General features: G+C 54.0%; 51 protein-coding genes and 4 pseudogenes (1 of these 55 running past the window's edge). 17 read left to right on the top strand and 38 right to left on the bottom strand.

The window, feature by feature from the left end:
- The 10 genes and pseudogenes from G6L28_RS21385 to G6L28_RS21340 all read right to left on the bottom strand — a co-directional run.
- On the bottom strand, positions 1-706 hold the 5' portion of the coding sequence (locus G6L28_RS21385; RefSeq protein ID WP_065657630.1) for a type IV secretion system protein VirB8. The gene continues 8 nt to the left of window position 1, outside the view; 706 of the gene's 714 nt are visible here — the first part of the coding sequence; the start codon lies at positions 704-706; the stop codon falls past the left edge of the window.
- Positions 693-860, bottom strand: coding sequence for a type IV secretion system lipoprotein VirB7 (locus G6L28_RS21380; protein ID WP_012478077.1), 168 nt, complete (start codon positions 858-860; stop codon positions 693-695). The genes G6L28_RS21385 and G6L28_RS21380 overlap by 14 nt, the downstream gene beginning before the upstream one ends.
- 33 nt (positions 861-893) lie before the next feature.
- Positions 894-1781, bottom strand: a complete 888-nt coding sequence (locus G6L28_RS21375; RefSeq protein ID WP_012478076.1) for a type IV secretion system protein — start codon at positions 1779-1781, stop codon at positions 894-896.
- 96 nt (positions 1782-1877) lie between these two features.
- Positions 1878-2540: a pilin minor subunit VirB5 gene (gene virB5, locus G6L28_RS21370; protein WP_012478075.1), complete on the bottom strand. Its 663-nt coding sequence runs from the start codon at positions 2538-2540 to the stop codon at positions 1878-1880.
- A gap of 14 nt (positions 2541-2554) precedes the next feature.
- Positions 2555-4924, bottom strand: coding sequence for a VirB4 family type IV secretion/conjugal transfer ATPase (locus tag G6L28_RS21365; protein ID WP_012478074.1), 2370 nt, complete (start codon positions 4922-4924; stop codon positions 2555-2557).
- Positions 4924-5250, bottom strand: coding sequence for a type IV secretion system protein VirB3 (locus G6L28_RS21360; protein WP_012478073.1), 327 nt, complete (start codon positions 5248-5250; stop codon positions 4924-4926). The genes G6L28_RS21365 and G6L28_RS21360 overlap by 1 nt, the downstream gene beginning before the upstream one ends.
- Positions 5250-5615 (bottom strand): pilin major subunit VirB2, encoded by a 366-nt coding sequence (gene virB2 / locus G6L28_RS21355; protein WP_012478072.1) that lies wholly within the window; start codon positions 5613-5615, stop codon positions 5250-5252. The genes G6L28_RS21360 and virB2 overlap by 1 nt, the downstream gene beginning before the upstream one ends.
- Positions 5616-5629: 14 nt before the next feature.
- Complete coding sequence (locus G6L28_RS21350) at positions 5630-6349, bottom strand: type IV secretion system lytic transglycosylase VirB1 (RefSeq protein WP_012478071.1); 720 nt, start codon at positions 6347-6349, stop codon at positions 5630-5632.
- 246 nt (positions 6350-6595) lie between these two features.
- A pseudogene (locus G6L28_RS21345) lies at positions 6596-7239 on the bottom strand (IS5 family transposase); the annotation flags it as partial.
- 586 nt (positions 7240-7825) lie between these two features.
- Positions 7826-8569 carry an AcvB/VirJ family lysyl-phosphatidylglycerol hydrolase gene (locus tag G6L28_RS21340; RefSeq protein WP_012478069.1) on the bottom strand — a complete coding sequence of 248 codons (744 nt, stop codon included), beginning with the start codon at positions 8567-8569 and terminating at the stop codon, positions 7826-7828.
- Between the two features lie 219 nt (positions 8570-8788).
- On the opposite strand from G6L28_RS21340, the gene tnpA reads away from it, so the two are divergent.
- Genes tnpA through G6L28_RS21320 form a run of 4 tightly spaced genes read left to right on the top strand, consistent with a single transcriptional unit; the run spans position 8789 to position 11536 of the window.
- Entirely contained in the window at positions 8789-9193 is a 405-nt protein-coding gene (tnpA, locus tag G6L28_RS23240; protein ID WP_172691029.1) for an IS66-like element accessory protein TnpA, read from the top strand.
- Complete coding sequence (gene tnpB / locus G6L28_RS21330; protein ID WP_172691028.1) at positions 9190-9540, top strand: IS66 family insertion sequence element accessory protein TnpB; 351 nt, start codon at positions 9190-9192, stop codon at positions 9538-9540. Before tnpA ends, tnpB begins: the two co-directional genes overlap by 4 nt.
- 59 nt (positions 9541-9599) lie before the next feature.
- A complete protein-coding gene (gene tnpC, locus G6L28_RS21325) occupies positions 9600-11237 on the top strand; it encodes an IS66 family transposase (protein ID WP_172691027.1) in 1638 nt (545 codons plus the stop codon).
- Positions 11237-11536 (top strand): hypothetical protein, encoded by a 300-nt coding sequence (locus G6L28_RS21320; protein WP_172691061.1) that lies wholly within the window; start codon positions 11237-11239, stop codon positions 11534-11536. Before tnpC ends, G6L28_RS21320 begins: the two co-directional genes overlap by 1 nt.
- A gap of 695 nt (positions 11537-12231) precedes the next feature.
- Here G6L28_RS21320 and G6L28_RS21315 read toward each other — a convergent pair.
- The 11 genes from G6L28_RS21315 to G6L28_RS21265 all read right to left on the bottom strand — a co-directional run bounded on the left by G6L28_RS21315 (position 12232) and on the right by G6L28_RS21265 (position 24101).
- Positions 12232-14721 carry a two-component system VirA-like sensor kinase gene (locus tag G6L28_RS21315; RefSeq protein ID WP_012478065.1) on the bottom strand — a complete coding sequence of 830 codons (2490 nt, stop codon included), beginning with the start codon at positions 14719-14721 and terminating at the stop codon, positions 12232-12234.
- 456 nt (positions 14722-15177) lie between these two features.
- A complete protein-coding gene (locus G6L28_RS21310; protein ID WP_174066250.1) occupies positions 15178-15444 on the bottom strand; it encodes a hypothetical protein in 267 nt (88 codons plus the stop codon).
- Between the two features lie 102 nt (positions 15445-15546).
- Positions 15547-15684, bottom strand: a complete 138-nt coding sequence (locus G6L28_RS23095; protein WP_080728825.1) for a transposase — start codon at positions 15682-15684, stop codon at positions 15547-15549.
- 351 nt (positions 15685-16035) lie between these two features.
- The gene (locus tag G6L28_RS21300) at positions 16036-16473 is read right to left on the bottom strand and encodes a VirK family protein (protein WP_012478064.1); all 438 of its coding nucleotides are present in this window, start codon (positions 16471-16473) and stop codon (positions 16036-16038) included.
- A gap of 236 nt (positions 16474-16709) precedes the next feature.
- Complete coding sequence (locus tag G6L28_RS21295) at positions 16710-17885, bottom strand: cytochrome P450 (protein ID WP_065657570.1); 1176 nt, start codon at positions 17883-17885, stop codon at positions 16710-16712.
- Between the two features lie 68 nt (positions 17886-17953).
- Positions 17954-19222, bottom strand: a complete 1269-nt coding sequence (locus G6L28_RS21290) for a cytochrome P450 (protein ID WP_012478062.1) — start codon at positions 19220-19222, stop codon at positions 17954-17956.
- 365 nt (positions 19223-19587) lie between these two features.
- Entirely contained in the window at positions 19588-21453 is a 1866-nt protein-coding gene (locus tag G6L28_RS21285; protein WP_172691043.1) for a zeta toxin family protein, read from the bottom strand.
- A complete protein-coding gene (locus G6L28_RS21280; RefSeq protein WP_012478054.1) occupies positions 21443-21787 on the bottom strand; it encodes a hypothetical protein in 345 nt (114 codons plus the stop codon). The genes G6L28_RS21285 and G6L28_RS21280 overlap by 11 nt, the downstream gene beginning before the upstream one ends.
- Before the next feature lie 626 nt (positions 21788-22413).
- A complete protein-coding gene (locus G6L28_RS21275; protein WP_012478053.1) occupies positions 22414-22749 on the bottom strand; it encodes a hypothetical protein in 336 nt (111 codons plus the stop codon).
- Between the two features lie 18 nt (positions 22750-22767).
- Positions 22768-23226 carry a hypothetical protein gene (locus tag G6L28_RS21270; protein ID WP_012478052.1) on the bottom strand — a complete coding sequence of 153 codons (459 nt, stop codon included), beginning with the start codon at positions 23224-23226 and terminating at the stop codon, positions 22768-22770.
- On the bottom strand, positions 23223-24101 hold the full coding sequence (locus G6L28_RS21265) for a hypothetical protein (RefSeq protein WP_012478051.1): 879 nt from the start codon (positions 24099-24101) through the stop codon (positions 23223-23225). Before G6L28_RS21265 ends, G6L28_RS21270 begins: the two co-directional genes overlap by 4 nt.
- Positions 24102-25444: 1343 nt before the next feature.
- Between G6L28_RS21265 and G6L28_RS22970 the strand changes: the two genes are divergently transcribed.
- Positions 25445-26551 carry a hypothetical protein gene (locus tag G6L28_RS22970; RefSeq protein WP_234902683.1) on the top strand — a complete coding sequence of 369 codons (1107 nt, stop codon included), beginning with the start codon at positions 25445-25447 and terminating at the stop codon, positions 26549-26551.
- 388 nt (positions 26552-26939) lie between these two features.
- Here G6L28_RS22970 and G6L28_RS21255 read toward each other — a convergent pair.
- Positions 26940-27139: pseudogene (locus tag G6L28_RS21255) on the bottom strand (IS66 family transposase); the annotation flags it as partial.
- Positions 27140-27388: 249 nt separating this feature from the next.
- On the opposite strand from G6L28_RS21255, the gene G6L28_RS21250 reads away from it, so the two are divergent.
- Positions 27389-27619 carry a hypothetical protein gene (locus G6L28_RS21250; RefSeq protein WP_035258433.1) on the top strand — a complete coding sequence of 77 codons (231 nt, stop codon included), beginning with the start codon at positions 27389-27391 and terminating at the stop codon, positions 27617-27619.
- Between the two features lie 103 nt (positions 27620-27722).
- Here the strand turns inward: G6L28_RS21250 and G6L28_RS21245 are convergent.
- A pseudogene (locus tag G6L28_RS21245) lies at positions 27723-27983 on the bottom strand (carboxymuconolactone decarboxylase family protein); the annotation flags it as partial.
- Positions 27984-28202: 219 nt separating this feature from the next.
- Here G6L28_RS21245 and G6L28_RS21240 point away from each other — a divergent pair.
- The 5 genes from G6L28_RS21240 (at position 28203) to G6L28_RS21220 (ending at position 35749) form a co-directional block, all read left to right on the top strand.
- Complete coding sequence (locus G6L28_RS21240; protein ID WP_012478047.1) at positions 28203-29633, top strand: HNH endonuclease; 1431 nt, start codon at positions 28203-28205, stop codon at positions 29631-29633.
- Positions 29634-29904: 271 nt separating this feature from the next.
- Complete coding sequence (locus G6L28_RS21235; RefSeq protein ID WP_172691042.1) at positions 29905-33372, top strand: hypothetical protein; 3468 nt, start codon at positions 29905-29907, stop codon at positions 33370-33372.
- Positions 33365-33841 carry a response regulator gene (locus G6L28_RS21230; protein ID WP_012478045.1) on the top strand — a complete coding sequence of 159 codons (477 nt, stop codon included), beginning with the start codon at positions 33365-33367 and terminating at the stop codon, positions 33839-33841. Before G6L28_RS21235 ends, G6L28_RS21230 begins: the two co-directional genes overlap by 8 nt.
- Positions 33842-33843: 2 nt before the next feature.
- A complete protein-coding gene (locus G6L28_RS21225; protein ID WP_012478044.1) occupies positions 33844-35055 on the top strand; it encodes a hypothetical protein in 1212 nt (403 codons plus the stop codon).
- 202 nt (positions 35056-35257) lie between these two features.
- The gene (locus G6L28_RS21220) at positions 35258-35749 is read left to right on the top strand and encodes a DUF4231 domain-containing protein (RefSeq protein WP_012478043.1); all 492 of its coding nucleotides are present in this window, start codon (positions 35258-35260) and stop codon (positions 35747-35749) included.
- 193 nt (positions 35750-35942) lie between these two features.
- Here the strand turns inward: G6L28_RS21220 and G6L28_RS21215 are convergent, their stop codons facing one another.
- From G6L28_RS21215 to G6L28_RS21185, 7 genes and pseudogenes are all read right to left on the bottom strand, one after another.
- Complete coding sequence (locus G6L28_RS21215; protein ID WP_172691040.1) at positions 35943-37751, bottom strand: DUF2326 domain-containing protein; 1809 nt, start codon at positions 37749-37751, stop codon at positions 35943-35945.
- Positions 37752-37753: 2 nt separating this feature from the next.
- Positions 37754-38002, bottom strand: a complete 249-nt coding sequence (locus G6L28_RS21210) for an ABC-three component system middle component 8 (protein WP_012478041.1) — start codon at positions 38000-38002, stop codon at positions 37754-37756.
- On the bottom strand, positions 37980-38951 hold the full coding sequence (locus tag G6L28_RS21205) for an ABC-three component system protein (RefSeq protein WP_035258439.1): 972 nt from the start codon (positions 38949-38951) through the stop codon (positions 37980-37982). Before G6L28_RS21205 ends, G6L28_RS21210 begins: the two co-directional genes overlap by 23 nt.
- Before the next feature lie 128 nt (positions 38952-39079).
- Positions 39080-40221, bottom strand: a pseudogene (locus G6L28_RS21200) (RHE_PE00001 family protein).
- Positions 40222-40424: 203 nt separating this feature from the next.
- Positions 40425-41672 (bottom strand): type II toxin-antitoxin system HipA family toxin, encoded by a 1248-nt coding sequence (locus G6L28_RS21195; protein ID WP_012478038.1) that lies wholly within the window; start codon positions 41670-41672, stop codon positions 40425-40427.
- Entirely contained in the window at positions 41665-42000 is a 336-nt protein-coding gene (locus G6L28_RS21190; protein ID WP_012478037.1) for a helix-turn-helix domain-containing protein, read from the bottom strand. The genes G6L28_RS21195 and G6L28_RS21190 overlap by 8 nt, the downstream gene beginning before the upstream one ends.
- Positions 42001-42203: 203 nt before the next feature.
- Entirely contained in the window at positions 42204-42725 is a 522-nt protein-coding gene (locus tag G6L28_RS21185) for a DUF72 domain-containing protein (protein WP_327785659.1), read from the bottom strand.
- A 310-nt stretch (positions 42726-43035) separates the two neighbouring features.
- Here G6L28_RS21185 and G6L28_RS21180 point away from each other — a divergent pair, with 310 nt between their 5' ends.
- Entirely contained in the window at positions 43036-43251 is a 216-nt protein-coding gene (locus G6L28_RS21180; RefSeq protein WP_035258441.1) for a DUF3072 domain-containing protein, read from the top strand.
- A gap of 44 nt (positions 43252-43295) precedes the next feature.
- Here the strand turns inward: G6L28_RS21180 and scpB are convergent, their stop codons facing one another.
- Both scpB and G6L28_RS21170 read right to left on the bottom strand, forming a co-directional pair.
- Positions 43296-43988 carry an SMC-Scp complex subunit ScpB gene (gene scpB / locus G6L28_RS21175; RefSeq protein ID WP_012478035.1) on the bottom strand — a complete coding sequence of 231 codons (693 nt, stop codon included), beginning with the start codon at positions 43986-43988 and terminating at the stop codon, positions 43296-43298.
- A gap of 2 nt (positions 43989-43990) precedes the next feature.
- A complete protein-coding gene (locus G6L28_RS21170; protein ID WP_065657626.1) occupies positions 43991-44944 on the bottom strand; it encodes a DUF1403 family protein in 954 nt (317 codons plus the stop codon).
- Positions 44945-45068: 124 nt separating this feature from the next.
- Here G6L28_RS21170 and G6L28_RS21165 point away from each other — a divergent pair, with 124 nt between their 5' ends.
- Positions 45069-46202, top strand: coding sequence for a site-specific integrase (locus G6L28_RS21165; RefSeq protein WP_012478033.1), 1134 nt, complete (start codon positions 45069-45071; stop codon positions 46200-46202).
- A gap of 182 nt (positions 46203-46384) precedes the next feature.
- On the opposite strand, the gene repC (G6L28_RS21160) is transcribed toward G6L28_RS21165, so the two are convergent.
- The 6 genes from repC (G6L28_RS21160) to repA (G6L28_RS21135) all read right to left on the bottom strand — a co-directional run bounded on the left by repC (G6L28_RS21160) (position 46385) and on the right by repA (G6L28_RS21135) (position 54845).
- Positions 46385-47704 (bottom strand): plasmid replication protein RepC, encoded by a 1320-nt coding sequence (repC, locus tag G6L28_RS21160; protein ID WP_012478032.1) that lies wholly within the window; start codon positions 47702-47704, stop codon positions 46385-46387.
- A gap of 214 nt (positions 47705-47918) precedes the next feature.
- Positions 47919-48935 (bottom strand): plasmid partitioning protein RepB, encoded by a 1017-nt coding sequence (gene repB / locus G6L28_RS21155; protein ID WP_012478031.1) that lies wholly within the window; start codon positions 48933-48935, stop codon positions 47919-47921.
- Between the two features lie 103 nt (positions 48936-49038).
- Positions 49039-50256 (bottom strand): plasmid partitioning protein RepA, encoded by a 1218-nt coding sequence (gene repA / locus G6L28_RS21150; RefSeq protein ID WP_012478030.1) that lies wholly within the window; start codon positions 50254-50256, stop codon positions 49039-49041.
- A 941-nt stretch (positions 50257-51197) separates the two neighbouring features.
- Positions 51198-52412: a plasmid replication protein RepC gene (repC, locus tag G6L28_RS21145; RefSeq protein WP_172691037.1), complete on the bottom strand. Its 1215-nt coding sequence runs from the start codon at positions 52410-52412 to the stop codon at positions 51198-51200.
- Between the two features lie 174 nt (positions 52413-52586).
- The gene (repB, locus tag G6L28_RS21140) at positions 52587-53546 is read right to left on the bottom strand and encodes a plasmid partitioning protein RepB (RefSeq protein ID WP_172691036.1); all 960 of its coding nucleotides are present in this window, start codon (positions 53544-53546) and stop codon (positions 52587-52589) included.
- A gap of 102 nt (positions 53547-53648) precedes the next feature.
- Positions 53649-54845, bottom strand: coding sequence for a plasmid partitioning protein RepA (gene repA, locus G6L28_RS21135; protein ID WP_012478027.1), 1197 nt, complete (start codon positions 54843-54845; stop codon positions 53649-53651).
- A gap of 365 nt (positions 54846-55210) precedes the next feature.
- On the opposite strand from repA (G6L28_RS21135), the gene G6L28_RS21130 reads away from it, so the two are divergent.
- The 4 genes from G6L28_RS21130 to G6L28_RS21115 are packed head-to-tail and all read left to right on the top strand — an operon-like array spanning position 55211 to position 57503.
- Complete coding sequence (locus G6L28_RS21130; RefSeq protein WP_173994888.1) at positions 55211-55849, top strand: acyl-homoserine-lactone synthase; 639 nt, start codon at positions 55211-55213, stop codon at positions 55847-55849.
- Positions 55846-56817, top strand: a complete 972-nt coding sequence (trbB, locus tag G6L28_RS21125) for a P-type conjugative transfer ATPase TrbB (RefSeq protein ID WP_065657566.1) — start codon at positions 55846-55848, stop codon at positions 56815-56817. The genes G6L28_RS21130 and trbB overlap by 4 nt, the downstream gene beginning before the upstream one ends.
- Complete coding sequence (gene trbC, locus G6L28_RS21120; protein WP_065657565.1) at positions 56807-57211, top strand: conjugal transfer pilin TrbC; 405 nt, start codon at positions 56807-56809, stop codon at positions 57209-57211. Before trbB ends, trbC begins: the two co-directional genes overlap by 11 nt.
- Positions 57204-57503 carry a conjugal transfer protein TrbD gene (locus G6L28_RS21115; protein WP_065657564.1) on the top strand — a complete coding sequence of 100 codons (300 nt, stop codon included), beginning with the start codon at positions 57204-57206 and terminating at the stop codon, positions 57501-57503. Before trbC ends, G6L28_RS21115 begins: the two co-directional genes overlap by 8 nt.
- Positions 57504-57671: the final 168 nt, after the last annotated feature.

The raw sequence follows: 57671 nt of genomic DNA, 5'->3' as shown, positions 1-57671 counted from the left end.
CGCTGTGGCCTACGTTTGAAACGGTATCTTCCGATGTCTGATAGGAGGTGACAACCAGACCTGCCGGGTTGGTCAGTCTCAATCTGCCGGGCAAGCTGGTCACCTTTTCGTAGCGAACTGTCGCGGTCCACGTACTCACCACCGGCATTTTGCCGTCAACGACGAGGGTCCTTTTATAGCGAATTTGCTGCGTGCTTGGAGTTACATCATTTGAAGCGATGTGCTCGACCTCCACCCTGCCGCGTTTGCCAAGAATGACTTGAGGCGAACCGGGATTGGGATAGTTGAAGAATTGCTGGTAATCCTGGCGCACTGTTGGGGCACTGAAGTTCGATACCAGGTCGTAGGCGTACTGAGCGGTATCGGCATCATAACTCTCGCGCAGGCGAACATACTCCCACAATGAGGCGTTAACGACGGCCTCCTCTTGAGTTGCAGGCAATCGCGAGACAGACACCTCGCTGTCAACGGTGCCGTCCGGCCGTATCCATAGATATACGGGCACAAGCCTGCTCAACGGCACCATTGTGGCTATAGCGAACGCTTGAGCAACATTTCCCAAAATCGCGATAGCTGCGACAGCTGCAATGAGTTTGGAGAGACGTCGCGCCGATTTCGCTCGCGCGGTTTGAAAGGCTTCTACTTCCTTATAGTGCTCGGCAAGGCTTTCGCGCGCCACTAGCATGGCATATTCAGGCCCCGTCATAGCGTCCACCCGAATTGCCGAGCTGAAGATCTGACGGAGTAGGCTGCCATCGCCCCACATTCAGCGGGAAGATCGGGCCTTTGCAGCTCGCTAATGTGTCGTTTGTCTGGCAGCCGCTCAAAGCGACAACTAGGCACAGCAGGCAATACTTCATAGAATTCTCCATTGAGGCGAATTTTTGCGCGACCTAGCCTCGCTCAACCTGAGCGAAGCGACGGTACAAGCTGCTGGCAGATTGGGTTGCGCCGCTCCAGTAACTGCCTCCAATGTTGCCGGCGATCGCCGGCAAAGCGACAATGAGCGCATCCCCTGTCAGAAAAAACATATCGAGTTCGTAAAGACCAATGATCTTGGCCGCGGTCGTACCGGCGAAGGTGATTACACCAAGCATAAGGGTGAGCGCAGTCGCTTCGGTTAGGATGACGATCGTTGCCACGAGGTTTAAGAGGAGAAGCAAGAGACCGTAGGTGATAAGTTGCCCGATCCACTTAGCTGCGATGTCCCGCGTGCGATCAAAAATATATCCGACGAGGATCAGAGGCCCGATCGCGAGAAGCACTTTCGTGAGAATTCCAACGGCGTCGTAAACTCCGAAGGCAGACCAGAGCGTGCCGTAAAGGACCCACTGTGCCCCTTGGAAAGCAAGGATGTCCTGGTCGTTCATCGGACCGATTTCGGATGCGATTTTCTGAAAAACGGCCTGGGTCACGGCGAACATTGTATCCAACTGTGCCGGAACAGTCTGCAGAGGCAAGCCGGTTACACTAAACTGCTGAACAAAGTTTGGGACCGTCTTTTCGAAGATGGAAACCACATAGTCTTGGTAGTTAGCCTGCCCAACAATTAGAGCAACAACGATGGTGACCGTGATCACCCGAGTGATACCGCTACGGGTATCGACTTCGCCGCGTATGACTAAAATACCCTGAACAATAATCCAAAGAGTGACACAGGCGATCAATGGCGCACTCACCGCCTCCTGGATAGTCTCAAGCATCGAGTCCAAGCCTGTCGTGAAGGCTACATCGAAGATCGTATGAATGGCCGTAAACGGCGCCGGAATCGTGAAATTCATCGATTGGACCTGAACTTGACTGGTTTGTCGCATAATGTTGGATAAAATGAGCTCGCATTCGGCGAGGATGCGGGCGGATGAACAAATCGCCCAGCCTTAGGGGAGGGCACCAAAGATGACAGCGGTCTTTTGATGCTCCTTGCGTTGAGCGGCCGCCTCTTCCGCCTCGTGAAGGCCGGCCTGCGCGGTAGTCATCGTTAATAGGCTTGTCGCCTGTACATTTTGAATCATTGCGTCATGGATCTGCTTGAGAAGCAAACCATTGGTCACGGTTGCCTGCATGATATTGCGAGATCGGGAAAGCTGAGCAGACGTATCAGCATTCGCCGTCAAGCGTTTGTCCATCGTTTCCAGATTGTCAGCCGCAATGCCAGCGCTGTTTGCGGAACCGGTGATCTGCGATCGCAACAGGTCCGCTTCAGCATCACTACCCACGACTGCACGATCTGTATCGCTGGTGATCGCACGTGCCGTGGTCGACATTGGCATTCGCGGCGAAAACATTTCATTGTCTAGGTCCTTCGTCGAAGGATACTGATTTTTCTGGTTGAGCGAAGTCAGTAGTCCAGTAACGCCGTAGGCCGACGTCAACATCGTAACCATCGCTATAGTCTGAGTGAGATTCTCCGCAGTCGCGAGCGCAGTCGCGAGCGTCTCAGCCTCCGTTGCCGGGTCGCTAACAACAAACTGCGCCCGCGCGGGCTGAATATATAGAAAGCTGCAGGTCAAAACTGTTGCAATAAGTTGCGTCGTCTTCATCGTTTCCTACCTTATCAATCTTCTGCCTCGTGGTGACGGGCCATGAATTCGCTGAGCCAGCCAGATGAGTTGCCTTCTTGTGCCTCGCGTAGTCGAGTTGCAAAGCGCACCGTGTTGGCACGCCCCGAAAGCACGGCGACATATTCACGCATATCCCGCAGATCAAATTCGCAGATGACGCTTCCACTTTCTCGTTTAAGAAGAAACTTACGGCTGCCGACCGTCATGTCTTCACGGATCGCCTGAAATTCCTTTTCGGTACATTTCAGTCCATCGACATAAGCCGATCGATCTGCGGTTGGTGATGGATAGAAAATCTTCGTCATACATTGCGCAACCAAGCTGGCTCCTAGCGGCGATTCCAGAACATGCTCTGGTTGCTGCGTTGCCAGTATTAGCATCCCGTTGTTTTTTCGAACGGTCAGGAGGAATTTGTCGACGACAGTCGAAAATTTAGGGTTTAACAAATAGGCGCGAAACTCATCGCAGCTCATCACAAAACGGCGGCCGTCGATCATGGCTCCAATCCGATGCAGGAGATATGCTGCAGCGGGAGCGCATACTTCCTCGTATTCGAGAAGATGCGTCATGTCGAAGCCGGTAATCGACGGATCTAACTTTACTTCGTCAACTTCGCCGTCAAATGCCCAGCCAAGCGCATGGCCCCGGCACCAGCGTTGGAGCCGCGCTCCTGCGCCTTCGGCGGGCCCATGCAACAAAAATTCACGTAACCCCGCGATTGAACGCATTTGTGGATCAAACGAGAGCTGACGATGGATACCACGGACCAGACGGCGGTTCTCTTCCGGAGAAATCCCACCCCGACCATCACTCTCGATGAGAGCCACGATCCATTCGCGCAGAAAATCGTGTGAGGCTGCTGTGTTTTCTAGGCCACGCAACGGCGCCAACCCGCTGGGTGTGCCTCTGTGAAGTGCCAAATATGTTCCTCCTGTGGCGCGAACCAGCAATTCGCCACCCCGGTCCTTGTCAAAGAACACGACCGTACCTGCACGGTCGACCATGCTCTGTTCGAGCATGGCTAGAACAAACATCATGAGCGTCGTCTTACCCCTCCCGATAGGCCCGAATATTGCCGTCATGCCAACATCGTGCTCATGCGGGATATAGTCGAAAGGCGTTCCGCCATTGGTACGAAATCGGGCAATCGCGTTGCCCCAGTGGCCTGAGCTGGCGCCCTCTGGAAAGTTTTCGAAAGAGACAAACCCTGCGAAATTGCGTGAAGTGATTGCGCCAGGGCGTGTGCGCCACTTAAAATTCCCCGGCAATTGGGACCAATAGGCCGCTTCCATACCAATACCTTCTTGGACAACCACGGCACCTGCATCCGCCATTCGTGTCCGAGCCCGCGCGCCCCTGTCCCCAAGACTATTGAGATCGTCTGCATAGACGCAAAGGCTCAAATGATGTGAGCCCATAACGAATTCGTTGCTCGCAAGTGCGTCCTCAGCCTCGGATAATTTGCCGATTTGAGTCACGGCTTTATCGCCGGAACTCAGCATCTGGCTCGATTTGAGGCTAAGTTTCGCGTGCGCTTGCGGGCGAGTCAGGAACGAAAAACTCTGCGTGAGAACAAGTGGAAAATCGAGGGATAGCAGCGCGTTGAGCATGCCCGGCCGTGTTTTTGCAGGGTATTCGCGAAACGAATAGATGGATCCAACGTAACTGTCTTTTGGCGTTCTGATCTCGAGTCCTCGCTTGCCGCAAATGACTCTGTCGGTATAAATCGAAGCGCCGAGTGAGCCGCTGACGACCGGAACCGGTGTGAACCGACCAGTCATGATCAACCGTAGCGCTTCGCCAATTTCGGTGAAGAGCACACCCTGCTTCTCGCGGATGCCAAGACGATGCAGGCCATACGCTTTAAGAGAGCCAGCGACAACATGCCAAAGATCTTCCATGTTCCTGATCTGGCCCGTGAGATCGTTTTCCCTTTTTCCGCTTAGCTTGGTGAACCTCCTCTTTACCTTCCCTAAAGCCGCCTGTGGGTAGACAATCAACGTAAGGAAGTGTTCATTGCGGAGGAGTTGGCCGGAGAGCACGCGCTGTTCAAAAGCTTCGTTCAGGCTAGCGGCGAAAACACTACGGAAGTGTCGCGGCGCCGATGATGGCACGTCGGCATGACGTACGAGGTGAGCATATATTGACACATGATCATCAGCGATATTGCGCAACAGCGTGTTGAACGCACGACAACGCGCATTGCGCATTTCAGTTTCCTCAAGCTCGAATGCAACGCCATCAATTCTCGCAATGGTCATGATCGATCCGTCTTCAAGAAGGACGATATGGTCGCTGAGGTGGCCAATATAAGGGAGATAGATCTCACCGGATCTTTCGGTCGTTCCACTCGCGCCGAGCATCACACCATTCCTCTCCCTCGTGGGGGAACCCTAATTGGATTTGGGCTAACAGTAGCGCCCCCCCAAACTGCACTATCAATGCTTCTTCCCGCGGTCCGCAAAAATAGCAGGACGACGCTCGCCGCATTGTAGTCTCGCTCCACGATGAGCCGGGCTGCAAACCATAACGGCACGAGAACGACTTCGTAGAGCGGGTTCTGAACGATAACGATGACAAAGCCGGCGAACATCATGAATAACCCTGCCAATGTCAGTGGCACCCCAAGAAACAATGCGGGCCGTGTGGCTGCGAGGTAAAGGGTCGATTCTTCCAAACGATCAGCCATCAACTACCGCCAGTGAGCGTTTGGCCGAGGAAGCTCGCCCCAAACATGATAACAATGCCGCCGACGACGCCGGCAACCAGCCCAAGCGAAGCCCGCCCGAACATCCAGGAGATCCCGATAGCGACAATGCCGAGAACAGCGAGTGACTGGCCGAACGGACCAAGGATAAACGTGCATATATTGTTAACCATTGTGGCGGGGTCAGTGCCGCCACCCGCAGATTGCGCTGCGGCGGGTCCGGATGAGGAAATGCTCCATGCAATTGCACCGCACAAGCTTGGGGCGCAGCTCGATATCACGCGCATCATCGCATTCGAGAGCGAGAGGCGATTTAGATGTAAACGGTATCTCTCAAAGCATCGCATCAATGCGCACCTCCTTAGTATAAGTCGAATAAGACTTGATTGTCGTCTGCGGATTTGCCGTTGTCCTGGTGTGGCGGTGGCGGAGCGATTAAACCGCCAGCGCCATCCTCCTGTGAGCGGCGCTGATATGACCCCCAAACATCCCACGTCTCTTCGGATTTTAGCGCCTCGTGATCGTCTTTTGGAGGCTCGATTAACGCGGGCACCAGCGATTGAGCAGCTGTTTCAACTTTTCGCACGTAGCCGTTTGCAAAACCGCCGATGAAATTACCGGTGTTGTAAGCGGAGATCGCCCGACGAAGCGCAAATTGCTTCTCGTCAATCGTTTCGCCGCCTGCATAACGACTTTTCAGCATGTTTGCAGCGGCAGATAATGATGTGCACGCCTGGAGCGCACCGTCAGGTGTCAGACCGAGCATAGAAAAATTTCGAGAGTTTATTTGCATGAGGCCAACATCCAGCGAATGCCGTGCATCGAGACGGTGCCTGACGACTTGGGTTGCTTGGCTGTGATCTTGCCAGTGAAGCGTTTCGCCGGTCGTGTTGTCATGAATCGCTAAAGGATCAAAGCGACTCTCCACCTTAGCTATCGCCGCAAGCGTAGATGTCGCAACTGATGGGGCACACTTGCGAGCAACATGGTCAAACTCAGCAGATGAGAGTGGCGTGGCAAGGCTCGACGAACAGAAGGAGACCATCAAGGCAAGAGAAAGCGACCCCGATCTCTTAAGCATACCTTATCTCCTTAGCTCGCAACTAACACCGCCTCTCCCGTTGGAAGAAGTGCGTTGTTTTATGTTGAAGATTATCGGGAGGGTCGGTTACTCGAAAATTTTCAATTGCTTCTTTATGATTTCAATTGAAGCGAGAAACCTCGCCCGGCGTCTTGGAACGCAACATGGACCGAGAACCGCGCATCCATGACTAAGCAACCGGATCGACCTATTCAGGCCGCAGTTGGTCAGGTCAGGCTCAGAACGAAAATGCTCGGCGAGGTTACGCTGTCTGTAAACCCATTCGATGAACGGGAAGCTTCCTTCCGATTGCTCTTGGCAGGAATATTGGCCCATGCCTGCTTGCGCTTTGCAAATGCTCTTATCGCGTTGGTATCATATGCCTTGTCCGCCAGCAGAAACGCACTCTAGGCGATTATTTGTAAAAATGTTTCGGTCATGCGGCGGTCATGGGCTTGACCCGCTGTCAGCGCAAGACGGATCGGTCAACCGTCGGCATCGACAACAGCGTGAATCTTGGTGGTCAAACCGCCACGGGAACGTCCCATACAGCCATCGTCTTGATCCCGCTGTTTCCCGTCGCCGCATGTTGGTGGACGCGGACACAGGAACTGTCAATCATGACGACATTCTATCGAAAGCCTTGGAAATCACACTCAGAATATGATCCTAGACGTCTGCCTCACGCCATCGTACAAAGCGATTGTAGCAGGTTGTACAGGAACCGTATCGATCAGGAACGTCTGCCCAGGGCGGGCCCGTCCGGAAGCGCCACAAGATGACATTGATCACCCGCGTCAACGCGCGGCACGCGACGCGGCTTATTTGGGAACAAAGGACTGAACAACAGTCCATTCGAAATCGGTGACATCAAAGCGGGGACGGGTTATCAGTGGCCTCCAAGTCAAGCCTCAATGAATCAAAATCAGACCGATTTGCAAACCTGATTTATGAGTGTGCGGCCTAAATGATGAAATCGTCCTTCTAGATCGCCTCCGTGGTGTAGCAACACCTCGCAGTATCGCCGTGCTGACCTTGGCCAGGGAATTGACTGGCAAGGGTGCTTTCACATGACCGCTCTTTTGGCCGCGATAGATGATTTCGTTGCTGCTTTGGGCACGTAGAAGGAGAGAAGTCATATCGGAGAAATTCCTCCTGGCGCGAGAGCCTGCTCTATCGCGACGGCATCCCACTGTCGGGAACAGACCGGATCATTCACGAGGCGAAAGTCGTCAACACATGCGTTATAGGCATCTTCCCTTGAAGGATGATCTTGTTGCTGCCAATCTGGAGGTGCGGCAGCCGCAGGCAGATGCGATCTCAGCGCAACTTGCGGCAAAACATCTCACTCACCTGAAAACCACTAGCGAGTCTCGCGATCAGACGAAGGCCTTTTACTTAACGACACAATATCCGATGTCTGCATCACAGGCGTCGCTATCCCAGTCAATACTAAAGCGGTGCAGGAACTAAAGATTACTGATGACTTAGGCGTGCCACGAGGCCTGAGACGACGCGCGTAGACAGTTTTTTGAAATCATTATCAAAGTGATGGCCTCCGCTGAAGCCTATCACCTCTGCGCCGGTCTGTCGGAGAGATGGGCAAGCATTATTACGGTCTTCGCGCCCGTACATGCATTGGACGATTGCAGGGTCAATGGATCTGAGATCATCCAGAGGATTGCCGCCCTTACCTTCCGTTTCGAGTTGGAGCCAGCCCCTAAATGAGACGACATAGTCGACTTGATGTGACAATGCCAAGAGAGAGATTTGCTTAACCCGATTTTTTTGCTCAAGCGTAAGCCTATTGAAGCTTGCCGGCATGACGTCCGCGCCGAAAGAATATCCTACAAGTAAAACATTCTGCACACCGAAATGCTTGGTGTAGACATCGATTATGTGACCAAGATCCTTAGCAGTTTCGCTTGGAGACCGCTCCGACCAGAAATACCGAAGTGAACTGACGCCAATGACAGGAATCCCTTCCGTCTGCAGATAGGTACCAATCGCCTCATCGATATTTTGCCATCCAGCGTCTCCGGAATAAATGATCGCCACCGTGTTCTTGGCTGGCTTGGCATTGAACACCCGAAGAGGAAGCCTCACTCCAGTTTCGCCCCCGTTTGACCACATGAAACCGTTGGCGCGGTCATTCGCATATGCAGCGTCTGCCGCGGGAAAGAGTGTGAATACGAGTATCAATACCAATTTTATCGCCATTTCGATACCTTATCAGCGGAGATCTCGATAATTTCGGACTAATGTTTCAAGTGGATATCAACTGCGTCGCAATTTGTTACAAAAGACACGTAAGCCCGCGGTGAAGGTTTGCGGAGAACTTTTGCTGAGATCTCGAATCGAAAGAAGCACTTAAAGTTCGTAACCCTCCGCCGAAGGCCGTCTGCCGTGATTTGCTGATTAGCTTTAAGTCTATACCTTATGTCATGCGCTACAGTCATTTCCCCCATTGAGGTTTTACCGGGCGACCATTTTGGTCGTCGCCGGGATTGGTCGGATGAAGAGAAGGTTCGGATCGTTGAGGAGAGCCTGCAAGGCTTTCGGCAAGGCTCGGTGACGGCTCGCCGTTATGGGTTGTCACGGTCGCTGTTGACCCGTTGGCGTCGGGAATACCGAAGCGGGCTTCTGAACGCTTCCGCCGCAACGAGCTTTGTACCGCTTTCGATTTCGCCGCCGTCGACATCTTTCGAGATGGCCCCGCCGCCGCGGCCTGAAGACGACATGACGATCGAGATCAGCTTACCGAACGGTCGACGGCTGACGATCCCGACCTCACTTGATCCAACTATCCTTGCTCGGCTGTTGCCGGTTCTGGATGCGTCATGATCGCCTTTCCGCCCGGGGTGAAGGTGTGGATTGCGGGCGGGGTGACGGACATGCGCTGCGGCATGAACAGCCTCGCGTTGAAGGTGCAAGAAGGGCTTGGCCGCGACCCTCATGGCGGCGAGGTCTTCTGCTTCCGCGGTCGCAAGGGTGACTTGATCAAAGTCCTTTGGCATGACGGCGTCGGCATGTCGCTTTACCTGAAGCGGCTAGAAGCGGGAAAGTTTATCTGGCCCGTCAGCCAGAGTGGCTCCGCCGTGCCAGTGTCGGCGGCGCAACTCGGCTATCTCCTGGAAGGGATCGACTGGCGCAATCCACGCTGGACACAGCGGCCTTCGAAAGCGGGCTAACTGCCTGCACTGCTCTGTTTTTGTTAGTCTTTCAGCGCGTTGCATGGTAGCTTTCTGCCATGGACGATGCTGCTTCGGAGATAGCCAGACTGCGCGCCGCGCTCGCGGAATCCGAAGCACGTGCCGCGTCTGCCGAGGCTGATCTCGCACAGGTGCGCGCTGTCGTGACAACGTCGGAGGCGGTGATCCGGCACCTCAAGCTTGAGATCGCCAAGTTGCGCCGTGAGCAATATGGCCAGAGCTCGGAACGGCGCGCCCGGCTAATCGACCAGATGGAACTGCAGCTTGAGGAACTCGAGGCAGATGCCACCGAAGACGAGATCGCGGCGGGACGCGTTGCGCAGAGGATCACAAGTGTCAACGCCTTCGAACGCCGTCGACCCGCCCGCAAGCCGTTTCCCGATCACCTGCCGCGCGAACGGCTGATCATTGAAGCTCCTTCGACCTGCACCTGCTGTGGCTCAGCCCGGATCGTGAAGATGGGCGAGGACATTACCGAGACGTTGGAGATCATTCCGCGCCAGTGGAAGGTAATCCAGACGGTGCGCGAGAAGTTCACCTGCCGGGACTGCGAGAAGATCAGCCAGCCACCGGCTCCCTTCCATCCGACACCGCGTGGATGGGCGGGACCAAATCTGCTGGCGACGATCCTGTTCGAGAAGTTCGGCCAGCATCAGCCGCTGAATCGCCAGGCCGAGCGCTACACCAGGGAAGGTGTCGATCTCAGTCTCTCTACGCTGGCCGATCAGGTCGGGGCTTGCGCCTCGGCCCTGCAGCCGATCCATGACCTGATCCGTGCTCATGTTCTGGCCGCAGAACGGCTGCACGGCGACGATACCACCGTGCCGCTTCTGGCCAGGGGCGCGACGAAGCAGGCAAGGTTATGGACTTACGTTCGCGATGATCGTCCCTTTGCGGGCGGCGCGCCTCCTGCAGCACTCTTCCACTTCTCTCCGGATCGGGAGAAGACCCATCCCAACACGCATCTTGCCGGATGGCATGGCATACTGCAGGCGGATGCCTATGGCGGCTACAACGATCTTTACCGAGCGGATCGCCGCCCCGGACCGGTCAAGAGCGCGCTCTGCTGGAGCCATGCGCGGCGCAAGTTCTTCGAACTGGCCGATATCGCCGGTAACGTGCGCAAGGGTAAACCTGCCCACGAGATATCGCCTGTCGCGCTCGAGGCCGTCGCCCGCATTGATGCGCTCTTCGATATCGAGCGGAGCATAAGCGGGAAGTCCGCCGAGGAGAGACTGGTCGCGAGGCGGCAGCATGCGCGTCCGCTCGCCGAGGAACTGCGCGACTGGCTCATGACCCAGCGTTCACAGATGTCGAAGCACAATCCTGTCGCCAAAGCGATCAACTACATGTTTGAGAAGGACGGACGCTGGGAAGCATTCACCCGCTTCCTCGACGACGGCAGGCTGTGTCTGACGAACAACGCCGCCGAGCGGGCACTGCGCGGTATCGCGCTGGGGAGAAAGGCGTGGCTATTCGCCGGCTCTCAGCGCGGCGGCGAGCGTGCCGCCTTCATGTATTCCCTGATCGTCACGGCTAAGATGAACGATATCGATCCGCAGGCCTGGCTGGCCGACGTGCTCGCCCGCATGCCCAACCTTCCCATGTCACGGCTGCCCGAACTATTACCATGGAACTGGCCCGCCAACGGCCACACCCGGCAGGTCGCCGCCTGATGGCGCGCCCGACCCATGTCTACACCATCGATTACGTCGCCACACTAATCGGCGAAAACATCGAACTCATCCGGAAGATCGCCGGCACCTCGGACAACATCGACTATGGCGAGATCATTTATGCCCACGACGGTAGCGAAGAGGGCATCATGACCTTAACGGACCGGGGGATCGAAAGCTTGCAGGAGTTCCTCGCCGATGTCCGCACTTGGGACGGAGGTGTTCGGCAGTTCCTTATCGACGAGCAATGTGATCCGGAAAAGATCGAACGCATCATCGCTGATGAGCCAAATTCATAAGGTCTGCGGCCTAGTCCGGATGGTTACTAAAGTTCTGCAACAAGCGCGCCTGATGCACGTCACCACGCTGATGACGGAATGGGCGATATTCCTGATGGGGTGGCTCTGTTTACCACTGCGCTGTCGTTGGTTGGATTATCGGGAGAGTTCCCATCCTGGCAGTTGCCGACCACAATGGAAGTAGCCTTCTGCATTGAGGGAGGCGCGAACGCCTGCCCTTTCTGGCGAACTCATCTTATAGGCTGACCAACGCTCGAAGTTTACTTCTTGAGACTTCATGCTCGTGCTGAAGAAGACGAGAATCGCAGTGGATGTTAATGGGTGGCGGCATAAGGTGTTCGTCAGATGGCTCTCGTGTTCGATCAACGACGAGGTAATCTCTGTCCACGCTTACGACACCGTGCCCAATTCCCGCGTCGGCATTTGGCAGCAATCTGACCTGTACAATAGCCGACGTCCACCCCGATTTTTGACCGCACCGGTTCAGGCCTACTTCAATCTGCTGGCACCAATGATGGTGGTGTCATAGTTGGTGCGCAAATCCTTTCAACCAAACGACCGGACCTGATCGGACAAATCAAGCCGCCTCGCCCGGCTTGATCCATTGAACCTATGCCGTTCGATCTTTCATGTAGTTCCCCTGTCGCGCTCCACCGAACCGAAATCTGATTGCCCAGTCCTGATACGTCGCAACTCTACGTCTTGATTTTGGTTAGGATTGCATGCGCCATAGTTCTGGACGATATCGGCTTCGGCAGATAAAGGTCCCTGGTCGCATTCTCCCTTGAAAGGGGCATTTTGAGATCATTTCCGCCAATGATGATGGAGGCGGTCTTGAGCACTAAATCCACGGAATTAGGACTTTGATCTTCAGGAAGAGACGCTTGGTCGACCATGACCAGATCGGCTTCATTGCCTTTTGAAATCCAATCGCGAATTTCACTAAAGGTACGAAAACCGACCGGCTCATATCCCAGAGCGGCGATCTTGTCTTCATACGCCTCCCGCAGGAGGTCATCGGGCTCAACAAGTGCCACAATCTCCCCGTTTCCACGCGGTGCCTTATTGCGGCCGAAAAAGCTGTCGGGATTGACGGGCTCCTTAGAAGACGGAGGGAGATAAATGTCAAAGCGCGTCCCATGCCCAACAGTTGAACTAACGTCGATGTAACCTGCAAACGCGCTGATATGACCATGCACAGAAGCAAGGCCGAGACCCGTTCCACCGTTGCGAGCACGTGTCGTAAAGAAGGGTTCAAAAATGTAGGGTAGCACAGCCTCTGAAATGCCTCCACCATTGTCGCTGACAGATAGTAGAACATAGTCGCCAGGTGGCATAACACCATGCGCCAGAATTTTCTTAGCTGGTAAATAAGCTTGGCCGACGAAGATGTCGATTTGACCATTTGCAGTCATGGCTTGGGAAGCATTCTTGCAGAGGTTAATTAGTACCTGTTGAAGTTCAAGCGGGCTTCCTTCGATCACGCTCTGCATTTGATCAAATCTGAAACTAAGCTCGATGGTTGGGGGAAGAGCCATACGTAGCAAGGGAGCGATTTCGGTCACAAGCTCTGAGACACTAAATGGCTTGATCACGCGCTCTTGTTTTCGGCTCAGCGTCAAGATCTGATCGATAATGAGCATGGCTCTGTCGCCTGACGAAATGATATAGTCAATGTATCTTCGGGTGACAGATGTTCGAGACACCGAGTTTTGCGCCAATTCTGCGTGCCCGAGGATTGACCCCAAAATGTTATTAAATTCATGTGCTATTCCGCCGGCAAGTGTACCAACTGCCTCAAGGCGTTGCGCATGCTCCAATCGTCTGGCCAAAACGTCGCATTCGGTCTGCTTACGCCGAACATCGATATAGTGACAGAGGCAGGCGGTGGCGAGTTCAAGAAGCTGAATTTCGCCTTGGCAAGGTCGAGGGCGATAGCTTTGGTAACCCAGTGAACAAACCGCAATTAGTTTATCTGTGGATTTGTGAGCCAGTAGTATCGAAAGACCTGGAATTTCGGGAGGCAAATGTACGATTTTTTGCGTCGATACGATGCGGAATACCGTCGCCCGTTCGTTCGCTTTGGTACGAGAGACTATTTCGCGTAGCACCCTGTCGTCCCACACGGGTTTTGGGTGCTTCGCACCGAATGTTTCGACAGCCCACCTACGGTCATGGTCCACTAGAGCTAACGCGCACGTATCGGCATCAAAGAAGCGCTGAATAATACCAAGTGCAGCTTGCGCGGACGACGTAGTGGCCGCCTCACCTTCAAAACATACTCCGATCTCTTTGATTAGCTCTTCGTAATCTAAACGCCGCGCTAACCAATCGGTTTTTTTGCGTAGCCTATAGACTAAGGTGATGATGTACAGGCAAAGACCCACTGAAGCGGACCCAAGAAAGATACGTGCGCTCCGCTCCTCCACATTTTTTAAGCTATAGACCTCCAAACACTCACGCTGCAACATTTCCGCAATTTCTGCGGTGTCAGACGTCTGAATCATGTTCACCAGATCGTTCACCTGTGGCAAAAGCGATAAGATAATGGGACCTTCACGCGAAAGTATGCGCACGGGAGCTTCATCAAGACCGCGTTGTTTTTGGAGCCTCTCTAGTTCAAGGCTGATCTCGAATGAAATAGCCGGGCTTGGTTGCCGAAGAAATTGGAGCATCATGCTAGCCAATTCTGTTGGTTTTTCTAAAGTCTGATCGCTTGAGGCCTTTCCTGGAAGATTGCTTAAAGCACGAGTGAAACTGGCCAGCGAATCTTGCAGGCGGACATTTTGCGCACCAAAGGCGGCGACCGCCGCGTCAGCCGAATTTAGAGACACTTCTAGCCGGCGTAGCAGTTGAGCAGCATTGCTCTCACTTACAATATGAGATTGCCTAAATAATTGCTTCAAATCTTCCAGATTCTTCCGCAGAGCTCCCAGCCTGGAGATAATGGGGCGGTAGTTCGCCACGGTGCCCGTGTGAGCGCGGAGTACATCGCGCTGCAGTGAGGCGCTGTCAGCGTTAATCGATCGTATTTGGCTAAGGATTGCCTGGGTAGTCCCATTGTCCTGCCAGGACGCAACCGCCATGAACGCGAAAATCATTGCGGCAACGATAAGGGCTAATATAGACCAAGGCTTCGCGCCTGTCTTAAAATCCTGCCGCGTCGGTGAATACCTTCCGTTCATCGCACTTACTTCCTCGTGCCAACGCTTGTTCCACGCCAATGGCGTTAGGCTGCACGAGAGGATTTGTAAATGGCTTTGAAAGCGGGAATATCTATTCAATTTGTTTCAAGTGAAACAGAGAAGAATTGAACACACAAGCGGCTGATGGGACGTCGATGAAACGCGACGTTGTTATTCGTGCCGTAAGGCGATGGAGTCGACTTTGCAAGGTCAGGCAAAGATCCGGCCGTAAATGGGGCGTCAGAGGTGCGGCTAAAGAACTATCGCGCGTGCGCTTTTTCACGAACGCGATACTTGTCTGTGGCTGAAAAACCAGGCTCATAACGCATTTTGCAGAGGTTGCCGCCGCCAAATCTCGGATGACTTCCAAGGGTCTCGGTAACATCCTCGCCAAGCTATGACAGTTTGGCGGATTCGCAGCAGGCACAGTTCGTAGGGGTGGCGATAACGACACGCTCACGCGACAGATGAACCGGGAAGAGTTTGCGTGATGGGCGCTTGCGCTCGAAAGCTTTGACGGCTGTAGGAGATCGTCGCGAAACGATATCCGTATGCAGTATGTCGGTCGTTGGCCGCCACGACCGTATAATACGAACAGTGCCCACACCTCGGGTCAGGCATCAGTGCTTTCTGCAAGATCAACGACAGACCGGGGAAGCCTTTGCGCATGTCGGTGGAGCCCGTTGCCTGCCAGACCTTCACACCAGCAGGGACCATGATCATCGCAGCCCCAGCACGCAATCGAGAATACGGCCAAGTGCTTCCGTGTCGATGTTGCTATCCACGCGGACACGTCGGTCCCGACCCAACTTGATTATTACATCGCTATGCTTCCGACTGACTGACATTGATACCGTCCGCGCAGGCAATCTCAGAGATAACTGCGCCCGGCTCAAAGCAGGCAGCGACGAGGCGCTCTTTGTCTTCGCGTGGCCAGCGCCGGCGGCATTTAACAGACGTGATGACTTAAATCCTATGCTTCGTCGTAGGACTATCCCTGATGCTACCACCAGGACGAATCGACATTCATCGCAGCCAGATCACTGCAGGAACGATATATACGAAGCCTTCGAAGTAAGTGGTTCTGCGGTCGTGCTTCGTTGCGAATCGCTAAACTTCTATCTCACCAAACTCGCTCGTTTGGGTGGCAACCTTGCTAGAACTTCAGATCCTCCTCCGGGAAATACGGTCGTCTGGCGTGGACTCAGCCGGCTGACAGATATTCGCCTCAGAACCGAAATGGCAGCGACGCTCAAATGTGGGTAATTGCAAGCGTCACCTTGGGCTTGCATCGGATCAGATTGGACGCAAAAATCACTGTGGAGTACGAAAACTCAACCCGTGGTCGATCGCGCACTTGTAGGCCAAGCTGGTACCTTTTCGCTCATATGTTGGCATATTGAATGTAACCATCGTGAAATCGGCGTCACCGTTTGACCGAATCTGATAACGAATAAATTGAGTTATGGGTTTACCGTCACGGTCAATGGTGAAGTGCTGATCTGCAAACGCAAGGGTGCCGTCAGTTGTTATTCGATACGCATCTATGCGCATGCCTCCTTGCGTTTTCGTCGCCGGAGTATCGGCCACCCCGGGAGCACACAAACTTAAATCAACCGTGACGTTCACCGGCTTTCCGGCAGTGAGCGCTAGTTCAATTTCAGACAACGTCCCTAATGTATGAATATTGTCGGCTGCATAAACCGGCGCAGCCAAAAATACGCCGACAAGGATTGTACTGATACGTTTCATAAGCGACTCCTTTTTGAGTGAATCCGAAAGCACCACATTCCGCAACTATTGAACCGCAGCGGTATCGGTCGGCAGCAAAAGCAAAATACGGGAGATATACGCGACGTAGACAATGGGCTTCAACCGAGGTTCGACAATTGATTTGAGATATAGTAAGCGTGCGCATCAAGTAATCGGTGACGCATTTTTATGAGTTGCGCCTTAACGTGATAACTCCTGAGCGAAAGTGGCTTCGATCATCTTAGTGTCACAGGTAGATTAATGGGCCCGCGGAAGCCGAAGCCGCGCCACTGCACTAATTCAGGGTGGGGCAATATCATATCCGGAAATCGATCGAACAGTATGGGCAGCATGATCGCGCCGACGGTTTGCCGCGAGATTTGCGCGCCTGGGCAGTGATGCGGGCCGGAGCCAAAGGACTGATGCGCATTCTTCGGGCGAAAGACATTGAAGCTTTCTCCATCCTCAAAGACATCTTCATCACGATTGGCGGAGGCCTGAATAGTCATCACAATGTCGCCCTTCGGAACGATAAAGCCACGAATTTCCGTGTCCTCCCGCACGAGACGCGAACTCGCTTGAATCGGAGCAACCCAGCGCAGCCCTTCCTCGAAGGCCTGCCCCCAGCATTGCTGTCTCTTGACCTCCTCGAGTTGCTCCGGATTGGTCAGCAATCCATAGAGGATCGTGCCGAGAGCGTCACGAGGCTCGTTGACCCCTCCGCCGATGGCGATCTTGATGTTGGCATAGATCTGGCTTAGGGGTATAGGATCAGGTGCATTCAACATGATCGCAAAAGCCGAGGGGTTCGGCGCGGATCGGTGTTTTTCGACCAAGTCATTGAAGAGGCAGTTCATCTCCGTATTGGCCTCGTCCGATCGCTCAAAGAGCTCGGGTCGCCATCCGAAGTTGCCGGCTCCGTCAATAAGCCGTTGCGACCAGCGGATCATCTCGACATCTGATGCCTCACAAATTCCTAGAATATGTGCCAGTATGCGAGCAGCAACCGGACCACAGATCTCTGCAAAAAGATCCACGGTGTCTCCGCGCGGAAGGCGATCTAGATACTCGTTCACGATGTCACGATAGATCGGCACCCAATGCTCCGCGATCGCTTTGGGTGCGAATGCTCTAGTCATGGCCATTCGTTCCCGAGCGTGTTCAACTCCATCCTTACGCATCAAAGTATGAGCCTGAAGCGCCGGCTTCATCGGCGTGTTGGGATCATCAGAACTAAAGCGTGAAGGATCATCCTTCACCATCTTAGTATCGCAGGCCTTCGTTAGAAACGTCCGTCTGACCGAGGCGACGTGTACCACCGGGTTTTGCACGCGCATTCTGCGATAAATCGGATAGGGATCGAGTGTTAGGTCATCGATGGTCGTCACGTCGTCCACTGGCGCACATGGCATTGGAAATCTCCAAGTGATGCTTGATATTGATACGCGCCTCTCTTCCACCCGAGCGGCGCGGATTGACTTCACCGGTCGACGCTCAATTTGACCGTCATGCCGGTGGCGCGCCGGATGCCTCCGTGACCCATCATCCGTGGCCAGTCACCTACCACCGTAAGATTCGGCGCGCGGCGCAAAAGTGTTCCAAGTCCTTCTTGCAATTCAATCCGAGCCAACGTCTCGCCGAGGCAACGATGAACTCCCGCGCCAAACCCGAGGTGCCAACGCATTTGTTGACGCCCAACATCAAAAAGATGAGGGTTCTCGTAGTGTTTTTCGTCTCGCAGGCCAGACATGACACTGAGCGCGAGGAGGCTTCCCTTTGGCAACACGTATCCATCCAGATCGATATCCTCGAGGGCCAACCGCGGAAAAGAGCCAACTGGCGGCTCGAATCGGAGCCCTTCCTCCACGGCGGCTGCGACATAGGATTGATTGCCAGTTAAAGAAGACCAGAGCGCGGGATTTTGGAGCACAAGAGCCGTCACCATAACCATTGCAGTGCGCGTTGTATCGCTCCCAGCGAGTATGATAAGCATGAGTTGCATGATCTCCTCAATGGGCGAAAGCGTTCCGGCTTCCCGTACCGCCTTCAAGTAGCGCGAGAGAAAATCATCCCTCATCCGACGGCCACTATCCGCGATCACGCCCCGAACGTAATCCTGAAGCTCGATAGCGGAAGCTTCAATCTCCTCGAATTCCTCATCTCGCCACGACGGGCTCAAGCAGCGGGAAACCTTATAAACAAGTCGTGTGAAAAACGGCGTGTCCTCAGACGGCAAGCCAAGGACACTTGCGATCGTCAGCGCAGGCAATTGCGACGCGTACATTTCAGTAAAATTGAAATCGTCAACTTTTTGTAGTTCGTCCCACAAACGCTCCGTTATCTTCGCAATCTCCGGGCGTAACGCTTCAACCATGCGGAATGAGAACGCCTTTGAAAGGCCTGAGCGCCGCTTCCCATGCGTTTCACCGTTCGAAAACAACATGCTGTGACCTATAAAGTCAAAAACGGCACCAGCTTTGACGCCTCGATTCAGCATGAGCTCAGTTTCTATTTGCCGGGTGCGTGGATCGGTGCCCAGCAGAAAGATATGGTCTGCGCGGAGAACGAGAAAGACGCCATCTTCTCTCCGAAGAAACGGGCGCTTCGGTCGCCATTCTGCAAAAATACTGTGACCTTCAGAATCAAGTCTGCTTATAGGAACGGCGTCGGGATCGATTTCATTTGACTTCGCGACATTTAGAAACTTCTGGTCGGCCATAGAGACATCGGAAGAGCTGTTCGCAATCATTGCAATATACCTTCACCAAAGACGACGCGAGAGACGACGTAAATGGCAATAAGACTTAAAGGCTTAGCCTATGCGACTGCTCTCGCCCCACGGTAGCAACAAAAAATAGTCTTACACATTAGAATCGGGTTTCATCTGTAACGAACGAATCAAATCGTCATTGCCGAGCTATCGGTGACGCGTCACCATCGCGCACCTCATTGGCGGTATTTACTATGGCGATCAAAAATTTTCTGCGACGGGCATAGATCGGCGGAAGCACGATGTCGACTTGTCGGACGTATCGCACTGAACACTGATAGCTTTCATGATCGGCGTCCCGAATCCGGAGTTTCATCCGACAAAACCGGCCGGTGCACTTTTGATCAAACTCTTCCAGAGGAATGTTCGCGAGTTCGTTGCTCCAACTCCGATGCTTCTCTGGCACGAGCTCGATTGACAGCTTGTTGACGCTGCAGTCCCAGTTGAACTATCGCTTCTGGTGGAAGCAATAGTTCGGTGTTTCCAGCCAAACGCTGACAAAGCTCGCTGAAAGTCCCATTTTCATTTCTGACTAAAATTCTATCGGCAGAAATAGTCGTTGGTATCCGGCGTCCGTTGTCCAACAAAGGGAATTTCTCGCCGGCGATAAAGGTTGCACCATTTCCCGCGTCAACCAAAACTATAGGCAGTTTACCAGTCTTCGGGGACGCGAGACTATGGGGTAGCTGACCCTCGTTCATTGTCTTGGTGAAGAGATTATGCTGCTCCGATCCCAGGCGCGTTTTTAACGAGCTAGGTGTTTCGTAGCCAGTGCCGTCTTCCGTGCGGATCAATACATTCAACTTACGCCGGTCACGAGTGATGTTTGGAAATCTGACTCGATCGAAGACCATCCGATTATACTGTTCGATTGGTCTATAGACGTGCTTTGAGACCTCAACGAGAAACTTAGGACGCCGATACTTGACAGACTGTGCCTGCTGTTCAGAGATATTGACGACGTCAGCACTCGGCACCACGCCTCGTGGGTTTGTGCTGATGTTCAATCGCTTGGTTGTAGAACTCTCCCCAGCAGTGCGAGCGTAAAATGTCGAAACATCGCGAGAACGTACATCGCCTTCGTCATTCGATTTTCCGACGGCGGATTCAAACCGTGCCGTGATCGCCTCCTGAAGAGAATGATGGACAGACGTTATCCTTTCGCAAAACAGCTCTTCAAACGCATCTTCTCGGAATTCACCGTTCTTACTCTTGCGATTAACCACAAAAGAAATGTCGCGCTTTAAATTCCATGAAAACTTGTTCGAAAACTCTCGCATATATTCGGGACGTGTTTCGAACGAACTGAGATCACTGTGTTCTCTCAGCCTTGTTGCGATGTCACTTTGATATGAAGCGATTGGCAGGCGGGCGGAATCTGGATGTTGGGCGAATGCGACGCTTCGACAGAGCCTCTCCCAAACGCTGTTAACCCAGTGCTGCTGTCTCTCGTCCAGCGGGCGATTTCGATGATCCATCAATGCCCTTAACGCGCCTGGCTCCCGGCCCCAAATCGATTCTCCGTTATTTGCTAGAGCTTGTTCATTGTCGTAACACGTTTCACCGTCCCTGCGTACAATTGCAATTCTATCAAATGTTTTGTAATTTTCGACCTCGAGCGCTACACGTGGCCAAATTGAATAATAATGATCGTGAGTTTCGACATCTGGCAATACGGTTGAGGCAATAAACGAGTTCGCCAGTGCCCTTTCAAAGCGATCGTGAATAGCTGTAAAGCTCGTTATCCTGTCCGTCGCGATAATATTTAGTTCTGTTCTGTATCCATTGGAGCGCGCCTTATCTAAGAGCGACGCGTAATGATTTGGCGGATAGCAAGACTCCAGTATAATATTATATCTATTAGTGATACTGCGATCAAATAATTGATGATACCATTCTGTCACTGCCGTCGAATTCGCTCGCTCTAACGCATGCGAGCCCTGCAGAAGGGCTGCATTGTTACCAGGAATGTATGCATTAAGATCATCAGCTATTATTCGCTGGGTGCTTTCACCGCCCGTTCTACTCTTGATTTGGCGAACTAAGGTGCTCTTTCCGGCACCCTGCTGGCCGCATACAACGGTGAAAGTTGGCTTTGCAACAGACGGCCCCCGCGCACCGATTGCCGGAATGATCTGGGTCTCGAAAATGTCGTGCTTATCTTGTAACGAGAGGGAAAGCGCTCGAGCAACTCCTGGATCATCTCTCATTGACGCGTAAATCCTCAAATTTGACGAGCCACGGATCAACGAACATTCTTACGAAGTGATTTAGCTCATCGATCAGGTTCACTGCCTTTATTGCGTTACCATCAAGTCGTTCCAATCGCTGTGAAAATTCGATGCGTTTAGTATCCGCTAAGGTGTATTGTGCCCCGAGCTCCTCAAAATGCTCATAGCCGCTATATCTGAAGGTGATCAGCCGTGAAGTGAGTGCCCCCACGAGATCATGAGCGTCGTTTATGATCTCAAACGCTGGCTTATCCCGGTAGTGTTTTGGAAGCCCCAGTTCTACGCCTAGTCGGCAGTCAAGATCCGGAAACATGATTTCTTCCTCGTTAAAAGTCGATCGGCGAAAGATACGGCCGCAATGAGAACCTTTGATTGCGACCAAGATTTTTACGTTACATTTGCAGTATACGCGGCTATATTCTGCACCATACTGCAGGCTATTCCCAGTACGACGGCGATCTCGCGGGTGCTCGCCCCGTTTCCGGCAAACCGAAGCATTTGTCTTAATTGTCTCATGGTCAGCCTTCTCATTGCACGCATCAAAATGTCCTCATTCGTCCGGAGGTAATTGATGCCAAGTTGCTGACCAAGGGGTATCATCGGTGCCGGAAATTGGTCGGCTTCAAATCGGAATGGTGGCCGGTCTTCGGTCGGATTGAGGGCCGGTTTCACGCCGGAATCCGCAGTCCAGCGGATTTGATGGCGAGGTTGTTCACTATCCTATGCCGTGACTGCTTTTCCATGGTCAGCGATAAAGCGCTGGAGACCGGATTTTTCCCGCCGGCCGATAACCAGACCGTGTGATGGATAGGGCTGTCCGAAATCATCGCGCCATAGCCATTCAGGATGTGCGTTCATCAAATTGCGGATGGTGGGATTGATCCGTCGAAGCGGCCATTCTGTTTTCTCGGCCAAACTGGGTGAATCATGCTCCGGATTTTATAACATCAGCTTTGCAAGCTTGACGGCATCTGCATCCGTACTCCACCCCATCACCTGAGCATCGAATGTCTCAAAGAGAAGCTGCGTCGCTCGAATATTTCTTGATCCAATAATATCACGCTCATTTATGAAGCCGTTGATCACTAGATCGGAAGTGGTGGCATCCATTTCCTCAACAGACATAACAGGTATGTATTCTGCAGGGTCTTCAATATCGAGGAATTTATCACCAAGCCCCTCTTGGTCGGCATACGCAATCGCCACGAGAACATGCAGCTCTGCATCTGTCAGAGTTTTCGGTCGAGGAGCTAAGATCGCGTGATGCTCGTCCAAACGTACAAACACCTCAAGTCATCTGAGCGCGCCAACGAGCGATGTGAGGCCATCAATCGCATCGCCGAGCTGATTGAGGATTGCCGTACTTGCGATAACCTTTTTATACGCCTTATTCAGCGTCCCCGCCTGGGCGCGAAGTTGTGCGGTAATTGTGTAGCGTGAAGCCGCCTCCTCCATCGCTTTTTTCCTCGCCAGGAAGTAGTGAGACTGCAAGACGCGGATTGAATTGGCAAACTCTGCTTTCTCGCTGTCATTGGACAATGACTTAGTCGCAATCAGAACTTTGATTGAGTCGGCAATAAGGATCGCAAGCCTCGCGGCGTTGACGCCGGCATCAGCCTTCCAGAGCGACGGTTTTAGTTTATCGAACCACTCCTGAATCGCACTTGGCTGTTTAATATCGTCGAGCGGAAACTTCGAGAACATCTCCTGTGCCTCTTGCGCTGCGGCGTCAAACTCTTCACTGGGCGTCATTCTACAGCATCCTTTTTCGTGACTTCGATAAGTGCCGCACTGTCCTTTGCCAATGCGCTGAGGCGCTTTATCGTCAGTCCGATATCGCCCGAACCGGTCGTTAGCGCGTGGTGCGTGTCGTGGATTGACTGAAGGAGATCAGAAATCGGAGTGGCGGCATCGCCTAAAGCGTATCGCGCCTTAACATCTGAGCGTGCATTCATGTAGGCTTCGTAGAGGGCTGCTCTGTTGACACGCGGATCCCGTCGCAGGACCGCAAGTTGCTGGTCGCGAAGCCCGGCATAGGCTGTAGCTTGAACCCACAGATCCGTTTGAAGGGGGCCAAGGTCATTTTTGAGAAGATCGACTAGGTTTTTTACCACAGGATCCGTCTTACGAACGACATCCAGCACCTGCCTAACGTAAGTGTCTGAGACCGCAGACGCGGCCGCGCGGCCCACAACTTTGATCGCTGGCGCGACCATCGGCGAGCCGCCCATCGCGGTGGCCAAAGCCGCCACCGAATTCGTCAGCTTTTCAGCCGACGCCTCAAGTTGATCGACAGTTCCCTGATCGGCGGCTTTGCCGACCGCGTTGGCATAGTTTTGCAGATCGCTAATCGCCGCAAGGCGTATTTGAAGCTGATCCGCATCCAGTCTGTTAGTCAGCTTTGACTGTGGCAACTCTACAAGAGCATATCTGCCGCCGCGAATATATTGTATCGCCTGCAGTTGCTCGTCCTGGTCTGTGGCCACCTGATTGCTTGCTGAGACGGCGGCAGCAACCGTTTTCGCACTGCTCGATGTGGCGGCGGCAAAACCATCCAGGTCGCTTTTGCTTGGTAGAACAGCGCAACCAGCGCAAATTGACGTCAGCGTAACAAGTAGTATTCGCATTTTTTATTTCCCCCTGGCACCATAATGAAGTGTTAATCAAATAACTCTCGGTTGCAAGGAAGAATTTTACGTTTCTTATTCTTATACGCGTCGATAAAGGAATGCTTGTCCGCGTCAACCACCGAAGCGGTATGGTCAGTACAAGTCTTGATGGGAGCCCGAAACCGTAATATTTCGATCAAGCACTTTGGCTTCACCGGGTCAGTCAGTTCGTATCCCAATCTCTACGCCCCGGTGAATGGCTTCGTGGAGTTCGGACCACAGGCTCGGGTATGGAGAAGAAATTCCTTGAGATCGACCTCGCTGCTTTCAAGAGGGGCGAAATCCCGAGGGGGCTAGCGCCAACCTGGTCGCGGCGGTGGACGAAACCCTAAGACGGCGGTTCTCCCTCGAGCATCGAAGGGCGAGCCATCCGCCCCTGCTTCGATTGAGACGACCTTCGCTCTCGATCAGCTGGTTGTTGGATCGCCCGAGCACATCGAGCGCTTCGAACGCATCGTGCGGGCTGCGGTTTTGGACATCTTCGTACTGTCGACGTTCATCGTCAGCCAGTCAGATGAAAGAGGAAGAGTGCACCGGGCGCGCATATACACGGCGCTGGAAGACGCATATCGGGGTGGCGTGCGGTGCCATTTATTTTTTGGCACTTCCCTGGATAAAGCGAGGCACGCATTGGCGCTGGAGGAACTTCATGAGAGACTTTGGGCAGTAAGACTTAGCCGCGGCTTCCTCCTGGTCCATCGCGACAGCGTTGGAAGTCATGCAAAATCCCTTGCTGCCGACGACGTATAGGGTGGAACAGTCGTTGTGATCGGATCATGCAACTGTTTGTCCTCACCCTTCTCCGCCGTGGAGGTTTCAATCGAACTCCGCGACCGATGGCCGTCGCGGCTGGCCTAGACATCCTCAAAGGGATAGCGGTTTCCCTCGCCAGCGCGAGCCGATCGGTGGAAATTCTTCAATTCCTTGCATCTGAAGCCAGACGGGTAAGACCCCGCTGACCACCGGGTCTGATCAGGCACCAACAACCAAGGCACGGTTGACTGTGCTCCACGCGCAAGACCATGGAGCACTTCTGCGAAAGGCAGCCCACAGCGCAAATGAAAGCTTTGTCTGCATCACGAACAGAATGGGCGCCAACGTCGTCCCTGGATTATTGAACCCGGCCGAGGTCGCAGGAGGTCGACTGAAGGACGTCCGGATTTATTATTCACGACAATCCGGTCCAACGAAGCGCAAGCACATGGCCGCTCACCGTAAAAGGCTGGAGGGAACCGTAGAGGTCATATCTGCGCGCGAACCACAGGTTCATGCTAAGGTTTCTCATATGGGACTCCAACGACGTGGTCGTCAGTACGATGAATTGGGGGTCCCAATCCGGGTCTGAAGACGATCCGCTGGATGAGGTGGGGCTGTACCTGGAGGCACCCGGCATCGCGACCTACTTGCTGGGACTTCTCGACGAAAACCTGAAGAAGGTTCTGGATGGGGTTGAGCCCGTCGGTAGCGGAGAACTCCCCCAGAGAATGGGAATGGGTGACTTTAACTGCGTAGCCGATGACGCGTCGTGGACGATCCAGCCTACCCTCGGATATTCCGGTCACAGTCGCGGTTGCGCCTTCGATGTGTGCAATTGTTCAAACGCATATTGGGCCCTGATTAACCACTTCGGGCTAACTGTGGTTTCGCGAAGTCGTTCAAGTCGGGAAGTCATGATACCAGCACCCTCCTTTAGCTCACATCCTTTCGTCGTTGTCAGTACAGGGCTCGATTTTCAGACCTTGGTTGAACACGGCTACCGAGCCCCAATTGCTTTTCGCACGAAAGATCACCTTCGCAACTGGGCAAAAGACCACCAGCTCACGGAGCTCTCAACGCGCTTCAAAAGAGCGAAGGATTTTGAGAGGGAGCGGGTTCTGGTTTTACGAGGACAGGTTCAAACACCAGCTGGTTATTTGAGCTATTCTCAAATTTGGGCTCACATTGACTTTCACAGCTATCGTGCGGCGTGTCAGCGCTATGTCGAAATGACTTACGGCACAGGAGTGAACTTGTCGAAGCACGATGTCGACCACGCTGTGTCCAGCAAACACCTTCGGAAGTATTGGCCACAGGCTTGGGTAAATGTCCTCTACGCGGAGAGCGGGATCAATCGCTCAATTGGAGCGCTGATGGAGAAATCACTTCCGCCCCCTCCAGGTGACGAAATTTTATTCAATCTTGAGTGTCTTCTAAAACTTTTTTATAAAAAGTCGCGTGAAAAAATGACGCTTGGCGATGTCAGGAAATATTATCGATCAGCTTGTAGCGCATTCATTGTTGAAGCCGATGTTGGAGACGACGCAACATTGCTCAACGCAATCCTCGCGAGGACTGTCCTAAATACTATCGCTAGTGAATATGTCTGCGGTTTCGCAGCCTTTGATGACGTCTTCGTTGTCGCGGTTTAGGAGCTTCCTCTGGTGCCATCTGAGGACTGATCATGGTGGTATTTACCGGTGCGAAGCGGAAAAACAAAGAACCTCTCAGTCGATCAGCTAGTCAACGCTGGGGTCGCCGCTGACCGCCTCGTCCGGCGTGCGGCCGGAATCGCAAAGCGTCGAGCGACGAGTAGTTGGATGAGAAGGCCGCAGCCGCTTTGTCCGGTCTGGCGCCCGATGAGCCGTCAATCCGGACGATGGAGCGGACGGGCATCCATTGCCGGACGAAGGGCCGTCGTCCGGCAGGTGCTCAAAAAGCCACCCCTCGCCGCATGCCGCCTGAACGCCGTCCTCAAGTCCAAATAAGACCATCTTAATGCCGCCGGTAAAGCACCCGAGGTCGCCATCACAGTTATTAGGCGAGCCATGCCTTCGCTTCTACGTCGTTCAGCCGGGGGGCATGATCAGGGTGAGCATGATCGCAGCGCGATCTGCGCCGTGGTCGGAACCGGCGAAGAGCTAGACTTTTCTTTCCCAAGCTGCCCCTCGTAGCGCTCTTTCCGTGACCTCGTTCGACATGCAGATCCTCCCGTCGTCGACATAGCGCACAAAGTTTGCCTAAGTGGCTGGTTCTTCTTGCGGCTTGAACGCGATGGCAATCGTGGGCGCCTGGGGGTTCACGCAATGGGCGGACCAGTTACCAAACAATCCTTTCCTCGCCGTTGGATGGTGGGTTACGTGCGCGACGGCAGCTATTCTCGGCTCCTTGGCCATTGCGGTGTTACTAACGCTGTCCCATAAAGTCCATTGAGCGGACGTTGCCTGTCTGGAGGAACTGACGACAGCATTGCTGGGGATTGAGGAAGCATGGAAATCTACTGCCGCGGGACGGCTCGGATCAGACATAGCGCGACTGGCGAAATCCACGAGATCGAAAGCGACGAGCTTGATTGGGACGCCGTTGGGGGCGATGAGCGACAGATGGGATCGGAAATCCACTATGAGGCCGTCATCGATCACCCGGAGCTAGGGGAGCTGACTTGGGGTCTAACCCACATGCCGATATACGAATGCTTCTGCGGCTGGGTCGGGGTGTGAGATTGAAAGGGCATCGTGTCCTCTGCCTTAATGATAGGGGGCACCGCATTCAGGCATGTGGCGGTGGGGATGATGATGGCGGCAGTGATCAGCAAGATATTGCTCATGGGCTCCCCTCCCTGCCTATCGCCGTCGCAGGACTTACTTCGGGGCAGTTTGCATGGCTTCGCTCCTCGAAAAGCTGTTGGAGCGCTTGGGAGGCAGCGATCGCTTTTGGGAATCCCGCCGGCACGGTCACGACTTAAATGATTTCCTTAAGTTCGTCCTCTGACACGCCGATGTTGAGCGCATAGCCGGCATGAACCCTCATGAACGCTGTTTCACCAATGGCAGCGAAGGCCGCTACCGCGGCAAGTTGGCGTGTCCAAGGTCACCCAAAGGGCCGGGTGGGTGCACTCCACCCTCCAATAGAATTTGATATCGGTTGCATCCAGGTTCGCCAACGTGGTGAACTCGACGAAGAGGTTGGTAATGTTTTGATACTATGAGACTTCGCGTCACAACCATGCATGATCGTGCATATCCGGGGGCGTGGCACGTCATTCAAATCTTAGCAACAGATTTTAGGGTCGAGAAATAGCGCATGAGTGAAAGACGAACTTCATCTTCAGCCATCAAGCGACTTTTCGCCCTAAGTGGCGGTAGGTGCGCGTTCCCAGGTTGTCACACCGACCTGATGCCGGATTCGGGTGGCACGATTGCTGAAGTTGCGCATATCGAAGCCCACTCCCCTGGCGGGCCGCGTTTCAATCCCGCTCAAGAGTCCGAAGATCGGCAAAGTCTCGACAATCTCCTTCTCCTTTGCCCCAGCCATCATGCACTAATTGACCGCGACACGTCGACGTACACCGCGGCCGTTCTCAAAGGTATGAAGATTCAGCACGAGGCTTACATTCACCAGCGCATCGCCGGTTCATTTCCGCTAAACCACCTCGAACCCATAGCGGCGACCCAACTCGCGAGGCAAGTCGATGCATCGGCTGCAGACTTTGCAATCGTGACCGCCCTACCTCAGGAACTTGCAGCCGTACTTGAGTACTTTCCCACTCTTCAGAAAGTGATTATCGGCGAGTCGCGGACTTACTATCAAGGCATTGTTGTCGCTCATGACGGAACGACGAAATATCGCGTTGTTGTGGCCCTTCTTCAGAGAATGGGCAATGTCCAAGCCGCCGCGGAGACTGCAGAGCTAATTCGGCATTGGATGCCAAGATATGTCGTTATGTGCGGAATCGCAGGCGGTTTGCACCCCGGTAAACAGCGCCTCGGCGATGTCGTCATCAGCACAGACGTTGTATATTACGAACTTGGGAAGGTCCGAGAAAACGGACTCGAGCGTAGACCGGTCTCCTACATGTCTGACCCCCTGCTAATCGACAGGGCTATGCACATGCACTTGGGAAGCGCTTGGCGAGCCCGACTGCCGCAGAGACCTGACAACTGTGCCTCGAGTGCGACGGTGCCTGCAGTCCACTTTGCGCCAGTCGCATCGGGTGATAAAGTCATAGCATCAGAGGCCGACGTAAAAAGCCTCATTTTGCTTCATCCCAAGCTTGCCGCCGTTGAAATGGAGGGTGGAGGTGTCGCAGCCAGCGCTATGGCAGCCGCTCGCCGAATCGGCTTCTTTATGGTGCGCTCGATTTGCGATTTTGCAGACGACAGCAAAAACGATAACTGGCAAAAATATGCGGCTCATGCGGCTGCGAGCTTCCTCAGCGATTTTCTCTCGACACGGCCTGTCGCACCGACCGAGGGTCCATGGGCACCAAGCACACTCAAGGACGACGGAATCGATCCTAAATGGGTGCGCGAAGTGTTCTTTCCAAAGATGTGCAAAACCATGAATATGGAAGAGCTCTGCAATTTTTGCTTCGTACTACAGGTGGATACCGATGATCTCACAGGTTCGAATAAAACGGCGAAGATAAGAGACCTTCTCCTCCGTGCAGAACGCCGCGGTCGACTTCAGGAGATTGTGAAGGCGTACGAAGAGTTCGTGAAAGAGGAGTGGTAGAACAACGTACCGCTAGCGCGATCTGTGGCCTTCTCGGCCACGGCGGTCAGCCAAAACACACGCTTCTGGCTTTCCGCTGCATCTTCCACGCGGAACTGAGCCGGTAAGGTAGATAAGGCTCAATTCCGCACGGAGACCAACACCTATGGCAAACGACTGCACAGATCGTATAGCCCCTAGTAGCGAAGAATTGGTGGATGGTTACAATCACTGCTTGCGCCTACCTATCACCGGTGATTTTATAGCGCAACAATACTTGTAGGATGTGGAATTGCTGGCGAAGATGGCTGAAACAAACAACAATGGTTTAATGCAATCCTATCTGCAGCAACAACATAAATTACGAGGGATAATCTCACAATTTAAGTCAAAAGAATTCGTTGAACAGAGGCGCTTTTCGCCAAGTTTACGTTTCAGGCAAGCGCTCAACGAACTTTATATAAGCTCGAAGATAAAATTGACTCACAGCCAGTACGCAGGCTTTATCGCTTGGGCTAACGAGATGTTAGCTAGCCAACTCTCTGAATTAGATAGAATTCCTATCCGCTATGACAATTTAAGCGGGGTCATTCCGAAAGAAGCGGTCGACCTAAGTACAGAGCTGCGGTGGATTACTGCGCGGTTGCACGGAGAAAAAGAGAAGATTTCAAGGTTCCTGTTTCTCAAAGAGGCCGTAGAAGGTGCAGCGATCGGAGGAGACTACACAACAGCGCTTAATCTACTTGAAATTATTTTTGATACTTACGGTGCGACCATGTGGTCCGTGCAATTGCGAATTGCACTTGAGCAAGTTGTAGGTGGCTTGGAACAACAGAAAAAGTATGCTGCGCAAGTGCGATCGATCTATAAGCAGGGATTACTTGCATATGTAACCTATCACACGAGCGTTCGAAATGAGGAAAGGACGACAATCTCAAAATACTTTGATGAGATTGAGCGGCGGATCTCAAACCACGCATACTACGATGACGCTACTCAGACCTATATGCGTTATCGGCTAAAAAACGAACTTCCTGCTACTGATGCCGGTATCGCTGACGTTTTACGAACTGAGCAGAGTCATGGCATTATTGACATTTACGAAACATTCATCGCGGTGCTACAAGAACTCGTAAAGTGGGAAGGACGCGACGAGCTTCATCAGATTCTGATTGAGTGCGTAAGTAATCTAGGTGTTTCAGATTATCGGCTACAAAAAATTCAGTCAATTTTTGTTCCCCAGGACATCAACACCCTTCTACCTCGCAGCCAAAAAATTTCTGATTTTCTTTTTTCGGGATCAGGTGTGCAAGCCTTTAGGGCAGCCCGGAAGAGCTTACCAAGCGATCCTTGGCAGGTAATATATGCAGGTTTCGCGCATGCCAGTTCACAACGCCCTCCCCGTAGTTCACTGAACCCAAAGACCTTGCACAGGTGGCTTGCTGCTGCCTTAGCTGCATCAGAGCAATCAAATGATTATGCCGCACAAGCAGCAAAGCTATGCATTAATTTTCGAGGGCTCTCTTTCATGGTTGGCGTCGGCGAGTACTTAGCACAACTCCGCCGCGACAAGCCTGACAGTGCCTGGAAACATTGGGTGATAGGTTTGAATAGCCCAACTCATGGTATTGAGGATCTTGTAAATCCAAAGATTACCGGATTGGCTGCGTTTCCCGAAACTCCTACTAAAAAATTCTGGTCCATTTGCCTAACTGGTCAGAGTGCTATTGAACTCGACAGCCCGAGTTTAGTCCTTGGCCGATCACTCTATCAGCTGGCGCATGCCAATCCTGAAAGCGCCTGTGAAATATTGGCTGGCGTAGAAGATCCGCCACTTGCTATTCGCGCGCTATGTCAACTTGCCCGCCTCCACGCGCTGCATGCATTTGGTTTTCGACATAAGAAGATCGAGCTTATCGCGTCTGAAAGTGTTAAAAATTTATCTTGCTTCAACTTATTCCCAGTTGCCGAAAGCCTTCGTGACTGCGCTTGGGAGGATTTCAAATCCGTTGAATCTCCATTAGCCGCTCCGATCGCGCTTCACTTGCTTTGGTCTCGAACTGAGGAGAGCCAAACGGCATCGCAATTGCGGTTCGCCACGGGTCTGGCACTTCGTAAGCTCGGAGTGAACAGACCCAGTGCGCTCCTAGATCGCGCCGATCTACTTGATGATCGAGAGCTTGTGTACTTTTTAAAACATGTATGTGTTCCAGAAATACTTGATGTCACCAGGTTGTTTTCAAGCTCGAAGGAAGTTTTAGAGGAACGACGCAACATCTTCTTAGCGCTTAGTGATCTACGGCCCGAAAGCGCTGACGACTACACAGCTGAAGCGATGTTGATCTCGCATAATCTGATGGTTGATGAAGGTCGTTGGATAGTTGATCGAACCAGAATACATGTTGAGGATGAAGCATTCGTTCGGTGGGCGTCACGAGAACTACAAGAAGATTACGAGCGATATCGCGACCTCGAGCCGGTTAGTGTTGACGCCCCGCAAACGTTCGATGACGTCCTGCGGGAGTTGGACGGGGCCGCGTTGAGCCGACATTCATTCTCGCCGGACAACGAAGCAGACGCAGTTTTGATGAGCGTCATCCGCCGCGCAGGGGATGAATTCCTGACAAATGCAACTTTTGGGCTCGATTTCTACCTAGCAAAAAATGTTAGACATCATTCATTTATCGGATTGATAAGGGGACCACTCGAAGTCAGTGGGCTGATAACTACTCGAGAGACTGAAACCAGCGAGTATCATCCTAACAGGTATTGGTTAGAGTCATTTAAAACGTTAGAGACTGCAGACCGCACACGGATGGAGCTGGCTTTTCGAAATTTTTCCGCTCACTTCGATGACATTTTGCTCGACGCGAAAGATAGATTTTTCCATGTGAGGACAGCGGAGTATCCTTCAGGAATGCTCGCCATTCCTTACAGTGATGCACTTTATTCCGTTGTAAGGGTTTGGCTCACCCTTGACCTCGACATCACCACGTTTTTCCGTTTCCTAATTACTGTTTTTTGGATATCGCTGGAGCAATCACTTCAAGCTGTCAGACAGCTAATCTCTGTTGTTCTGAAAGGCGCTCTCGTTGCAGAGTTCGATAAATTGCGCTCTTCTGTTAAAGAAATAGCAGAGTTTGACCCTGGATTTCTCGAATTTGACGCAGAAGCTGGAAAAAGATCTGCCGAAGTTCAAGGAAAGCTTGATGAGGCCTCGCAGTGGTTTGTGCACACTGGAGCCTTGGCTAGTCAGCACCTTTTTACACTCGAGCAAATACTGGAAGTTGGTCTCGAGGCGACCCTTACTACTCAAAGGGGATACTCGCCGCGTATTAACAAGTCAACAACCGGAAGTCTGTCCCTGGACGCCGCAAACTTAGTTTTTGTCCATGACGTCCTGTTCGTCGGACTAGGTAATACCAAGAAGCACTCTGGCTTGCCCTCACCTAAAATAGATATAGCAGCAAAGTGGAGCGATGAGGCTCACACGCTGTCGATTGAGATTATTAGTGATTGTAAAGCGAGCGTGCGGCCAGAGAAAGCGAAGCGAGCCGCGGAGGTCCGACAGATGGTCTCCGGCGGAACTTACTCACGTCAAACTCGAAAGGACGATGGAAGTGGATTTGCGAAACTCGCGGCAATTGTAACTCAGTCAGACCGGGGCAGGATCGAATTTGGTTTTGGGAATGATGGACGCTTCCGCCTAGAGGTAACTTACGCCGTGGTGTTACAAACAAAAGATAGCGCGAATGGTTAAGAAACCAACAATTTTGCTTGTTGAGGATGAGGCTCCAAAACGTGATCACATTGTGAGACTTCTCCATGAACTTAATCCTCAACTCGCTATCGTAACCGCACGATCAGTTAACTCGGCTCTAGATGTGGTGGAAACAACTGAAGTCGACTTAATGCTTCTCGATATGTCCCTTCCAACCTTCGATGCTGGTGACCGTGAAAGCGGTGGAAGGCCGCAAGGCTTTGGAGGCGCCGAGATTTTGAGAATGATGCAGATGGCGGAGCTATCGTGTCCTGTAGTTATCATTACGGGTTATGAGGGTTTTGCAAAAGACGGAGGCCTGACAGTTGATCTCGACCAACTACGGCGTGAGTGGATAGCCGAGTTCGAAGGGATTGTCAGCTCTGTGTTGCATTACAACTCAACCTACGATGAATGGAAGACAACGCTTTCTAGCACACTTCAGAAACTCGGCCTGAGAGAGGACTAGATATGCAGATCCTAATCGTCGATGACCAGCCTAAGCGCTACGATATTTTTATCGCGGAACTTAAAGCAATGGGTATAGATCGTGGCTCAGTGGATATTGTAACTTCGTGCAATGACGCAAGAGCTCGATTGATGGGTCAAGAATATGACTTACTACTGTTAGATATCCTGGTTCCCCTTCATCCGGAAGATTCGGAAAATCCTCAAAACGCCATTGATCTTCTTTTTGAGATTCGACAAAACGACTTAACGTCTAAAGCCCCATATATTCTTGGTATTACAGCGGATAGAGCCGCTGCGGGATCAGCTCTTGCACAATTTGAAGACTGGTGTTGGACAGTCTTAAATTACTCTCGCTCCACCGACGAATGGATGCATCGCGCCCTCAACTGCGTGACATTCATTCGTGGACGAGGCAAAAAGCCAGAGAATTCTAACCTCGGAACGGAGGTCGTCATTATATGTGCTTTGGAAGACCCTGAACTCTCGGAAGTACTGAAACTTCCGTGGAATTGGCAGACATCTCGTCCGCTAGACGACACCATATTCATTCACGATGGAAAATTCGTGGTTGACGACAAGAGCTACAATGTATGTGCCGTATGTCTTCCCCGTATGGGCATGGTGGCGAGCGCTATAGCGGCAAACACACTAATTAGTACTCTAAGACCAAAACTTATCGCTATGACAGGCATCTGCGCTGGGGTGCGCGGAAAAGTGAAGTTGGGAGACGTTCTTTTTGCAGATCCTGCATGGGATTTCCAAAGCGGTAAGTGGGACGGCGAGACAGGGCGCTTTTTGTTTCGACCTCACCATATTCCAGCTCCGGCGAAAGTTCGGAACCATATTCTGCAGCTTCGGGGAGACAGTTCTGCACTTGAGGCAATCAGGCTCGAGTTTGAAGGTACGAAACCGGACACGAGCCGGATAGTGCTCGGTCCGCTTGCTTCTGGGTCCGCAGTGCTATCCGATGGAAGAATTATTCAAGGCGTCAAAGGACAGCATCAAGAATTAATTGGAGTTGAGATGGAAATTTATGGAATCTATGCGGCCGCCCACGCCGCTTCCTCACCACAACCAACCTTTCTTGCAGTCAAAGGCGTCTGTGATTTCGCTGATCCAGATAAGGCTGATGGTTATCAACGGTATGCAGCTTACTCAAGTGCACAAGTTCTCCGTCTGTTGTTAGAGCGTTACGGAAATCGTTTGATTTGAGTGTACTTGTTTCAATACTGCGTAGCTGGATAATTTTCCCTTTCGAATCGCGTGCAGAGTCCATACAGCGCACTGAGTTTCAAAGAAATGGGTGTCATCAAGCGTGCAATGCGCCAGCACGCGAGTGACGAGATTGGAGAATCCTCTTCGCCTGTTTCATACTTTGTTGAAACAACACCAACACATTGGGAATGTTCTGACTATGTATCGCAAGGATAAAACGATCCAAGCCGACGTGTTTACCACCGCAAGCGCTTATTATTCTACTGTTCGCCAAGGCTATCGAGAGAAAGCAGATCACAACAAGCTGGAGTCTCAACTTTGCTTCTCCGTTATCATCGCCTCTACGTTGACTGCACCACTTTTCGTTACGCTTGGGACAGGAGACCTTTGGGCGAAAGGCGTTCCGTCAGCATTATCAGTTTTGGCGGGTGGACTGACCAGCTGGCTCCAACTTCGAAAGCCACAGCGTCTTTGGATGATTTATCGCCGAGCTCAACGCGAACTCGAGGAGCACAAAGCCAATTTCGATTTTCGCGATGGCGAGTTTGCCGATTGCGCTGATGCAGACCAGTTACTCGCCAGGAAAGTCACAAGCGTTAGTCGGTGGGTACATGACGCATGGGAAGGGCTGGTCCCAGAACAAGAATCTTTGGCTAACTCTAAAAGCTTTGAGAATAGCAAATCTGAATGAGCCTCTGCGAACTCAGATCATACAAACAGAGCACGTTCAAAGAGTCAGACGACGGTGGAGGCAGCCATTGACAACCTATATGGTGATTGACGGGAACGAAGAGTAAGACGAAGTCTTCCAGCAGCGGCACAATTCGGCCAAGCTAAGGCTTCTGTACCTCTCGGCTCCATTACAATCGTCCGTAAGATCGAAGTCAGAATTCGGCCATCTTGAACAGCCGGCCAGCTTGCCCGCTATCGTCCAGTCGGAGGACTATCTCGTCATCTGCGAAGGCAACGAGCTTATCCTTGGAATCGCGCGGTAGATCAGACGCGATGACTGTCATGATATACTGAAGCTTTCGGTGGCTGACCTGCTCACGGACAAGCTCGAGGAAGGCAAGCTTCTTTCGATCGTCGAGAGCTTCAAACATTCCATCGTGATACACGAAATGAAAGAACGGAATGTCCTCGTAAACGCGCAGGAGCGCTAGGTCGAACAGGGCGCAGATCAACTTCTTATAGCTGGTACCCTCACCTTGGCTGGAGGCAACGCCTTTTTGCCCGGCAAGACCCAGGCTGATCTTGTAGTCAAGATTGTTGTTAGAATTGATGTGAAAGAAGAAAATGCCTTCGTGGTTAAGCACTTTTTGACAGTATTCGTTGAAAATCCTGGCGAAGCGTTCATAGATCACCGTCGGCTTTTCAAGCATAGCCTTGATCTCGTCTACGACCCGGCCACGGTCACGCTCTGCCTCGCGGACCTGCCTTGCGGTTTCCGCCACAGCCTCAAGCTTTTTGCGTTGCTCGCCAAGATATACAAGCTGCGCCTTCTGGTGCGTGACGTCCTTCTGCAAAGCCTTGAACTTTTCGAAGGTGTCCGTCGAGCGAAGAACCTTCAGACGCTCAACTCGCCGAGCATCAAGCAACGTCTTTTGACCTTCGGCCGCCGATAACGCGACCTCAAGCTCCTTGCGGCGCTTACGCAAAGCGGCATTTCGCTCTTGGGTGACCTTCTTCTTAAATTCCACGAGCTCGCCATACTGCTTTTTGAGCTGCGTCGGAAAATGAAGTTTTGCTTCATCGAAGATCGATTGAACTTCGCCCAGGTCGAACTTGTCCTTATGGCTGAGAGAGGTGTCGATCTGGCCAATATCGTATCGTGCATCGTAGATCTGCTGATTGAGCGAGGCGATCTCTTCCTCAATGGTGTCGACGAGCTCGCGCATGATCCGACGTTCTTCATCGTCGAAGCGGAACGCGTCGAGCTGCCCCTCCAAATCCTCAACATGCTGATGGAGGATGCCGAGTTCCGCCGTCAGTTTGGGAAGGTCCTCTTCTTTGAACTGGACCTCAGACTGCTGTTCAGACTGCTTTTCCTGGAGTTTTGCAATGCGTTCGTCCAGCTCGTATTTTCGGGTGATCGGATTCTGATTGAAGCCAAAAAGATGAGCGACAAACGGTTTCCAATGAAGATCACGCCCGGCTTGGAACTTCTGCAGCTGCAGTTCATCACTCCAGTCGCCCTGAGAGCGCAGGAAGTAGGTGATTGCCTTTCTGTAGTCGTAAGGTTGAAGCGCACGCAGATCGAGCCATGCGTCGAGAAGCTTGATCGCTTCATCGATCGGCAAATCTGGATGATCCCAGACATCGTCGGCAGCACCATCAAAATTTTGATCGGGATCTTCATGAAGGGAAAGGGCGACGCGTGTGGGTGCAGCAACGCTACGTTTAATCGTGGCATACCCACCACCATTCAAGGCAATCTCGAGATAAAAGACAAAATCGGCGAAACGGTCCCGATGTTTGTAGAGAAAGCTGTCCTGCGACCATCCCTTCAACATAAGGAAATCAATCAGCTGCAGGAGCGTCGTCTTACCGAGATTATGCGAATCTTTCTTTCGATCCTTAGGATGCTTGACCTCGCCGAGCACGATATTGAGCCGATCGGCATTGGCTCCATGATTGAACCCGATCGGTGAAAGAATATCAGGAAGGTTCGAGTAAAGGCGACTGATTTGCATTGTCAGTCAGCCTTGTATTCGAGAGTGTCGTTCTTGATGTGGTACTCTGCCTTGCCCAGCAAAAACAGCAGGTCGAGAGCGGGGAGGAAGGAAAGTTCGCCGTCCGGGCCAACCCGCCGGATGACAACACCGCGCAGCTTCTCGAACTCGCAAACGCCACGCTTTTGCAGCTCCTTTAGGACAAGCGAGAACACGCGTAGCAGCGAAGTATCAAGGTTCAGGTGCTTCTTAGGCGTCAGCATGGACGACATCTTCGTTTTCCTCCAGCTGCTTGATCCCGATATCGCAATTGAAATACATATAGTGCAGCAGGATCGAAATCAGGCGTCGCTTGCCCTTCAAAACGTCCCGTTTCTGCTGAATTTGCTCATACATGAACAGGAAGATGTCATCGAACGCTCCGAACTGGGCGCGCTTTGCGATGATCTTCTGCTTCAACTCGTCGGCGGCGTCGTGATACAGCGCTGCGAACTCGTCATTCCTCGGATTTTGGAGGAATTGGGCCACTCGCTCGAAATGCGGCATGGATTGTGCGACGATGACTTGGCTATAATACTCGTCCGAAACCCCGTTGAGCTTGTTTTTAAACGGCATTTTCAACTTCTCAAAGTCGAATGCACTCTCAAAGGCGCTTTGCCCGTCATCCGTGGTGTAGGAATGGAGTGCGCCGATTACCTCAGCCAGATCGTCTGGATTGAAGCGAAAGGGCGAAGGATCGAGCAGATTCGGCAGTGTTTCGCGAATATCAGGATAATCGTCGAGTGCTAGATGAAGGCGCTCGACCCCAATGATGTGGGCGGAAGTTACACCAAGCGCCTTGAGATCTTTCATATATTTCTCATCCGCGCCGCCCGTATATTTTCGGTTGGCGAAAACGAGGTAGTGATCGCAGATGCCCTCGCCATTGAGGCGCTTGACCTTCTCGTGTTCCTTCGCAAGCAGCCCTGCGAAATCGAGATCGGAGCAGGATTTGTTTGGCGCAGCAACATGCTTGGCCTGCAAGACGAAATGCCCAGACAGCGGTGAAGCAGTGCTTGGAAAGCTGTTGGCGGTCCCGTGGAACTTTCCGTCACGGCCGCCGTCCCGTCCCCGGGCAAAGGGTGTTATACCCTCGCCGAGCCAACGCACGCAAATGCGGACGACGAGTCTTTCGAACTCGTCCTCATTTAGCTCGTGCAGTCTGTAATCGCGAGGCAGCATAGGACCAGTTTTGCAAACAAAAGTTGAACATAACTCTAACGTTTTTGGACTACCCGAGCGCAATTGCGTTTGCAACGCCCGAGGTCCCACATTTGATGGGATTCGGACGTACAAAACGGGCTGGCCCACTAGATCACTCCCCATGCCCGAAACCTCCCCCCCCGTCATCTCACGCAAGCCCGACTCCTCGACGATCCGCAGCGCCGCCCGCGGCGTGACGCCAAGGTCCTTGGCAATCATCCCGGCCGACACCAATGGTTTTGCCATCACCAGTTTGATCAGCTCTGGTAGTTTTGACGACGTCCGTTTTCCCGCCAGTTTGCGCTCCATCATGATTTTCGCCAAACCGGTCGTGCTCCTTCAGCCCAAGCGCTGCGGCCGCCAGCAAACCATGAGCAATGGACAGCAGTCGCGTTTCCCGGTCGCGATGCCGACGCCGATCCACGGGAATGGTTTTCAGGCCAAGATTGATGGCGGCGAGATGGGAGCCGCTGGTGATGCCGGCTTCCCGAAGGATCGACGCAGACAACAGGCGGCCGAGCCAGGACGCGTGCTGCAGCACGGACAGTTCGTTCCAGGCATCGAGGGCGACGATGGCCTGCAGTATCGCCGGCAGGGTTTCGGCCTGGCGCAACACGCCGCGCCATTCGTCGAGCCGGGCATCCTCGTCCCAATCGAGATCGTAAACCAACGCATCTTTTTCGGCAGCACGGTTATCGCCGGCACGCCTGGGACGCCTCGCGTGCTCTATCGCCGCCTTCGATCGGGCCAGCAGCGCATCGATAGCGGCATAGTCGACGCCGGGGAGATTCTCCGCCTGATCACCATCATCCCCCTCCCCTTCCTCATCGATCGGGACCGCGGGCCGCATGACGCTGGCGGTTCTTGCCGCCTCATCGCCGGTTGAGGCGTTCTCCGATGTCTGCCGGAGCGTGCGAATGCCTTCCGGCGATAGTGCCCAGTCGGGCGACTGTCCGGAAATCCGTCGACGGGTGCGCAGCACGTCGCGGGCGATTGTCAGCTCATGGGTGGGTGTGCGGATATCGCGGGTCGCATCGTGAAGGACGAGGTCTTCGAGATGGACGAGTTCGCCGTCAATCCAGAGGGAAGCACAGGCGTCGGCGAAGTTTTGGCGTTCGATCCAGCCGGCGCCGACCGGTGAACGGGCGATCCGCTCGTCCAAACGCGTCAGAGCAGTTCCCGCGTCGAAAGCCGGCCGCATCAGGGCTGACATGCTAATTTTTGCAAGATCGCAAGCCATTGAAATCATGGTAAATGATTTTCTATAGGAACTCTATAGGAATATCGCAGTTCATCACATGGTATGGTTGTGGGTTGTTGGTATAACCATCGTTAATTACTCCTTATCGATGGTAGATACTATATATAAAACCTACAGGAAATTTAATATATAATTATATAGCTCTTGAATATATTAAGTTCTAATGGATATCCATCACCATAAATACTATATCAAACAGTGAGCGCTCGGTTAAGGTCGCTATGCTCGAAGGCGCTGGCCATTCGGGTGATTTCGCTGCCGCGCGCACCGACGGCCTTGGCTGTATCGCGCCAGGTCGCGGTGACGGTCGCTACGTCTCTGATGATGCCGCGGGCCTGAGCTAGGGTGAGTGCGAAATACTCCGATGCAGCCTCCAGAAGATCGAGTGAGCAGGTACTCTCATCAAGATCTATATTGGTGCTCAATACCCGCGCCTTGACGTCGGTCGGAACGGGATTGAGATCGTAGGCCGGTGACAACGACCACCCCGCCTTGCCCGACCATAAAAAACCGTGATTACGCAGGTGATCATCGACATTGGAGATTAGCACATTGAAGACCACGCGCCGATAGAGAGCGTGCGCGTCTTCCTTGCCCCGCGCGCCGTGCTCAGCAATAGCATCTACAATTTCCGGATAGCTGCCGCGCTCCCCGTCCCTGGCACCCATCATCGCCATCGCTGATAGAAACGGAATGCGGATGGCACCGTTGCGGTCGAAGCGTCGAGACAACATGACGGCTTTGCCCGCGACCTCGACGAGCTGATGTTGCGGCGTTGCAATACCGGCTTTCTCAGCCAGCCTGAGTGCGACCTCCTCCCAGGTCTCGATGCTGTATTCGTCGGTTTCCTTCGGGAACTTGGCTATGGACAGATGGCCATGTTGATCGACGACAGAGGCTTTCGGTCGGGCACCACCGAGCGAGGATCCGGGTGCAAAAATGAGCTGAAGGTCTTCGTCGGTCTCCTCATCGCGCAGGATGCGTTCGGTGATCTGCACAAGCCGGCCGAGTTCGATTATGGCCGGGACCCCGGTCTGGATGGGCGCCTGAAACACCTCATCTCCGACCCAGCGGAACCGGAGTGCGCCAAGCCGGGTCTCGTCTGCGACACCTAGCAGGTAGTCGCTCTCGGAAAGGGTGCGGACGGCCCGCCCCTCACGCTCTGCGCTACGACGTTCGGCACGTTGCATCAACCGCCGACCCCACGTATCCGGAGCCGAGTCGCCGATGGACCCGAAGGTCGCAAACCCTGCCGGTGGCGCGAAGGCACCACGGGTCAGCGAAAGCGCAGGTTCGAGCGAAAAACGATCAGCGTCTTTCAGCCAAGCGTCATCATACTCGAACATGATTGTTTCTGAGCCTCGAATGCGATTGCTTCTTGCCAGCCCAACGCGCCGCGTACATGCGGCGAGATCGATAAGAACTTCAAAATCAGCCATCGGAAGAAGATCCTGATACGCGCTTTAAACGGACACGCTTTGGCAGATCAGCACTGGCAAGCGCTTGCCCGACACTGTCGTTACCAATATCAGCAACCTTGCTCAGCCCCTCGAGCAGTCCCAAAGCCTGAAGGACCCCGGCATAGATACCGATGCTGACATTCGAATCGCCCGCCTCGATCTTTTGTAACGTCGAGCGAGAGGTAAAGGCTCGCTCTGCCACAACAGCCATCGGCAACTTACGGCGTCGGCGCGCGTCGTGAATGTCCGCGCCGAGCTTTCGCAAAGAACGCCGTACGGCTGCAGACGGCTGATGAGGAGTGGGCATTTGTCACCTTCGTACGGCAATACATTGCTTTATGTAGCACGAAGATGACAAAGTAGCTAGCATAAGTCGATGAAGCATATTGTTTAGCAACGCCTCTTGTACGGCTGGAGCGATAACGGGGTTCATGGCTCTTCACTCATGCGTTGTTTTGCGCCTCCCGAATGCTGCGGCGCCATCCGCTGAGCTGTCGGTCCCTAATAGGTTCATTGCTTCTCAAGCATGATCAGCGCGCTCTCGATCGCAGCCCCGGAGGCCGTATTGTCGAAAATGCACCAACTGTTTGGGGCGAGCAAGTTCGAAAACGCTTCTATCTCGTCTTCCGTGTAACTTGAATAATAGATCTTTGGCTTACCGTGTAGACGGACATAACGCGGAGGCTCGGCGAAATCGTCCGCCGGCCAAACCGTGGCGGGGTCTGCAAGAACCCTGTCGATTGCGTATGTCTTTAGCAGATCTTTTGCTTCGACCGATGCCCAGCTTTTATGCCGCACCTCTATAACGATCTGCCCCGGATCGGCCTCCCGCATCACCTGCAATGTTCGATCCAGTTGCTCTGGGTCGAACGCTAACGACGGTAGCAACTGACAAAGCATCGGGCCGCCTTTGTGACCAAGAGGAGCGATGTCTTCAAGGAAGGTGGCGAGCGGTTCCTCAATATCCTTCGTTGCTCGGGTATGCGTGATGTCCTTGGGGATCTTGACCGAGAACTTAAAATTGTCGGGCACGGCCTCAGCCCACAGCGCAAAGGTGGAGGATTTGCCATCGGTAGAATTTCGAATTAATTTCTACGCCACTGAACACGGACGCATATCTGGCCAACCCACTTCCCTCTGCGGCAAAGCGAGCGCCCACCATTTTCGGGATAGACCAGGCTGCAGTTGCTATGACTGGCATATTCGATCTCTCCATCCCGCGGTCGCACTTTGTCGGCATTGGAGGATCAAAAAGCGGCAACTGAGTTCCGCACTCGGCTTCAAAAGCACACCGAACCAAGACGCGGAAGGAACGTTTAGAGAACAAATTCAGGAGAACGTTATGACTGATAATCCTAAAACCGACACCACGTCCAACACCCAAAAGGATCCGGACGACTGGGTAAGCGGCGATGAGCCAGTGACCGGCGCGCAGGGGTCCTATCTCAAGACCCTGTCGGAACAGGCACCCAAGCCTGACACCTACGCCGAGGACCTGACAAAGGCGGAAGCATCAAAGCGTATCGATGAAATCAAGCAATCGCTCAATCTGGAATGAGGCACGGTCGCGCCACCGAACCAAGCTGTTAAACGCCGTTGGCATCACTCCATAAGGCTCTCATCTGCTTCCGCGATTTGAGATGCCGCACTTTCGCTTTGTATGGCGTATCTGCTGAGCAATCCCGCGTCCTCCAGCGCTTCGATGTTTGGGAGATCACGCAACGTCTCCATATCGAAGGCTGACAGGAAGTACTTCGTCGTCACGTAGGTGTAGGGCGCACCGGGCGTCGGACTGCGTGGTCCGGAACCTATGAGGCCCGCGCCCCGAAGACTGCCGATGGTATCGCGGCTTACTTCCTTGCCAAAAATCTTACTGAGCTCTCCACGGGTGATTGGCTGGAAGTATCCCACAGCCATCAACACCATCGCATCGAACTCTGACAGCACCGCCGCTCCTCCCCGCGTCGGTGCATAAGACGCCCGGATCGTTTCGGCAAAGCGTGGCCGCGTGCGATGCTGCCATCCTCCAGCGACCGACACCAATTCATAGGGACGATCTAACAATTCCTCGACGAGATCGTCGATCAGCAGATCAATGCTGCAGTCCCTACCGACTACCCGCGCCAGCGTCTCGCGGGAAACCGGCTCGGCCGAGGCAAAGATCACCGCCTCGACCCGCATCATCCATTCCCGCCAGCGCAGTTCTGGCGGTAGATCTTCCAGCTCGCGATCGTACAGAATATCCTGTCGATCTTGCGCTGGACGACGGCCTGATTTCGGTGAGCTCGCTTCCATGGTCACAGGCCATAAATCCGAAACGATGATCGGCCCGACAGCTCACGCACCGCCTCAAAACTCTCGAGGCGCTCGAACAGTCGGGTTGCCGCCCATCGCGACAGATTGCCTCCGAGTGCCGAGATCGACACGGAATCTTCCGTCAGCAATCTACGAATGACGGGCTCGGCCCCCTTCGTACGCAATTTCGGCGCGACAGTGAGCAACCGTGCGGCTCGTCGGTCGACCTCGGCGGCAGATCGCAGGGCTGTGTCAGCGCCACTCACCAGCGCCAGGCAAATTGCCTTCTGGTACGCCGGCTCGCCGGGATGGACGCGGCCTCTGCCACCAATCGAGCGGAATGCTGGACCGTAGCGTTCCGGCAACAGCAAAGGTACGGGTTTCAGCCAACTCAGCTTATGCGCGAGCACAGCCTCACCCAGCACTAGCCCCAGCACCTCTGCATCCGGGCGAACAGCAGAGATCGCCGATATAAGGTCCGCCACAGCAAAGGGTGCCGCTCGCCCGGACTGGATGGCGGTATCGGTCAAATCCGGGATCGCCGCAAGGCCATCGTCCCACCGAAGTGCTAACAGGTCAGCGATTTGCTTGACGAAAGAGGTGTTGATGGCCCCGGACCGGCGCGCCAGCTTTCGTGTGGCGAGAAACAGCCTTCCAGCGGGGCCTGGATCGTCTCCCGCAGAGGTCAACAAGACGGCGTCGCGAAGCGCGTCTTCCTCTTCGCTTCGGCCGAGCATTTTGGCAGCGACAGCGGCGGACTTGAGTGCATGGCGATCGCGCCAGCAGTCGAGCCATGGCGGGGATAAGCGGATGAGATCATCGAGTGATTTCAGAGCGATACCGGCAGAGAAGGCTACATCTGAGTCGGTCAGATCCTGTCCGCGTGCCACGACCCAACGCGGCAGGCGGGGCGACCATGTTGAGGCGGGTTCTGTGATGATAGGTAACGAGTCCATGCCGAGGAGAGTAAACCAAGAGAGCGGTTTAATCCAGCCATATCGGATAAAACCGCACAGCATGTCGGCGTATTATTATGTCCGATAATCTTGCATTATCGGACATAATGCTCATTATAGAGAAATGGCCCAAATCATCGAGCAAAACAACGAAATTCACGTCGAGGAGACCTCAGCGCCATCTCTCAGCATGGCGCCCGGGTTTGATGTTTCCGCGCCGGAGGTGTCTGGCGATAGCCCCCTCCCCTCTCTCGTCGGCGAGGATCAGACGCCAGCTCATCTCGCAGGTCTTGCTGATCGCGCCCGGGGTTATGTCGAAGCCGCCAGTTCCGCCAATACCCGCAAGGCTTATGCATCGGACTGGAAGCATTTTGCGGCCTGGTGTCGGCGGTCCAATCTGGCTCCGCTCCCGCCACACCCGCAAACCGTTGGGCTCTATATTACCGCCTGCGCCTCCGGTACGGCTGAACGGGGTGCAAAAGCGAACTCAGTCTCGACCATCGAACGCCGCCTCTCCTCGCTCTCTTGGAACTATGCCCAGCGTGGCCTCTCGCTCGATCGCAAAGACCGGCATATCGCCACCGTGATGGCCGGCATTCGCAATAGCCACGCCAAGCCACCGGTCCAGAAGGAAGCGGTCATGGCTGAAGATATCATCGCTATGGTCGAGACGCTCGATCGCGGTTCGCTGCGCGGCCTGCGCGACCGCGCAATGTTGCTGGTCGGCTTTGCCGGTGGTCTTCGTCGCTCCGAGCTCGTTGGCCTTGATCTGAAGGCAGACCAGACCGAAGATGGGCGCGGCTGGATCGAAATCCTCGACAAGGGAATGCTCGTCACCTTGCGCGGCAAAGCCGGATGGCGAGAGGTTGAGGTGGGTCGCGGCTCGTCTGATACGACCTGCCCGGTCGCCGCGATCGAGATGTGGATCAAGTTCGCCAAGCTTGCGCACGGTCCCCTCTTCCGTCGCGTGACGGGACAAGGCAAAGCAGTTGGGCCAGAACGGCTGAATGACAAGGAAGTAGCTCGGCTAGTGAAGCGGGCCGCGATGGCGGCCGGCGTTCGCGGTGATCTCAGCGAGATCGAGCGTGCGTTTAAGTTCTCCGGTCACTCCCTTCGTGCTGGCCTCGCTTCTTCTGCCGAAGTCGATGAGCGGTACGTCCAGAAGCAACTGGGGCACGCGTCCGCAGAGATGACCCGCCGATATCAGAGACGACGTGATCGCTTCCGCGTGAATTTGACCAAGGCATCAGGGCTTTAGCCGGCCCCCTCCCTCCCCCGCATGAGGTCGTAAGCGGAAATTTTTGGTATGGGAGTTTTAGCTTAGCGCTTCAAATGAAGTCGGGAGCTAAAAGCCACATCCGTCAAGAACCTGATCGATCGCGCCCGACGTTCCGGGTTGATCACTGACGTCGACATCTCGGCGGCTGATTAGCGAGGGGATTACCATGATCTCGGCTTTCTCAGGTTTTTGTGCAGCGATTCCGAAACGTGGAGGCGGCTGTCATCCTCGACCTCCTCAACAGTTCGCGGCTTCCCAACGCCGGTTGCATTCTTCTGATCGTCCAGCTTCGCCCGGCGCAACGCCATGACCATCGGCCAGGTCGAAAACTTCCCATCCTTGGCCCGTTCCGTCAGGCTGCGCAGATAGCCCCCGGCGTTATTGATCTGACCGGCCCGCTGATAGATCGAAGCCAGCGTGATCGCCGCGTGTTGCTCGCCCATGGTTTCGCGGGCCTCCTGCCAGGCGCTCGGACTAATCCCCAGCATCGGCCGGGCAAGCTCAGCCGTCGCCAGCAAATCGCGCCAATGTCGGATTGTCCCTCCCTGAGCCAGTTCCTGCATCTCGGGGCAGGCATCCAGCACGATTCCCAATGGCAGCTCGCGTTGCGGCGAACTCCGCCCGTTTTTGGTTTCCGCAACGCTGCCGCCCGCTTCTTTTTCCTTTCTAGTACCGTATTCAGATTCAAATTTAGAGTCTGGCTTTGAATTCTGTATGTGACGACCGAAATGGGACTCATTGGCGTTCAGAATCACTGATTTCGTAAACAATTCCAATACGTCACGGATCTCAGTGCAGAGTTCCTCGAGCTCCAAGGCAATACTCTCGGTAATCTGGCGAGACGCGGAACGTGGCAGCCGGCCGATGATCCCCTGATAGGTCTGTGAAAATCTTCCCCAATTTCCCGGTACGCTCTCGTCGATGCCCGCGTCGATCATTTTCACGATGTCTCGGCGAAGAAGGGTCAAACGCTCCTTCGCCACTCGGAAGGCCGTCTTTTCAACTTGTACCTCCTGAGCCATATCTCGGAATTCTTCGGACCGCGCCACGATCGGCGACAGATCGAAGCCATAGGCCTGCTTGATCTCTCCTCCCCTTCCTTTGCGAGCGAACCGTTTGCCGTTGGGGCTGTCGCGACGAATGATGAGCCCGCAGTCGACCAGTACGGCAAGATGCCGGCGCAGTGTCGTGGCGGGCATGCCGTTGGCGCGAGCCATCAGTTGCTCGTTAGAAGGCCATACGACCAGTTCGGCGCCACCAGTCAAGGTGATCTCTGGGTGAAATGTCAACAGCGCGTTAAGGATCGAGAGTGAGCGGTCGGTGGCTCCGATCAGTTCCCGCGATTCACGGATGTGCTGGAAAACCTGCCATTTGTTGGCAATAACGTCTGATGCGACCGCTCTTGCTGCCATCTGACTTGCAAGATGGCCGAGCGTCATCGGCCGCCGCCCAAAGGGCGTCGTTGAGATATGCGTCTGCATTTCCTCTTACCTTTTGCTAGGCAATAGAAATCCGCCCGTCGAAATGACGCTTTCCCTTACGGGTCCCTTGACTACGATTCCTGGAAATGCGATTCTCTTAGCTGCTAGACTACAGAGGAGGTCTACTGAAACGCTGTTTCGGGGGCCTTTTTCTTTTGCTGTGAGAGCCAATCCATCTTAATCAAGCAAAGCTTTGAATTGGATGAAACCTTGGCTATTGGTCGAGCTTTCCTCCTCCGGTTGTTTCAAGGAATTGGGCATACAGGCTATCCAACTTGTCAGCGACATATTCGCCAAAGGTTGGCACCAATTTCTCGTCGAAAATCAGCGCCGTTCGTCCGACTTCTTGCCGAATCGTCGCGGCCTTTTTCCCCTTTGGCGTGCTCCAGGCCCTTACTTTTTTTAGAACCTTAGCGGTAGCGGGCGGCTTTGAAACAGCGTTGAAAATGAGGGTAAAGCGGGCGTCGCTATCGGAGTGCTTAAAGTGCTCTAAACTAAGCACCGCTTCGATTGCTTCCCTTGCCTTGGGCTTCCCAAGCTCCTCGGCGAGTGCGACCCAACGCGATCGACCAGCTTTCGACGCTGGACCAATTTGTGTAGCGAGGTTCAGCGGTATTCCCCTCGCTACAGTTATGTAGCGGCTGAGGTCGGCTTTGTCAGTGGAAAGCGCGGCGATGATGGTGGCCCGATCAAATCCTGCATCTTCAAGGCGCAGGGCGAAGAGAGCCTTCTCAATGAATGATAGGTCAGCACGGTCAAGATTTTCGCGGCCTTGAGCCACGACCAGTTCACGGTCCGTGAGATTTCGGACAATTGCAGAAACCTCTCTCCGCAGATTTACCGCTGCGCGCAGCCGACGCCTTCCATATACGATTTGATATCGACCGGCAGCCTCAGGATGCGGCCTGACGAGAATCGGCACCTGCTGTCCATCTTGCGAAATGCTCGCCTCAAGCAGCTCGAACTTCGGATCCACGTCCGCGGGCAGCCGATCCGCGATCGGCGAGCCGTCGATCATGGATGGATCCAGGGACACGACCGCTTCGCCCGCAGCCAGTTGCTCCTGCAGCCGAGCTGCAGCTTTTACTGCCTCGGACATTTCTTGCAAAGACGAACCCATGGCCGAAATCGCTCCGGTACGGACACGAACGGCTGACTTGTCGACTGATGTTCTATCGGTCGCAGGCTGCTTCTTTAGGAACAACGTATCGATTGCGTCTTTGCGACTCATGACATCATCCTCTTGGGCTTGCCGTCGTGCCGTCGCATTTTTGATTGCAAAAGCTCTTGGTTGGGAGCTCCCAACAGATCTGTGAGGAACGCGAATGCTACCATCAGACCCGCCCCCACGCCATCTTGATCAAAGCCTCAATCTCCGAGTTCACCGCATCTAAAGATTCCATCGCCCGGTCGTAGGTTGATCGAGTAAGATTTTTTCGCCCTATCTCGTAGAGTGTCTGCTTGGTCAAACCGGCATCAGACACCGCTGCCGACTTGACCATGGGATTTGTAAGGACGTGATCTTCGAACATGTTGCGGAGCAGTGCCGTCACTTTCGTCTGCGGCGCGTTCTGAGGCTCATAGCGCGTCAAGAGGTAGCGTATGAAATCGTACTGGAGGTTTCCGCCCGCCTCTTTCACCACGCCCAGAAGGTCGCGTGTCATAAGGAGAAACTGGCTCATAGACGCGATGTCCAGCATCTGAGGATGTACGGTGATTACCATTGATGTCGCAGCACACAACCCGCTGAGCGTCAGAAAACCAAGCTGAGGGGGGCAGTCAATAACGACCACATCGTAATCGTCGGCGACGTCGTCAAAGGCTTGGGCAACACGAGTGAAGAACAATCCGTCCCGCGTACCTCTATCAGACAAGGCTTTCGGCGTTGCATGCTCAAACTCCATGAGCTCGAGATTCCCAGGAACCAGATGAAGACCGTCAAAATACGTCGGTCGGATAACATCTCGCAACGGACGGCGTGTCTCGTCATACCGAATAGCAGCATAGAGCGTTTCGTTCGCACGGATATCAGATTCTGGTAGAACGCCGAGGAGTGCTGAAAGACTAGCCTGCGGATCGAGATCAACGGTGAGAACCCTATATCCTTGCAACGCCAGATACTGTGAAAGATGAGCGGACGTCGTCGTCTTCCCAGAACCACCTTTGAAGTTGGTTACAGCAATAACTTGCAAATGCTCAGAACCGCGGCGATGAGGCACAAAATCAATGCTTTCACGACCTCGCGTCGATCCGGCAAGCATTCCCCTGATTTCGTTTATCTGACTGAGGGTGTAAAAGCGCCGCCCGTTACTGGCGAGCTCAGGTTGCGGCCCTTCGCCTGCCAGTGTCATCTTCCGAAGGGTTGAGTCAGATATTTTCATTAAGCGTGCGGCTTCACCCGACGTGAACTTACGCAAGCTCTTGTGCGAGGCCGGCGGAAAAAGAGCCTCGCTCATCGCGTGAAGCTGAGAGCTGAGCTGCTCAGCATGCCCACCAATGGTAACCTCTGCCGACGGGCGATCATTTCGGAGTATGGCAGCGGCTTTGCTCACGGTGTAATCTCTTGTCACGGTTAGGAGGCACGTATTGCCGTTTATCCGTGACGATTACCCAGTGCGGGTGAGGTTGCAAGGCGCTTTTGGTTACTCCTAGGTTAAACGCATTTCAATAGAAATCACATTAAAAGCCGATCCTTTAAAGCCTATCTGTTAATTAGACCGATCCCCTTTGTCGGTGCTACGCGGCGCGAAGTGCAGATTTGCAAGCAGGGACACGCGTCGTGTCATGATTTCTATTCGCATGACCTGTTCATGCGGAGATCATGATGGGGATACTGACAGTCTCACCGAACAGTATCAAGCTCGTCGGATCTTCCTCAAACAGATGACCGCCTTCGCCCGCACCCCGAAGCCATGGAGCAGTGTCAGCGCAGATCGGTGCAGCAGGCCTCCAGCTACTACGATAGCGCTACACAGCGAACTACTAGGCAGCCCCAGGCTTTAGATTAGCTTCTGGCGGAGCTGCCCTCTACTCGGCGGTGACCCTCACCCTTCGCTTGGTCAGGCCGACAAGTGGCAATAAGTCAGCGGCGCCATCGTCGATGTTTGTTTGCAGAACCCCACTAGGGCTTCTGCGCCCGAACAGTCCCTTCACCAATCCTCTAGTTAACCCCTTCAAGGTATACTGCTCGATTCGCTGGCGCGCTCTGATGTTGCCCAAATGGCAATGTTTACGAGACAGCTCTATTAGATTCTCTTCCTCGACGAAGACTGTTCCATGGCTTCTGCTCCTCTTCTCCCAGAAAGTTGCCAGCCGGAAACTTTTAACGGGAGAGGGGATATTATAGTAATATCAGTCGCTTCACGCTCTCATCGTTGAAAACCAGACACCTCGCCAAAGCTTTGAATGGAACGGGGGAGCCGTGAATTCGACAACACTCGTCTTTGCCGTTTCGAGTTCAGCCATTTTCGAGCCACCTTCTGTCAATGGTCATTCACGCAGACTGCTTTCCAGCTTCCCCGCTTAACCGGAGCAGTGCCATCACCATCGGCCCCAGGGAAAACTGCCCTCGCGCTGCCCGGTTGGTGAGATCACGCAGATAGCCACCGGCGGATTTGATATGCCCCGCCCTCTCCAGGATACAGGCGACTGCCACCGCTGTATTTTCAGGTCCCATTGTTTCGCAGGCCTCCTGATAAGCCGACGGGCTGACGCCCAGCATCGATCTCACCACAACCGCGGCCGACATGAGATCCCGCCAGCCACCCACAGTGCCGGCCGGACCATAATCGATGATCTGCGGGCATGCCTTCAACACAACACCCAGAGGGAAGGCCTTCAACGTCTCAGTTTGAGATCCGCGTCTCTTGTTCGGCTTTTCTCCCTGCTCTTTTTCAGAGCTAGGTTCAAGTTCATGGAAGGATTCGGATTTTGAATTCTGTAAGTGCTGCTCAATTTGAGCATCATTGGTGCTATTAAATTTTGAATTCGACTGCAAATCCAACAGATTAACGATCTCCTCGCGCAGGAGTTCGAGTTCATCAAGGATATTGGCGATGTCAGCGGTGGTCGGGTGGCGTGGAATGCGGGAAACGAGGTCGATGTACATAGCCTCGATGGCGAACCAGTCGCCGTCAGCCCCCTCCTCTATCGCTGCAGTGATGAGCTTACGGACATCCCGGCGGCAGATTGTCAGGTTCTCTTTCGCCTTGCGGAACGCTGAGCGCGCTGCGACGACTTTCTGCGCGATGACAGCAAGCTCTTCAGACCGGGCAAGGATTGGCGAGAGGTCGAAACCAAACGCACTCTCAATCTCGCCGGCGCCATTCTTTCTCGCATAGCGCTTTCCGTTGGCACTATCCTTGCGGACAATCAGGCCTGCATCGACCAGAAGCGCTAGATGACGACGCAGCGTAGCGCCCGCCATGCCGTGAGCCCGAAGGATCAATTGAGCGTTTGACGGAAACACGACGAGCTGCGCGTCTTGGCGCAATTCGTTTTCCGGATAGAAGCTCAGAAGAGCGTCGAGCACAGCGAGGCTGTTCGACTGCAGGCCGAGCTCTTCTCTCGCTTCCGAGGCATCACGGAAGACTTTCCATTTCTCAACGGTTTTGCCAGCCTTGATCTCGTTTGTGGCCACTTGCCGTTTAACCAAGGCAAGCGTCATCGGCCGCCGCCCGAAGGGCGTCGTTACATGTCTAGTCTCCATCTCTCTCACCTTTCAAAAGGCAAAGAAAAGGCTACGCCGGGACGGCGTTGACTCTTGACTGGGATTCCGGAAAATGCGATTCTCTAAGCGACCAAACTGAGAGAGGCCTTCTGGAACACCGTTTCGGAGGGCTTTTTCTTTGCGCTATCGTTCCTTTCCTGGTTCCGTTTCGCCTTACTGCTTCGACCTTTTGAACGAAGCGTAGATTTCTGGGAGCGCCGACATCAGGTAGTCCGCAAATTCCGGAGCGGCCTTTTTGTCGATCATTAACGTCAGGGTACGCTTGTCTTGCTTGTAACGAGCGGCCTTCGTGCCGTCCTCAGCTTTCCAAACTTCTACCTCAGTCTTCACTGCCTTTGGCTTCTTAGGGGTGACAGCTTCGAATACCCGAGCGAAACGCTCGTCAGAATTCAATCTTCTCACCTCATCGTCATTGAGCAATGTACGGGCAGTTTCCGATGCGCCAGCTTGTCCCAGACAGGCTGACAATTCGTACCAACGGTCCCGACCTGTTTTAGGGGCAGCTCCAATCAAGCGAATAATATCTGCTGGAAGTTGCTTCGCAGCTTGGATCAAGCGGGAAAGATTGCTTTTATCAACGGCGAGGGCCGCCATGATGACTGGCCGCTGAAATCCACCAGCTTCAAGCTCTGCGGCGTATAGGGCGCGCTCGATAAACGAAAGATCTTGCCGGGCACTGTTTTCTTGACCTTGGGCCAGAACCAACTCGTCATCCGACAGGGTGCGAACGGCGGCCTTAACTTGGATACCGGCAGCCTTCACTGCTCTCAGTCGGCGGCGTCCGTAGGCAATCTGGTAACGACCTTCAACAGACGGGTGAGGGCGCACGAGAATAGGGACCTGTTGACCGTGCTCCCTTATATTTCGAGCGAACTCTTCGAACTGCTCGGGAGATTCTTCCAACCGGTCGGCCACAAGCGGCGCGTCAATGAGATCCGGATCGAGTTCCATAAGGGACTGAGACTTTAAAAGCTCGATGGAACGCGAAACAGCACCGATCGCACCACGCGGAGAATACTGCGGAGTGGCGGCGTCCTGGGTGGCAATATCCTCAGAGTTTCCGGCTGGCAACTTTGGTCCAGCGAGATCTGATAACAGGTGTTTTCTAGCCATTAGTAGCCCCCTCGGGCGTCGAGATTGCCGCCCCACAATAAGCGGTTTCCCGAAAGTTTCCGGCTGACAACTTCTGCGCTTCTACGCGAGATGCGAGCGTCCTCATTTGCGCCCCCATGCGCTTTGAATGAGCTGTGCGATTTCAGTGTTTACATTGTCCAGCGACTCCATCGCTCTGTCGTAGGTCGCGCGCGTAAACTGGTCACGGCTGACTTCATAGAGGGTCTGCTTTGTAATCCCCGCGTCGGAGATAGCTGTGCTTTTCAACATTGGATGATTTAGGACATGGTCGCCGAACATTGTCCTCATAAACGACACCATCTGGTTCTGAGGACCATCACCTGGCTCGTAGCGAGTGACAAGGTACCGCATCCAGTCGTAATTCATGCTTCCGCCTGCATCGGCGACGACGCTTAGCAATTCCGACGTCATCAAAAGAAACTGGCACATCGACATGACGTCCAGCATTTGCGGATGAACCGTGACGAGAACGGCGGTCGCTGCACAGAGAGCGGAAATGGTGAGAAAGCCAAGCTGTGGAGGGCAATCCACGACGACGACATCGTAGTCGTCCGCGACTGAAGCAATCGCATCGTCCATGCGCGTGAAAAAGATGTTCTTCCGATCGTTCGAGCCCAAGACCTTTGCTGTATCGTGTTCGAACTCCATCAGCTCAAGGTTTCCTGGCACCAGGTCGAGGTTGGCGAAGTAGGTCTTCTTGATCACGTCTTTCAACGGGCGACGCTCAGCGTCATAGCGCATCGCACCGTATAGCGTCTCATTGTCCTTGACGTCGAACTCCGGCTGGAACCCGTGTAGTGCCGACATACTGGCCTGTGGATCAAGATCGATGGCAAGAACACGATAGCCGTTCAGGGCGAGATATTGCGCCAAGTGCGCAGCTGTCGTGGTCTTGCCACTGCCACCTTTGAAATTGACAACGGTGATGACCTGCAGATGCTCTTTACCTGAACGTTTGGGGGAATAACGCCGATCGTTTTTTCCGGTTAGATCAAGATATTCTCGAAGGGCCTGAATCGTTTCGACGCTATAGGAGCGACGATTGTTGTTTCCAATTTCGGGCTGAGGGCCTTTCCCTTCGATCGAGAGGTGACGAAGGTATCCGTCATTGACACCGATAAGCTTCGCAGCCTCCGTCGAGGAGAAGGAACGCAAGGTTTTCCGCGCCTCTGGCGGATACAACTTTACACGATGTTCGTGCAGCGCACCGGAGAGGTCTCGCGCGTGGGCCGCGATCAGTTTATGAATAGCCTTTTGAAGCTGAGCCGGATTTTCCACGACTTCCTCTCGTACACACGGTAATTTTCGTAAACACACCTATTTATCGTGGATAGCACAACCGATTCCAGCACGGTTTGCAAGATATTTAAAGTTAATCAATAGTTAACGCGTTTTCGTTGTGTCAGAGACCTATCCCGATTCTTTGATTTGAATCTGTCACTTACACCTGTTTGCGCAAGTCGATCTCGTTGGGACGACATGCAGATTTGCACATGAATCTCCTCCGCCTAGCTCACCACACGCTCACACTCTAAGAGCCGGACCAGCGACTCGCTAGAATCACCTTAGGTGCAGATCTGCACATAGGCACACGCGTCGCGGCGTGATTTCCTTTCGCACGACCTGTTCATGCGGAGATCATCATGCGGATATTGACCGTCGCGCCCGAGAAATACGACCGCCATCGCGACTTCCTGAGACAGATGCACCGTCTTCGCGCGACGGTATTTGGCGGACGTCTCGCCTGGGACGTCTCCATCACCGTGGGAGAGGAGCGTGACCAGTACGATGATTGCAGCCCGACTTATCTTCTGGCAATTGCCGACGGTGGAAAGGTCGCAGGTTGCGTTCGTCTTCTTCCAGCTTCTGGCCCGACCATGCTGGAGCAAACCTTTCCCCAGCTTCTCGATACGGGTTCGCTTGGGGGGCATTCAGGCATGATCGAGAGTTCGCGCTTCTGCGTCGATACCTCACTTGTCTTACAGAGGGAGGGGAGCACACTGAATCTTGCGACGCTCACCTTGTTCGCCGGTATCATCGAATGGTCGATCGCGAGCGGCTACAGTGAAATCGTCACGGCCACCGATCTCCGCTTCGAGCGCATCCTGAAGCGCGCCGGTTGGCCGATGACGCGACTTGGCGAACCCGTCGCGATCGGCAACACCGTCGCCATCGCCGGACGTTTGCCTGCCGACCGAATGAGCTTCGAACGGGTCTGCCCGCCGGGATACCGTTCAATCATCGCAGACGACGACGGCCGACCGTTCAGGAGCGCAGCGTGACCCAGCTTCGCTCCCATCCGCGCCTTGTCCGCAAACTCCAGGACGCGCTCGGCGACCAGCTTTGCGTCGCCCTTGATGACGCGACGGTCGTCGAGATCATGCTCAATCCCGATGGTCGACTGTTTATCGAGCGGCTCGGTCATGGGGTCGAATCAGCCGGCGCAATGACGCCTGCCGCCGCCGAAGTCGTGATCGGCAGTGTCGCTCATGCCCTGCAGTCGGAGGCAGACGGCGAGCGACCGATTATCTCTGGCGAACTGCCGATCGGCGGACACCGTTTCGAGGGCCTGTTGCCACCGATCGTATCCGGGCCGGCATTCACGATCCGGCGGAGGGCGTCGCGCCTCATACCGCTCGACGATTATGTGACGTCGAAAGTGATGACCGAGCGCCAGGCTTCCGCCATCCGCAGCGCGATCGATTCCCGCATGAACATTGTCATCTCAGGCGGGACGGGCTCCGGCAAGACGACGCTCGCCAATGCGATCATTGGCGAGATCGTCGCGTCCGCTCCGAACGATCGCATGGTCATTCTCGAAGACACCACCGAAATCCAGTGCGCCGCCGAGAACGCTGTCTCACTGCATACCAGCGATACGGTCGACATGGCGCGGCTCCTCAAAAGCACGATGCGACTGCGTCCCGACCGCATCATTGTCGGGGAGGTCCGGGATGGCGCGGCACTCACACTGCTGAAGGCCTGGAACACCGGCCATCCCGGCGGAGTCACAACGATCCATTCCAACACGGCGATGTCGGCCCTACGGCGACTGGAGCAACTGACGGCGGAAGCCAGCCAGCAGCCAATGCAGGAAGTGATCGGCGAGGCCGTCGATCTTGTCGTCTCCATCGAACGCACGGGGAAGGGGAGGCGGGTCCGCGAGGTCATCCATATCGAAGGATACCGCAACAGCCACTACCAGACCGAACATTACGCCCAGATCGACGAGGACAGCCATGTCGCGTAAGACCCATCTCATTCTCACAGTCACAGCATTGGCCCTCGTTTCGTTCGGCTCAATGGATGCGGCACTGGCATCTTCCGGTGGCGGCAGTCTGCCATGGGAATCCCCACTCCAGCAGATCCAGCAGTCGATTACCGGTCCCGTCGCCGGCTTCATCGCGCTTGCGGCCGTCGCCATCGCTGGTGCGATGCTGATCTTCGGCGGCGAACTGAACGACTTTGCCCGACGGCTTTGCTACGTCGCGCTGGTCGGTGGCGTGTTGCTCGGCGCCACGCAGATCGTCGCCCTGTTCGGCGCGACAGGGGCGTCGATCGGCGAGCTTCATTCGCAGGCTAACCGGTTCGATTATTCACCCTCCGCCACGCTCATTGAAAGAGGGGAGGGGGATCGTGGCTGAATCTGGCTCGGCTCTCGTGCGGTCGCGGGTTCATCGGGCGCTATCACGTCCGAACCTGCTGATGGGCGCCGATCGTGAGTTGGTGTTGCTGACGGCGCTGGCCGCCATCATCCTGATCTTCGTGGTGCTGACCTGGTATGCAGCACTGTTCGGGATCGCGATCTGGCTGGTCGCGGTTGCAGCGCTTCGCATGATGGCCAAGGCCGATCCGCTGATGCGGCGCGTCTATGTCCGCCACATCTCCTACAAGACATTCTACCGCGCGACATCGTCGCCGTGGCGCAAATTCTGAAGGGGTCGAGATGGTCGTCCTCAAATCCTTCCGTCATTCCGGGCCATCCTTCGCCGATCTCGTGCCCTATGCTGGTCTGGTCGATAACGGCGTCATCCTGCTGAAGGACGGCTCGCTGATGGCCGGCTGGTACTTTGCCGGCCCTGACAGCGAAAGCTCGACGGACGC

The sequence above is a fragment of the Agrobacterium larrymoorei genome, from assembly GCF_013322225.1.
Lineage (GTDB): Bacteria > Pseudomonadota > Alphaproteobacteria > Rhizobiales > Rhizobiaceae > Agrobacterium > Agrobacterium larrymoorei_A.
Note: the sequence above shows the minus strand (reverse complement) of the source record. Positions and strands in the feature narration are given on the sequence as shown.

Excerpts from the sequence above, each read along its gene's own strand:
- G6L28_RS21295 (WP_065657570.1), bottom strand. The coding sequence starts at position 17,885 with ATGCCATGTGCGCCAGTGGACGACGTGACGACCATCGATGACCTAACA.
- G6L28_RS21375 (WP_012478076.1), bottom strand. The coding sequence starts at position 1,781 with ATGAATTTCACGATTCCGGCGCCGTTTACGGCCATTCATACGATCTTC.
- G6L28_RS21230 (WP_012478045.1), top strand. The coding sequence starts at position 33,365 with ATGGTTAAGAAACCAACAATTTTGCTTGTTGAGGATGAGGCTCCAAAA.
- G6L28_RS21320 (WP_172691061.1), top strand. The coding sequence starts at position 11,237 with ATGGCGCGCCCGACCCATGTCTACACCATCGATTACGTCGCCACACTA.
- G6L28_RS21290 (WP_012478062.1), bottom strand. The coding sequence starts at position 19,222 with ATGATTGCGAACAGCTCTTCCGATGTCTCTATGGCCGACCAGAAGTTT.
- G6L28_RS21250 (WP_035258433.1), top strand. The coding sequence starts at position 27,389 with ATGGAAATCTACTGCCGCGGGACGGCTCGGATCAGACATAGCGCGACT.
- G6L28_RS21190 (WP_012478037.1), bottom strand. The coding sequence starts at position 42,000 with ATGCCCACTCCTCATCAGCCGTCTGCAGCCGTACGGCGTTCTTTGCGA.
- G6L28_RS21365 (WP_012478074.1), bottom strand. The coding sequence starts at position 4,924 with ATGCTCGGCGCGAGTGGAACGACCGAAAGATCCGGTGAGATCTATCTC.
- G6L28_RS21215 (WP_172691040.1), bottom strand. The coding sequence starts at position 37,751 with ATGCAAATCAGTCGCCTTTACTCGAACCTTCCTGATATTCTTTCACCG.
- virB2 (WP_012478072.1), bottom strand. The coding sequence starts at position 5,615 with ATGCGATGCTTTGAGAGATACCGTTTACATCTAAATCGCCTCTCGCTC.
- G6L28_RS21180 (WP_035258441.1), top strand. The coding sequence starts at position 43,036 with ATGACTGATAATCCTAAAACCGACACCACGTCCAACACCCAAAAGGAT.
- G6L28_RS21300 (WP_012478064.1), bottom strand. The coding sequence starts at position 16,473 with ATGAAACGTATCAGTACAATCCTTGTCGGCGTATTTTTGGCTGCGCCG.
- repB (WP_172691036.1), bottom strand. The coding sequence starts at position 53,546 with ATGGCTAGAAAACACCTGTTATCAGATCTCGCTGGACCAAAGTTGCCA.
- G6L28_RS21205 (WP_035258439.1), bottom strand. The coding sequence starts at position 38,951 with ATGCTGCCTCGCGATTACAGACTGCACGAGCTAAATGAGGACGAGTTC.
- G6L28_RS21225 (WP_012478044.1), top strand. The coding sequence starts at position 33,844 with ATGCAGATCCTAATCGTCGATGACCAGCCTAAGCGCTACGATATTTTT.
- G6L28_RS21210 (WP_012478041.1), bottom strand. The coding sequence starts at position 38,002 with ATGTCGTCCATGCTGACGCCTAAGAAGCACCTGAACCTTGATACTTCG.
- G6L28_RS21195 (WP_012478038.1), bottom strand. The coding sequence starts at position 41,672 with ATGGCTGATTTTGAAGTTCTTATCGATCTCGCCGCATGTACGCGGCGC.
- G6L28_RS21285 (WP_172691043.1), bottom strand. The coding sequence starts at position 21,453 with ATGAGAGATGATCCAGGAGTTGCTCGAGCGCTTTCCCTCTCGTTACAA.
- virB5 (WP_012478075.1), bottom strand. The coding sequence starts at position 2,540 with ATGAAGACGACGCAACTTATTGCAACAGTTTTGACCTGCAGCTTTCTA.
- G6L28_RS21265 (WP_012478051.1), bottom strand. The coding sequence starts at position 24,101 with ATGCGAATACTACTTGTTACGCTGACGTCAATTTGCGCTGGTTGCGCT.
- G6L28_RS21315 (WP_012478065.1), bottom strand. The coding sequence starts at position 14,721 with ATGAACGGAAGGTATTCACCGACGCGGCAGGATTTTAAGACAGGCGCG.
- G6L28_RS21240 (WP_012478047.1), top strand. The coding sequence starts at position 28,203 with ATGAGTGAAAGACGAACTTCATCTTCAGCCATCAAGCGACTTTTCGCC.
- G6L28_RS21170 (WP_065657626.1), bottom strand. The coding sequence starts at position 44,944 with ATGGACTCGTTACCTATCATCACAGAACCCGCCTCAACATGGTCGCCC.
- repB (WP_012478031.1), bottom strand. The coding sequence starts at position 48,935 with ATGAGTCGCAAAGACGCAATCGATACGTTGTTCCTAAAGAAGCAGCCT.
- tnpC (WP_172691027.1), top strand. The coding sequence starts at position 9,600 with ATGGACGATGCTGCTTCGGAGATAGCCAGACTGCGCGCCGCGCTCGCG.
- repC (WP_172691037.1), bottom strand. The coding sequence starts at position 52,412 with ATGGAGACTAGACATGTAACGACGCCCTTCGGGCGGCGGCCGATGACG.
- G6L28_RS21280 (WP_012478054.1), bottom strand. The coding sequence starts at position 21,787 with ATGTTTCCGGATCTTGACTGCCGACTAGGCGTAGAACTGGGGCTTCCA.
- tnpB (WP_172691028.1), top strand. The coding sequence starts at position 9,190 with ATGATCGCCTTTCCGCCCGGGGTGAAGGTGTGGATTGCGGGCGGGGTG.
- G6L28_RS21350 (WP_012478071.1), bottom strand. The coding sequence starts at position 6,349 with ATGCTTAAGAGATCGGGGTCGCTTTCTCTTGCCTTGATGGTCTCCTTC.
- G6L28_RS21220 (WP_012478043.1), top strand. The coding sequence starts at position 35,258 with ATGTATCGCAAGGATAAAACGATCCAAGCCGACGTGTTTACCACCGCA.
- G6L28_RS21380 (WP_012478077.1), bottom strand. The coding sequence starts at position 860 with ATGAAGTATTGCCTGCTGTGCCTAGTTGTCGCTTTGAGCGGCTGCCAG.
- G6L28_RS21130 (WP_173994888.1), top strand. The coding sequence starts at position 55,211 with ATGCGGATATTGACCGTCGCGCCCGAGAAATACGACCGCCATCGCGAC.
- repC (WP_012478032.1), bottom strand. The coding sequence starts at position 47,704 with ATGCAGACGCATATCTCAACGACGCCCTTTGGGCGGCGGCCGATGACG.
- G6L28_RS21270 (WP_012478052.1), bottom strand. The coding sequence starts at position 23,226 with ATGACGCCCAGTGAAGAGTTTGACGCCGCAGCGCAAGAGGCACAGGAG.
- G6L28_RS21310 (WP_174066250.1), bottom strand. The coding sequence starts at position 15,444 with ATGATCATGGTCCCTGCTGGTGTGAAGGTCTGGCAGGCAACGGGCTCC.
- tnpA (WP_172691029.1), top strand. The coding sequence starts at position 8,789 with ATGTCATGCGCTACAGTCATTTCCCCCATTGAGGTTTTACCGGGCGAC.
- G6L28_RS21360 (WP_012478073.1), bottom strand. The coding sequence starts at position 5,250 with ATGGCTGATCGTTTGGAAGAATCGACCCTTTACCTCGCAGCCACACGG.
- G6L28_RS21165 (WP_012478033.1), top strand. The coding sequence starts at position 45,069 with ATGGCCCAAATCATCGAGCAAAACAACGAAATTCACGTCGAGGAGACC.
- G6L28_RS21340 (WP_012478069.1), bottom strand. The coding sequence starts at position 8,569 with ATGGCGATAAAATTGGTATTGATACTCGTATTCACACTCTTTCCCGCG.
- trbC (WP_065657565.1), top strand. The coding sequence starts at position 56,807 with ATGTCGCGTAAGACCCATCTCATTCTCACAGTCACAGCATTGGCCCTC.
- scpB (WP_012478035.1), bottom strand. The coding sequence starts at position 43,988 with ATGGAAGCGAGCTCACCGAAATCAGGCCGTCGTCCAGCGCAAGATCGA.